We start from the raw sequence: 56,739 nt of genomic DNA, 5'->3' as shown, positions 1-56,739 counted from the left end.
GGGGTCCTGTCCGTCGACGGACAGGACCCCGGCCGCGCGGCGGCTCCGGTGAAACCCGGCTACTCGGCCAGGAACGAAGCCACCCTTTCAGCGATCATGACGACGCTGAGCAGCGTGTTGGCGCAGACCATGGCGGGCATGACCGAGGCGTCCGCGACATGGAGGCCGTCGACCCCGTGCACGGCGCAACGCTGGTCCACCACCGCTGTCTCGTCGTCCGCCTTTCCCATCCGCGCGGTACCGACCGGGTTGTACGCGGAATCCACTGCAGCGTCGATGTAGTGGCGCATCGACTCCTCCGACTCGAGAGTCTGCTGGTCGATGAGAACCACATCCTGGCCCTGGCCGACGATCTTCGGGGACTGCGTCAGCTGCCAGCAGCGCCGCACCGCCTCGGCCAGCAGGAGGTAGTCGCGTTCGTCGCTCAGATAACCCAGATCGACGTGCGGCGGCGCTGCAGGATCGGCGGACGCCAGGACAACGCTTCCCCGCGAGTGGGTGCGCCGGGGTACCGCCATCACACCGAAAACGCTCCGGGCCCCGGCGACCTCCCGTAGCTTGGGAAAGTGGTGCGTGAGGTCGAACCGGTTGACCATCGCGTAGTACATATCGTTGAAACGTGGTGCGACGCTCGAGGACGACGTGGTGCGCAGCACGATCTGACCGGTGGCCTTCCCCTCGTCCTCCGTACCGGCCATGGGAGTCATGAACACCCCGATGCGCGGCTGATCGGTCAGTCCCGCGCCGACACCGGGAAGATCGGCCTGAACCGGGATGCCCAGGTGGCGCAGCCGGTCGCCGGGACCGATGCCGGAGCGCCAGAGCACAGCCGGGGAGCCGATTGCGCCGGCAGCGAGAATCACGCGCCGCGCGGAGATCTCCTCACCGTCGACCACGACACCACAGGCCCGCCCGCCACGCACGACGACCCGGTCGACGAGACCCCCCGGCATGATCTCGAGATTGGGCCGATCCCGGACGGGCCACAGGTACCCCATCGCCGTGGACACGCGCACCGAGGCGTCGCGCCGGGTCGACGGGATCGGGCCGACTCCGCTGGACTCGGGGTGGTTGTGGTCCTCGGCATAAGCATGGCCGGCCGCCAGGCAGCCCTCGAGGAAGGCATGCTGGGCCGGTGTCAGTTCATCCGGGCGCCAGCGCCGGATCGGGACCGGACCGCCGCTCGCATGAAACTCCCTGGTTCCGAAGTCCAGGTCGTCTTCGAGCGCGGTGAGCACCGGCAGGGCCTGGTCCCAGGACCACAGCGGATTGCCGAGCGCGGCCCACTCGTCGTAGTCGGCGGGTGTGCCGCGAATCGCGACGGTGTTCCCGACCGCCGAGGAACCGCCGGTCACCTTGCCCTGGGGAAAGGGAATCCGCCGGTCGGCAGTGATACGCGCCGTCAGGCCCCACGAGTGCTCGCGAAGCGACATCGTGTTGCCGTCCAGCAGATCGGCGGGTGTGGTCACGGTGTCCTGGTAGTGCGGGCCGGCCTCGATCAGGCCGACACGACGCCCGCGGTCCTCGCTCAGCCGCACCGCCAGCACAGCCCCCGCCCCGCCTGCGCCCACCACAATGTCGTCGAATCGCCGCATGCGATCCACTCCTTCCTCCACACCGGTCAGCTTGCTGTCATCGGGGCCGCTCCTGCTTCTCCGGCCTTGCGCAGCGTGGAAGTAGTGGCCGGACCAGGTCGCGAAATAGCGTCCCGGCATGGCAGGACGCCGATCGGGAACGGAGAGCACAGTGGTGGGTGGAGCAACGGCCAGGCCTGGACTGGCCATGCAGTCGGGGTCCGTGGCACTCGCGGTTCAAGTCGCTGCGGAGGCAGAACGACGGGGGCTGCCGTCGTTCTGGTCCAGCGAGTTCTACGATCGCTCGGCGGTCGTGACCCTGGCGGCGGTGGCGGCCGCCACCTCGAGGATTCGGCTCGGTTCGGCCGTCGCCTGGGCCCTGGGCAGGACCCCGGTCACGCTTGCGACCGAGTTCCGGTCCCTGGCCGAGCTCGCTTTGGGCCGGGTCGCGCTGGGCCTGGGGACCGGCAATCCGCAGGTGATCGCGGACTGGCACGGCATGGACGAGGCACGCCCGGCGGCCCGGCTCTCCGAACTGGTCCCGCTGATCCGGAGCATCTGGGAGGTGGGTACGACCGCGGTCGAGCACGACGGGGAGTTCTATCGCTGCCGGATGGCAGCGGATCCGCTGCTCCCCGCCTGGCCGGCGTCGGCTGCCGACGGACCCGTCGGCCTCGACGGCGACCGGCCCGAGATCCTTGTGGCGGGTGGCCGGCAGCCGATGCTCCGTGCCGCCGGCGCCGTCGCCGACGGACTCCTCGGACTCCCTTTGTGCAGCCGCGCGTATGCCGAGGAGGTCGTCCGTCCCACGCTGGCCGATGCTGCGAGACGGGCGGGCCGCGCGCGACCCGTTCCCGTCACCGGCATGATCATCTGTGCGGTCGGCGAGCACTCCGCGCAGGCGCGGACCTCCGCCGCCTTTCAGGTTGCCGTGTTCGCCGCCCGGCAGTCCGCAGCCCCGCTGATGGCCTTCCACGGGTTCGAGCGGGAAGCCGTCGCCATCCGCGATGCCATGGCTCGCGGCGACGTGCCGACGGCCGCGGCAGCGGTCACGGACCGCATGCTCGACGAGCTGACCGTCTACGGCACACCGGAGGAGGCCATCGAGCGCTTCGAGAAGATGTTCGGTGGTGTCTACGAGGAGCCGCTGCTGTTCAGTGCGGGGAAGGGCATGCCGGCCGGTGGCTTCCACGACAGCCTGATGGCCGTGTGCGAAGCCTTCGCCTCCTGACGACACGCGACGCGCTGCGCGATCGGGGCGATCGCGCAGCGCGTCGCACTGCCGGAGGCTGATCAGCGGCGCATGACCAGCCGCGCGTTCATGAGGTAGTCGCCGACCGTCTCGAAGTGGGTGTAGGACAGCGCGATGTGCTTCGTCACGGCGTTCACGTCGCGCAAGCAGCGCTCCAACCGGTTCGTCTCATACAGGGAGGCCGTCCCGGCCAGGGTGTACGCCGTTTCCACGGCCACCGTCGTGCTCTCGCCGAGGGTCGCCGACGCCAGTCGGATCAACGAACTCAGCTCGTCGCCGCCGCAACCTGCCGCCGCGACCACGCGGCGTGCCGCGTCGTACAGCAGCAGCCGTGCCGCGTACACGCTGATCTCGGCACGTGCGAAACGCTCTTGTACCACGTGGTTCGCGGCCAGCGTCCGGGTTCCGCTGGCCGGCGTCTTCGCGTGCGCCGTGTCCCAGAACGTATCCAGTGCGTCGCGTGCGACTCCCAGTGCCACCGGAGCGGTGGAGAACGGTCCGAAATCGAAGTAGCCGATCGGATACCCCCGCGCGGGCCGCGCGGGGGGCGCCTCGGCCATCCGTGCCTTGCGCACCGCGAGGTCGGCGGGCACGAATCGCTCGTCGACATGAAAGTGGTCGCTCCCGGTGCCCCGCAGGCCCACGGTGTACCAGGTGTCGCGGAAACGGACCTCCGAGGCCGGGACGAAAAGCATGACGATGTCGGGGCCCGCCGAGGTCATGACCGGCTTCCAGCCCTCACTCACCACCGCCGTGCACACCAGCCAGTCCGCGTGGGCCGAGCCGCTGGCCATCGCCCACTCACCGCGCAGCAGGTAACCGCCGTCGACCGGCTCGGCCAGGCCGGAGGGCTTGACGCCGCCGACGACGAAGCCGTCCCCCTCCAGGAAGAGCCGACGCGAGCTCTCCTCCGGCAGGTAGTCGGACAGCCTGCCGATGGCACCCTGGACACCGATCTGCCAGGACACCGATGCGTCCAGGCGGGCCAGCGCCTCCAGCACTGCCATTCCGGTGTCCAGTGCGACTTGTTCTCCACCGAATGCGCGAGAGACCCACATCCGGGTGAAGCCGGCCGCACGCAGCGCCTCGAACACCGGGCGCGGCATCCGGCGATTGTCCTCGGCCGCGGTGCGATGGGCCTCGATCAGAGGCGCCAGCTTCTCGACCCGCCCCAGCCACTCGGCCTGCTCGCCTGTGGGTGCGGACTCCGGCAGCCGTGGCCTTGGCCGAACGTCGCTCACGTCAGTCGTTCCCTTCGTGTCCACGTCGGTCAGGAACCGGTCAGCGCTTGCGCGCGACGCCGACCCACATCGGCAGGGGGGCGGGCCACGAGGTGTCGGTCGGGCGCCAGTTCTGGGTTTCCACAATGCCGGGCTCGGCCACCTCCAAGCCGTCGAAGAACTTCTCCACCTCGGTTCGGGTGCGGCGGACCACGGCCTCTCCCAGCTGCGCGTCGAGCGCATCCAGCGTGGCGTTCATGGCCGTGTCCTCGTCGTCCCTGGCGAAGTGCGACACCGCGACGCAGCTGCCGGGCGGCAGGGCGCCGAGGTAGCCGGCCAGGAGCCGCGCCCCTTCGTCGAAGTCCTCCACGAAATGCAGCATGCCGAACAGGACCAGCCCGACCGGGCGTGTGAAGTCGAGGGTCTCCGCCGCCCGCGCCAGCACCTTCCCGGGTTCGTGGAAGTCGCCCTGCAGGAAGACCACCTCTGCCCCGGACTCCTCGGCAAGCAGGTGCTGGGCGTGCGCGACGACCTGGGGGTCGTTGTCGACGTAGACGACTTTCGCCTCCGGTGCGAGCTCACGAGCCGCCAGGTGCACGTTCCCCATCGTCGGCAACCCGCTCGCGATGTCGAGGAACTGCGTGATGCCGCGATCCGCCACCAGATGGCGCACGACACGGCCCAGCGCCGCACGGGCGTGGCCGATGTCCACCCTCACGCCGGCCACGCCGCCGGTCTCCCCCGGCCAGTTCTGGAAGGCGAGGGCGGCGGCCTGCCGGTCGATCTCGAAATTGGCCGTGCCGCCGAGCAGGTAGTCCATCACCCGTGGCACATGCGGGGCCTGCGGATCCACACCGGCGGGGGCGGCGGCAGCGATTGCCGCGTCGTCACGAACGGGAGCACTCTCTGACACGGTGCGGCCTTCCTTCCATGATCCGGCCGCCGTGACCGGACATGTCCAGAGTGGCCACCCTCGCAACGCCCGGCTTCTCCGTGCGTGCCCTCGCCTCCGGGAGCGCCACCAGGCAATGCGCGAGTAGCCGGGGCCGTCAGGGCGGTGCGAGCCTCGCTGGGAAGTCGGCAGTAAAAGCGCCCGAACTCCCCGAGGACGGTTCATGACAGCTCAGTATGACGACATCATCGTCGGTGCCGGATCGGCCGGCGCGGTACTGGCGGCCCGGCTGACCGAGGATCCCGCCCGCCGCGTGCTGCTTCTCGAAGCGGGGCCGGACTACGCGGAGCCCCAGGACATGCCGGAAGACATCTTCTACGGCCGGAGCATGTCGTTCGTGGACCACGACTGGCAGATCCGCGCGGACATCCGAGACGGCCGGAAGATCCGCTACCCCCGTGGCAGGACCACCGGCGGATCCTCCGCGGTCGGGGCGACGGTCGCCCTGCGCGGGGTACCCGCCGACTACGACGCCTGGGCGCAGGCCGGGAATCCTGCCTGGTCCTGGCAGCAGGTGCTTCCCTACTTCCGGGAACTCGAGGACGACCTCGACTTCGGGGAGGGAGAGTTCCACGGCCGCGGCGGCGCGATGCCGATCCGTCGGTGGCGGCCGGAGGAACTGGCACCGGGGCAGTCGGCCTTCGTCGAGGCGTGCGTGCAGGCCGGATTCCCCGAAGTCAAAGATCACAACCACCCGGAGGCCACCGGCATCGGACCCATTCCGTCCAGCCGTCCCGACCCCGAGAAACGCGCCACGACCGCGACGACGTACCTCTCACGGGTCCGGCACCGTGAAAACCTTGAGATCAGGGCACACACCACGGTCGACCGGGTCGTGTTCCGCGGCTCCCGGGCGGTGGGCGTGATGGCCGCGGCAGCCGGGTCCTCCTACGAGCTCATCGAGGCGGACCGGATCGTCCTGGCCGCCGGCGCGGTCGCATCCCCCACGATCCTGCTGCGTTCGGGCATCGGCCCCGCGGAAGACCTGCGCCGGCACGGCATCGACACCCGCGCGGATGCCGCCGGGGTGGGAGCCAACCTCATCGACCACCAGCGCACCGGAGCGTTCCTGGTGCCGCAGCCGGGAGCCACCGATCCCACCCAGCCGTTCCTGCAGGAGATTCTGCGCACCACCTCTCCGGTCTCCGGCGACTTCAATGATCTGCAGTACTACATGGTCAACCACTTCGGGCTGGCCCATTTCCCGGAGCTGCAGATGCTCGCCGGCGCCGACGAGATCCTCGGTGTGATGGTGGTGTCCCAGCGCCCCCGCTCCCGCGGCAGGATCACCCTGTCCTGCGCCGACCCCGCGGCGCAGCCGACGATCGAGCTGAACTTCCTCGACGACGAACGGGAGATCGACGTCCTCGTCGACGGGGTACGCACCGCCTGGCACCTGGCGCACCACTCCGGCATCCTCGCCTTGGGACAGGAATTCGTGGTGCTGCGCGAGGCGATGATCAACAATGACGACATGGTGCGGCAGTACGTGAAGACCAGCCTGGACAGCGCCTACCATCCCGTCGGCACGGTCCGGATGGGGCCGGCCTCCGACCCGGCCGCGGTCGTCGATGAGCGCGGTGCCGTACACGGGATGGAGGCCCTCTACGTGTGCGATGCGTCGATCATGCCGGCCACGGTGCGTGCGAACACCAATCTCACCTCGATCATGATCGGAGAACGGACCGCGGACTGGCTTCGCGGCGAGTGATCGTCCCCACGCGAAAGCGGCTTCGGACGCGCCACAGTCCGAAGCCGCTTTCGCAGTGTGCCGGAGGTCAGGGGGTGGGGAAGAACCGGGTGACGAAAACCTCCCATGCGCGGTCCCCGAAGATCGCCCGCTGGGGTCCCAACAGCCTTACGGGGATGCCGATCCGGTAGCGGATACGCGGACGGGGTGCGGTGACGGCCTTCTCCACGACGCGGGCGACCTTGTCCGCCCGCACCGATGTCCGGCCCCGGCCCTTGGGATGCTCGACCTCGCGGTACGCCTTGTGCCAGTCGACGAAGCGCTCCCAGAAGTCGGCGTAGTGATCGCTGTCCGTGGCCAGGCCGAGATCTCCGACCGTGGTCGGCACGAAGGAGCCGAGGATCGGTGAGGGCTCGATCACCACCACCTTGACCCCGGCGGGAGCCACCTCCAGACGCAACGAGTCACTGATCGCCTCCAGGGCATGTTTGGTCGCCTGGTAGTAGCCGCGGCCAGCGGTGGCGAACAACCCGAAGATCGACGACATCATGACGATGCGGCCCGAGCCCTGTTCCCGCATGCCGGGCAGCACCAGCTGTGTCATGCGGGACAGACCGAAGAGGTTGGTCTCGAACTGCGCCCGCACTGCGTCGATCGGCGTTTCGGCGATCGTGCCGTTGAGGCTGTAGGCGGCGTTGTTGATGAGCACGCCCACGGCACCGTGCTCCTCGGTGATCCTGTTCACCGCGGCTGCCATCGACTCCTCGTCGGTGACGTCCACGCGCAGCGTCGTGATGCCCTCCGCGGCCAGGTCCTTCATGCCGTCGAGATTCCTGCCGGTGGCGTATACGGGCAGGCCGGCACGGTGCAGACGCAGGGCGGTGGCGCGGCCGCTGCCGGAGGACAGCCCGCCCTGGGAGCTGACGCCGGTGATCAGAACCGCCCGGGACGTACTCACGTGTCACCGCTGGTGGGGACTTCCTGCTGGGAGGTCCGGCTGGCCGTCACGGCAGCGCCCAGCCCGAGGCCGTCCACCATGCGGGTGATGAAGTTGAACAGCGCGGTGGCGAAGAAGGCCTCCAGCAATTCGTCGGTGCTCCAGCCGGCGTCCGCCGCCCGCTGCCAGTCCTCATCGGTGATCTTGTACGGTTCGCGGCTCAGGCGGGTCAGCAGGTGCAGCAGGACCTTGGTGCGGTCGTCAACGGGAAGCTCGTCCGGGGATCCGGCGCCGGCGATGGCTTCGGCGAGCTCTTCGGACCCTCCGTACACCTGGAGGAAGAAGCTGTGCGTGCCGACGCAGTACGGGCATTGATTCACCTTCGAGGTCCAGGCGCATATCAACTCCCGTGTCCGTCTCGGCAGAACGCCGTCGAGGAAGATCCCCTTGTAACCGGACAGGATCACCTCGAGGAGGTCCGGTCGCGTCGAGGTCAGGCGGAACATGTCGGGGACGAACGGGAGATCGGTCACCCGCTTCACTTCTTCGTACAGCTCGGCGAGGCGGCCCTCGGCCTGCTTCTCCGCGATCAGCGGGACCCGCACGCGTGGAGTTGTATCGTCCATGCTTGGTTCACCCTTCAAGGTCGGAGGCGACGACGCGAGGCATGTTGCGGCGGCGTAGTACGGGCACCGCCTCGGCCTGGAAGTCGACGTGGGCGTCAAAGTCCTTGATCATCCCTTCGATGACCAGGAGCGACAGCAGCGGGAAGGCGAATTCGGGCGCCGGATACAGCCCGAATCGGCGCTGCAGGTCGAACAGACGGGCAGCGAAGCGTGCCAGGTCGAAGTCGCCGGACATCGCGCCCGCCGACTCTTCGACCAGCGCGCGCAGTTCGGTCGTGAAACCCTCCGGATCGCAGTGCTCCTCGACCTGAGCGGCGCCGTCGATGACGATCTGGGCGCACATCCTGCCGTCGCCCATCGCCATGTTGATGAAGAAGTCGGCAAACGAACGCCGTACCGGCTCGGGCAGGCGGATGACGAATCCGGCATCCAGGATCACAAGACCGGCATCGCGGTCGAAGTACAGGTTCCCCGGATGCATGTCACAGTGCACGATGCCGTCCACGAACAGCATCTCGTACACCGTGGCCAGCACGGCACGCACGACGGCGCGACGTGTGGCGGCGTCGAGATCGCGGGGCTCGAAGCGACGCAGGCCGCCGATGTACTCCATGACCACGATCTCGGGTGTGCACAACTCAGGCAGGGGGGCGGGGACGCGTACGCCGGGGAAGGCGGCCAGGTTGTCGCGAAGCACCACCAGTGAGGCGGCTTCGGCCTCGAAGTCGAGCTGCTTGAGGACCGCGCCACCCACCTGATCGTGCATCAGCTTGAGCGGCATGCGCCGCAGACGGGGCAGCGCACCCATCACGCCCATGAGGGACGCGGTCAGGGCGAAGTCCTGCCGCATGATGCGGTCAATGCCGGGGCGGCGGACCTTGACGGCTACTCGGCGTCCGTCGAGCGTCACCGCCTCATGGACGGTAGCGATGCTGCCGCAGGCCACGGGCCGCCAGTCGAATGTGCGGAACGGCCACGCGCGGCCGCCGTAACTCCGGCGCACCGCCCGCTCGATCCTGCGCCGGGCGGGTGGGTGAGCGGTGTCGGTGAGACGGTTCAGGGGACGGGTGATCGCGTCCGGCAGCAGGTCCCGCCGCGTACTCAGCAGTTGCCCGATCTTCATATAGGAGGGACCTAGCCGCGTCAGCATCCTGACCAGGCGATCACCGTCGCGCAGTCCTGATGCGCGGGTGGATCCCCGCAGGCGCGCCATGGCGGCCGAGCCGGCGAATCGCAGGCCGTAGTAGAGCACGACCGCGCCCACCCGGGCGCATCGAAGCACCAGGCCGGACGTGCCGAGAAGCCGGGACGGGATCGCTCGCAACGTCGCCCCCTGGTCATATCACGTCATGGAGAGGACGACACCGCGCCGCCCGCCCCGATCGTCGCGGCCGGGGCTGCGGGGCAACTACTTCCAAGGTGCCCTCGGACGTGTCCGTGGGTGAACTCAGCCGCGCATCATGACTCGATCTTCGCGGCCAGGCCGAAGTTCGCGAACACCTCAGGGTCCTGGAACACGGAGTTCCGGCTGATGCCGGAGGCGGTGACGGTGAAAACCTGCAGCGTATGCAGTTCGAACGCGCCGCTGTCGCCGCGGAGATAGGCGGCGAAGCCCGGCTGTCCGTTGGCCTCGATCGGAAGGAGGCGCCAGCCACTGCCCGACCTGCCGAAGAGCCAGCCCATGAACTGCCCGTAGTTGTCCCGGCCGACGAACCAATTGAGGACGGGAGGCATCTCCATCAGCACGTCGTCGGTGAGGAGCTTCTTGAGCCCGTCGACGTCGGCCTTCTCGAATGCCCGCATGTAGCGCTCCACCCAGGCGCGCTGGTCCGCGTGGGAGGGCTCTGCCACCTCGTCCTCCAGGACACCCGCCTGCCTCAGCCGCGCCCGCGCCCGCTGCAGCGAGCTGTTGACCGAGGCGGTCGTTGTTCTGAGCATGTCCGCGGACTCGGCGGCGGAGAAGGCGAGCACCTCACGCAGAATCAGCACCGCGCGCTGCCGCGCCGACAGGTGCTGCAGGGCGGCGACGAACGCCAGCCGCAGGCTGCCACGGTCGATGGCTGCGCCGGCCGGGTCCCCCAGGTGGATCATGGCATCGGGCATCGGCTGCAGCCAGGGCGCCTCGCCCCCGTGGACGAACGGCTCCAGGGGCTGGCTCTCGGCGACCACTCCCGACGGGAGAGGCCTGCGCTTGCGACTCTCCAGGGCATTGAGGCAGGCGTTGGTGGCGATCCGGTACAACCACGTGCGCAGCGAGCCGCGGTCCTGGTCGTATCGTTCTCTCGCCCGCCACGCCCGCAGGTAGGTCTCCTGCACGAGGTCTTCGGCGTCATGAACCGAACCGAGCATCCTGTAGCAATGGGCCAGGAGTTCGTTCCGATACGGCTCGACCCGACGATCGAAGTCCTCCACTGCGGTCGCCACACACGTCCCCTCACCTGTTGCCGTCCCCGGGGACCCTAGCGCACGGCCCGCTCTCCCCGCCGGGTCGGGCAAGACGCGAGTAGACCGGTTCCACGACCTGCCGCCAGCATGGGTCGCCCAGCCAGGAAACCTGGCACCTGAGGGAAAGGGGAGGCCATTGTCCCGCCCGTGGGCTGCGCTGAGGCGCCGTGTCCTGACACCGAGTGCTTCCGAGACGAAGCTGTCCCGGCGTGGCTTCTTCGAGAAGAGCCCCGAGGCCAAGGATCTGCTGGAGGGGGCCGGTGCCTCGTTCCTGGCCGGCTTCGCCCACGCCGCCGAGGCACGGGAGCCGCGGGAGGCCGAGCGCGGTCTCGAGGAACTGCCGGACCACTTCCGCGGCTTCGCCTACGAAGGCGCGGGCATGGCATTCGCGCTCCGTGACGCGACCGCCCCGATGCGCAGCCGCCATAACCTCCGGTTCCTGCAAGGCCGCGGCAACGAGCACATCTACATGGTGTACATCGGTGCGGGCTGGGCGCTGGGCCGCGTACCTGCGCCGCTGTGGCAGCGTGCCACCCGGGGGCTGGCCGATCCGGTACTGCGCTGGCTCATCCTGGACGGGTACGGATTTCACCAGGCGTACTTCCACACCGAGAAGTACGTGCACCGGCAATTCGTCCGGAGTGGCTTCCCGTGGCCGTCATCGGCCCAGTCGCCGTACGCGAACCGCGTCATCGACCAGGGCATCGGGCGGGCCATGTGGTTCGTGCACGGTGCGGATCCGAAGCGGGCGTCTCAAGGCATCGACGCCTTTCCGAAAGCGCGTCAGGGCGATCTCTACGCCGGAGCGAGCTTGGCCGCGACCTACGCCGGCGGCCTGGCGGAGTCGGAACTGCTGGAGTTCAAGCAGCGCGGTCACCGCTTCCTCCCGGAGATAGCCCAGGCCAGCGCGTTCGCCGCGACGGCGCGTGTGCGGAGCGGACTGGTCACAGCGCATACGGAGCTCGCCACCAGAACCCTTGCCGGAACCACCCCCGAGCACGCGGCCAAGGTGTGCACGGCCGCGTTCCCGGACGCCTCGGAGAACACTCCGTCCGGCGAGCCCGCTTTCGAAGTGTGGCGACGCCGGACAGCCGCCGCCCTGCTCGGCGAGCAGGACGAGCCCGTCGCCAGTGATCACCGATGACCGCCATGTCCTCCGGTGAGCCGTCGGCGATCGGCACCCCACCGGGTCCCCGGCGCAGCGCGGCCTTCGGCCTGCTGCCCCGCATGGTCCGCAACCGGTTGGAGGTCATGGAGAGGATGGCCGCCGACTACGGCGACGCGGCACGCATTCCACTGGGTCACAAGACCCTGTTCCTGTTCAACCACCCCGACCATGCGCGACACGTCCTGGCCGACAACGCGGCCAACTACCACAAGGGCATCGGCCTCGTCCAAGCAAAGCGGGTGATGGGCGACGGGCTGCTGACCAGCGAGGGCGAGCTGTGGCGCAAGCAGCGCAAGGTGATCCAACCAGTCTTTCAGCCCAAGCGGATCGCCCGGCAGACGCAGGCGGTCGCCCACGAGGCCGAAGCCTTGATCGGGCGGCTCCAGCAGCGGATCGGAACCGGCCCGGTCGATGTGCGTGACGAGATGACCGCGCTGACCCTGGGTGTGCTGGGCCGCGCGCTGCTGGAGACGGATCTGGGAGCCTATGAGGGGATCGGCGATACCTTCGAGTCGGTTCAGAACCAGGCGATGTTCGAGATGATGTCGCTGGGGACGATTCCGATGTGGCTGCCCCTGCCACGGACCCTGCGCTTCCGCAGGGCACGGCGTGACCTCCAGCGCATCACCGAGGACTTGGCCGCCCAGCGCCGACGACAAGGCGGGGACGACGTCATCAGCCGCCTGACCGACTCGGTGCGTGAGGAACCCGATCCCCGCTTCGGGCGGCGACGGATGCGCGACGAACTGGTCACGCTGCTGCTGGCCGGACACGAGACCACAGCCTCCACCTTGAGCTGGGCCTTCTATCTCCTCGACCGTCATCCCGAGGCCTGGGAGCGCGTGCACGCGGAGGCCGTCGACGTCTTCAGCGGCGGCCCGGTAACCGCCGAATCACTGCATGGCCTGCGGTACACGACGATGGTCCTGGAAGAAGTCATGCGGTTGTATCCGCCGGTATGGATCCTGCCGCGCGTCGCGCAGACGCCCGACGAGATCGGCGGCTACCGGATCCCTGCACGCGCCGACGTCCTCATCTCTCCCTTCCTCCTGCACCGCCACCCCGCTTTTTGGCGGAACCCGCAGCGATTCGATCCCGAACGCTTCACCGCGACAGGCCGAGCCGGCCGCGACCGCTACGCATACCTCCCCTTCGGGGCGGGACCGCGGTTCTGCGTGGGCAACAGCCTGGGCATGCTGGAGGCGACGATCGTGCTGGCCATGGTGGCGCGGGACCTGCGGCTGCGGGTACCGCCCGGCCATGACGTGGCCGGAGAACCGATGCTGACGCTCCGGGTGCGCGGCGGCCTGCCGATGACGGTTGAGTCCGTGAACTGAGACGTCGCGGCACCGACGCCGACGTGGCACCGGGCATGGCGCTCGCTCCCGGGCATCCCGAGGCCACCACGGGCCCGGCGACGGATCAGCCGGGGTCAACGGTCGTGACGGTGCCGGCTGTCACCCGACTGCCTCCTTACTTCTTCGGCGCCGGCACCGGCTCGGTGGCACAGGACGCTCCAGGGTGCGCACCGGCCTCGCGGCGGACACGCCGGGCCGGATGGACCACGCGCAGCAGAGCACCGGTCATCGTCGTGGTCACGAGCGCCATGACGACCATGAGCGCGTAGAGGTCCGGATCGAGCAGCCCGAGCTGCAGCCCGACCGTGAGGACGATCAGTTCTGTCAGGCCGCGCGTATTGATCAGAAGGGCGAGAACTGCCGCGTACCGCGGCCGTACTCCGCAGCTGCGTGCACCGACGAAGGCGCCGATCCCTTTGCCGCACACCGCCACAGTGATGATGAGCACGAGCTCGAGCAGGCGCCCGGCATCGAACCCTGACAGGTCCACCTTGAGGCCCGCGGTCAGAAAGAACACGGGCAGCAGCACGACGCGAGAGGCCCCCTCGATTGCCGGCTGGACCCGTGCGCGCAACCCGGAGGTTCCTCTACGCGGCGTGATGACGCCGAACAGGAACGCACCGAAGATGGCGTGCAGGCCCATCCAGTCGGTCGCGGCGGCGCAGGCGGTCAGGCCGGCTGCCCCTATGAGAAGGGCCGCGGCACTGGCGGCCGGGCCCGTTCCGCACCGATCGGCGAGCCACGAGAGCGACGGACGCAGGACCGTCAGCAGTGCCGCGCCGAACGGGATCACGAGCAACACCCGCCACTGCTGCGCGGGTGATTCGACGAGCGTGACCACTGTGGCCAGCAGGGTCCACGCAAGCACGTCGTCCAGGGCCGCACAGGCAAGCGCCAGGGCGCCGACAGGTGTCTTGTCCAGGCCCCTGTCGGCCAGGATGCGCGCCAGCACCGGGAACGCGGTGACGGACATGGCTGTGCCCATGAACAACGCGAAGGCCGACCGGTTGTGGATGGGGTGGAGGCTCGCGAGACGGAGCGCCAGCAGCATGCCCAGACAGAAGGGCAGTGCGATGGAGCTGACGGAGACGGTGGCCACGAGCCGGGCCCGGCCGTTCAGCAGGGTGCGGTCGAGGTGCAGACCGACGAAGAACATGAAGAGGCAGATGCCGGTGGTGGCCATCGCCGCCAGGGACGGCTGTATCCGGGGCGGGAACACGGTGGAGGGAAGGGCACCACCCGCGAGGCTCGGTCCGAGCAGGATGCCCGCGGCGATTTCACCGACCACGGAGGGCTGGCCGAGCCGGCGGGCGATCAGGCCGAGCAGGTGCGCCGCGACCAGGATCACGGCGAGGGCGACGAGGAGACGCGGCAAGTCCTGCATTCCCACCCGAATCTTCTACGGGGCACTCCTGGACCGGCGCCCGCGGAGTTACGGCTTGATGACTGGTCGGCTCACCGGGGCCCGGACTCTCGGCGCGGGCCCCGGCGAACGAGTGGGCCGGAACGTCAAGCGGCCGCGGGCAGCGACGGTGCCGGGGTTGCCTCTTCTGCGTGCGCGGTGAGCCGGACCGCCTTGCGCTTCTGGTAGAAGTGCGTGGCCCACCATCCGAGTCCCCGCGCACCGCACACGATCGCGGTGGCGAAGAAGAGCGTGTACACGACGTTGGCGACCATCAGGGCGCCGTAGACCATGGCGACCGAGCCGCCGAACATGAACTGGGCCCGCCCCTTGGACGGCGTGGTGCCCGGGTCGGAGATCATGTAATTGCTGAACAGGATGAAGGGGACTCCGGTCATCGCTCCGAGAGCGGAGAACAGCGAGACGTCCCAGATCCAGTGCCGAAGGAAGGCCTGGATGGCGAAGCCTCCGAGCCAGCCGACGATCAGCGCGGTCCGCTTGGTCAGCGCGGTGTTGAGGATCGTTCCCGCAGTAGCGATGATGATCGCGATCATGATGCGGAAGAACGAGTTCGCGTCCTCGGTGAACTCGTACGGCTGAGCGACGGCGACCCATGAACTGAATGCCAGCAAGGTCACCACGATGCCCAGGTTCGACGGGTTCATGTAGTGCCGCATACGGCCGGCGATGGGAGCTTGCAGGACGTACTTTCCGCTGACGCCCACGATCACCCCGAAGACGACCGGGCCGATGTGCTGGTTGGTGTAGATCAACATGTTCACGGCCAGGCTGGTGATGTGCGCGGGGAGCAGGAACTCATACGGTCCCCGCAGGCCTCGGCCCCGGTAGCGGGGCGGCCTTTTCTGGGCCCACGCCGAGATGGTCTCCAGGATCAGTTCGGTGGTGTAGCCGACAGCCACGGCGATGATGGGGAAGATCCAGGCCTGCTCGAAGCCGAGAAGGGTGTAGCCGAAGATATTGAACGCGCTGATCGACATCGCGAAGTTTCGCAGCGCGAGGTAGTGGGGGTCCTTCGGTCTGGGCCCGGGAGCCGTCACCTGCTCCGGTTTCGCTTCCGACAGGCTGGCCGGCCGAGAGTTGGGGACGGTCGTAGTCATGACTTCGAGACCTCCTGCACGGAGTCGGTGAGCATCAGGCTGTGGGTGCCCGCGGTGAGCTTGGTGTCCTGCTGGTGGACCTGGCCGTGGATGTCCTTCCACTGGAGGGTGGCGGTGACCGGGCCTTCGTAGTCGCCCAGCCCGAACCGCACCTGGAAGCTGCGGTATCCGTCGTGGCCGCTGCCGCCGTCGAGTTGGGAGACCTGCGTGCGGCCGGGGGAGCGCAGGATGACCGTAGTGCCGTATGCGGGGGCACCGGCGCCCTGCAGGCCCGTCCCCTTGTGCTCGCCGGCCGAGGGGCGGTAGAGGTTCAAGGTGATCGATGAGCCCACCGACGCCGTATTCGCGTAAAAGGCGGGCGGTCCCCACTGCCGGGCGACAGCAAAGTCCAGGTGACCGGTTCCGGTGGTGTCTGCCAGAGCGATGCCGCGCGAGGGTATGTCGTTCTTGAAACCCAGCTCCTTGCTGATGTTGACGTACTTGCCGGCGGAGTTCTTCGCGAAGAAGGCGAACACCTGGTGTCCGGATACGTCGTCGCCGGGCTGGAAGTTCGGCCACATCGCAGGATTGCTCAGCAACTGGTCGTTCATCGTCGCCATCTCCTGCATCCACGGCCAGCGATCGGTCGTGCCGCGAATGAATCCAAGGGCTTGCACGACCTCCTCGTCCCCGCTGTTGAGGAAGTCGCCCAGCTTGACGTCCCAAGCCCAGCCGCTCCACGCCAGGCCGTGCTCGGAGGCTTCCTGCTCGAAGGGGGCGGAACCCCCGGAAAGCTCCTTGGCCATCTCCCTGTTCGAGGACGTCTTGTTGACGAAGACGAAGTTGCTCTCCTCCAGGCCCCAGGGCTGGGTGATGTTGCTGACCATGAAGTCGAAGTGGCCCTTGTTGTGCATGTCCGCGAAGTCCACGCCCATGCCCTTGAACGAGCCCTCGCCCAATACGAACGACTTCGGCGTCGTGGGTGTGCGCTTGCCGACGGCCTCGCTGAAGTCGAGCCTGCCGGCGGTCGAGCGGTTGTACAGGAGATGGCCGTGGCCGAAATCGTTGCCGACGTAGACCTCCGGTCTGCCGTCGCCGGTCAGGTCGGCACTGGCGAGGGCGAGCGTCCAGCCGGCGGTGGCCTTGAAGGGGATCGCGCCACGGTCCTCGACGTACCTGACGGACGGTTCGTCTCCGGAGGTGGCACCGTTCCACCGCAGCATGTGCAGGCCGCCGCCGTTTCTGGCATTCGACAGGGAGTCGGGCATCTGCATGTTGTTCTGGCCGTGCGTGTCGAGGATTCCGCCGTCGGGGAAGTAGTTGCCGACGATGACCGAGGGATGTCCGGTACCGTCCAGGTCGGCGATCGCGACGGCGTCCGTGTTCCACTGCGGACCGACGTACCGCCCGTTGTCATTGACCCCGGCCATGAGTTCCTGCGGTACGTAGGAGTCGCGGGACACCGTCTCCGCGTGTGCCTTGGGAAGGAACAGGATCGGGGTGCGACCCCAGTAGAAGACGAGCAGCCCCATGCGGCCGTCACCGGTGAAGTCGCCGGCCAGACAACCGGTCGGGGCCATCGTGTTGTCCACCGGCAACGGGGCGGGGTCGAGCACGAACGGGACGAACCGGTCGCTCGCCGGGGCGGTCGGCGTGTGCGTCACGATGACGTCGTCGGTGCGGGGGTCGACCAGGCACATGCCGTCGGCGCGGCCGTGGCCGGCCAGGTCGTTGATCGCCACGCTCGCGCCGACGGCTGATAGCCACGAGCGGATCTTCTGGTAGGCCGGGTTGACCTGCCGGACGGACTTCATCTTCTGCTGTTCGTAGCCCGGCGGCATCGCGACAGACATTTCCTTGAAGGCGTACTTCGCAGCCGTCTGCGATGCCTCGCCGGCCTGTGCAGGGTTCCCGGCCAGGACATATGTGGCAACAATCGCAAGGATCGCGGTCAGCCCCGGGACCAACGTTCGTAGTCTTCCGCGAAGCACGGGAGCACCTTCCTGCTCGGTCAGCGGTGTCCGACCACCATCCCGGGAGCCGTGAAGGAGGACTTCTCCGGCGTTGCCGCGTCTGCGGGAACCGACCGCTCGGAGGACTGTTTCGCCGAACACCGGTACCGCGCGGGGCAGGTCCGGCTGTCGGTACCGGCACGGGGGAGGCGGCTGTCAGCGGCCTGCCCCGGCCGCTTCACATCACCAGGACGCGGTCACCAGCCACGAGGCGTGCGCCCACCACGGACCGGCGGCGGGCAGGCCGACGAGGGCCGCCGGTCCCCCTTCGAAGTCACGGGTGTCCAGGACGACGATCTCGTCATGGCCGCCGCCGGGGTCGCGGGTGGCGGCCAGCACCCAGCCGTCACCCTCCGCTGCGGTCGGCGAACGCGGCACGAAGACAGGAGGACCGACGGTGCGGTCCGCGCCGGGGACATGGATCTGGCTGTCACCCGAGGCGAAGTCGTGCCGGACCAGGGAATTCCCTCGGCGGGAAGCGCTGTCGATTCCGGTGGCAAAGCCATAGCGGTGCTCCGAGCCCGTGCAGCGCGGATCGACGGCGAGGAACGCCTGCGCCCGAGGGTCTAGGAGCTCGCCGGAAGCGGTGCCGGAGACGGGGTCGAGCGTCCAGCGCCACAGCACCGGACCGAGGGGGGCGCGCCGCACCACATCGAGCACCAGTCGTCGGTCGGGCAGATCGTAAGCGTTCACCACCTGCAGAACATGGACGGGTTCGACGGGGATCCAGGACAACTGTTGCGCCGTGCCCGTGCACGGCATGATTCCGATGCGCGTCGGTTCATGGAAAACGGCATGGCGATGTGTCACGGAGAACGCCGGTGAACCGGGGCCGGGCGATGACGTGATCGGCTCACACCTGCGCACCCGGCCATGGACGTCAACGACCACATACCACAGGTGTGGTGTCACCGGGCTGGAGACCGCCGCGAACATCTCACCGGTCAGCGGATCGTGCACCGGGTGCGCCGTGAACCCGAAAGGAAGCGTGCCGTCGAAGTCATGGCGCGCTTTCGTCGCCAAGTCCGCGGAGAGCTCGTACGGCAGCGCGCCGTCCGCCAGCGCCAGGATGCGGCCGGCGTGCTGGACGACTGCGGCGTGGGTGTTGTCGGACGGACAGCGGCGCGGGCCGGGGGAGGGGAGCTCCCCCGTGATCTCGCAGACCCGATCGGTACGGATCCTGCGGGTCCGGAACCACTCGGCGTGACCCTGCTGGACTCGCAGCGCCGCCAGGAGAGGCTGGCCGTCCTTGTCGTCGGGCCCGATCCGCAGCAGCATCCCGTCCAGGCCGGGAGGGAGATCACCCTTGACGGGGAGTTCACGAACGTCGGTCTCGGCCGGCCGCGCATCGCGGAGAAGCGGTGTCTCAGCAGCGAACTGGGGCATGGAGACCATCCGGACTCACCACCAAGGCATATCGCTGTTATGTAACAGTGCTCTGTCAATGTCGTCGGGGATGCTGCACCATGTCAAGCGTGAGTCCGCGCCCAGCGCAGCCGGATCTGCGCAACGCCCTGCTCGAAGCCGCCGCAACCGTCCTGGCCGAGGAAGGCCCCACCGGCCTGAGTACCCGTCGGCTGGCCAGGGAGGTCGGCACGTCCGCCATGGCCGTGTACACCTACTTCGGCAGCATGGAAGACCTGGTCCGTGCCGTCGTGCACGAGGGGTTCGCCCGGCTGAACGTCAGCATGAGGGCGATCGGGGACTCCGACGACCCGATCGCCGATGTGGTCGCGCACGGCCGCGTCTATCGCTGGAATGCCTTCAAGCACCCGCACCTGTACCGGGTGATGCTCGGCCTGCTGAACGTCGCCGGCTTCTCGCTCACCAACGAGGACCGCCGCCACGGTCGCTACGTTCTGGACATCCTCGTCGCGTCGGTGCAGCGGTGCATGGCAACCGGACGCCTCCGGCACGCGGACGCCGAGCTCGTAGCGCACCAGTTCTGGACCGCCCTGCACGGCATCGTCACGCTGGAGCTCGGCGGTTACCTCTTCGAGCCCTACGACGCCGAGGCCTGCTTCAACGCTCAGGTGCACAGCCTGCTCGTCGGCAACGGAGACCAGCCGGTGGCCGCCCGGACCTCCATGCACCGGTCCATTGCCATCGCCGGCAGTGCCCTCCGCACCGCAGGGGAGTGGGAGCCGGCGTCCGGCGTCGAGTCACTCACCGGCCCCAAGGGTCCACGCCCGCTGACGCCCCATTCGTGACGAGCGGCCGGCGGGCCGACGGCGGCGCCTGCGGAAGAAGCGGCGGTCTCGGCGGCGAGTTCGGCCTGGTTCCGGGCTCGGCGCCCTCGCCCCGGCCCGCCTCGGCCTTGCGGTACCAGCCGCGCAGGGACTCGGAGCCGATGCCGAGTCCCCGGGCGACCGCCGTACCGTCCTGCCCGAGGAATCGACGAGCGCGCTCGCGCCTAAGGGCTGTCCCGCAATTCCTGGCGGGCGCACGACGACAGCTACGGCACCTCGCCGCGTTGTCGAAACGCCCGAATACATCCAGTACGCGGACGCCTCTCCGCCTTGCGATGCACCGCATCTGACGCCGCGCGCTGATCCACCAGGAATTGTGGGACAGCCCTTAGCGTGAACTCCTCGGTGCCCCCTTCGTGTACGTGCTTCCCGCCCGGCGCTACTTCCTCTGGAACCTCAAGATCCCAGCCCCCAGGGGCCCACGATCAAGGGGGAGATTCAACGGGCCCCGTCGCGTGTACCCGACGGAGTCGCTCCTCAGAGGCGCCCCACAGGTTCGAGTACGTGCGAGGAACCGGCCGGGGCGGCCGCGCCCTCCTCGTGCTCCATGAGACCGAAGCTTTCCCTGACCGCCCGCTTCTCCTTCCAGAGGTGGTACACGGCGATCCCGAGGATGAGCGTCCCCACCAAGTTGGCCACGAAGTGCCACCACACCCGGTACGTCACCAGCGCCGGGCCTGGATCGATGGCGCCGAACCAGGTGGACAGACCGATGGCCCGGCTCGCGCCCATCGCCACGGAAGCGGTCAGAACGATGTGCTCGATGCCGTGGACACCCTGCATCCAGACGCCCATCCTGGCCCACTTGCGTGCTTTCAACTGTCCGGCGACCCGGTGCGTGATCTGCGCGATGCCGACCAGTCCGGCAAGGAAGATGAAGTTCCCGGTCAGGTGCAGGATCTCCATTCCGAGGGCGGGCTTGCTGGCGTCGACCTGACCCATTCCCCGGGCAAAGCTGTCAGCCCATGGAGTCATCCACGCGGGAGCATACGGGTGGGCGACCCAGTAGCCGGCCTGCGTGACATGCTCCTGAAAATGTCCGACCTGACCCACCACGCCAATGCCTATGAGCCCCATGGCGAGCTTGTACATCCACGGCTTGACCGACTTCCGGTTTCCGACCGCGAGCACGGCGACAGCGATCCACATCGCGACGGCCCAGCCGATGAAGAGAACAGCGCCCATGGTGTCCACCGTCGAAACGGTGGACACCATCCCGGGCATACCGGAGTGATCCATATGAAGTTCCTTCCTGGTTGTCTCTCAACTGCGGAAACTGCAAAGGCTGCAGAGGCACGAGGTGTTTCCTGAACTGAACTCCGTCCCGTGGCGAGCGGCGAGCCGGCCCGCACTTCCAGCACAGACTGCTCCAGGACTCCCCCCGCTCGCCTCCTCCGGATTGCTCACATACCGATGAGCGGGAGTGGTCGAACCGCCCTGGGTTCGGTGGGACTCGATTGTTCGAGGGGGGACCGAGTCGTGGCATGTCCTGCCGGTACCCGCTTGAGCTGCGCTGTCGTGCGGTGCGGGTGGTTACCGAGGTGCGGTCCGATGACGGCCCCGAGTGGGTCGCGAGGAAAGCGGTCGCGTCCAAGCTCCGGATCGGCACGACCGAGACACCGCGCGAATGGGTCCGGGGAGGACCGGCGCCGTCATCAGGCCGGGCACCACGACCGAGGAGCCAGCCGGGCTGAAGCCCCTGATCCAGAGACATACGCCACCGACTACCGCGTCTACGGCGCGAGGAAGTCCGGCGGGGCCGAACCGGCAGGGCCGCACGGAGCTCCGTTGCACCGTCGAACGCCTGATGCGCGAGCTCGGCATCATCGGCGCAGTCCGCGGACGGCGTGTGATCACCGCCCCTGCCCGGCGGCCGGACCGACCGGCCTTCGGACCTCGTCGACCGTGGGGAGACATCTGTGCGAGTTGCCCGACACCTCGCTAAATGCCCTCTGAACAGGCCTTTTGCTCGGGTGGAAGGTCACCCCCACGTGTACGCGTGACCCGGCGTGTCGGCGCTCCGCAGGGCCTAGGGTGGGGCCCTTCCATACCCACCTCCGGAGGTGCCTGCCCGGTGACGGACAGCTTTGTTCACTTGCACAACCACACCGAATACTCGATGCTCGACGGCGCGCAGCGGCTCAAGCCGATGTTCGCGGAGGTGGCGCGGCAGGGGATGCCGGCCATCGCGATGAGCGACCACGGCAATATGTTCGGTGCCTACGAGTTCCAGCAGGTGGCCAAGGGATTCGACGGCGTCAGGCCGATCATCGGGATCGAGGCGTACGTCGCACCGTCGTCCCGCCGCAACCGCAAGCAGGAGTTCTGGGGGCCGGGCGGTGTCCGTGCCATGGCGGATGACGGCGAGGGCTCCAAGGACGTCTCCGGTGGCGGACGCTTCACCCACATGACGATGTGGGCCCGCAACGTGCAAGGGCTGCAGAACCTCTTCTACCTGTCGACCGAGGCCAGCTACTCCGGGCAGTTCCCGGCGGGCAAGCCGCGCATGGACATGGAACTGATCTCGGAGCATGCGGACGGGATCATCGCGACCACGGGCTGTCCCTCCGGGGCGATCCAGACCCGCCTGCGCCTCGGCCAGTACGCCGAGGCCCGGGAGGTCGCTGCCGCCTACCAGGACATTTTCGGGAAGGAGAACTACTTCCTGGAGCTCATGGACCACGGCCTGGACCTTGAACGCAACGTCCGGGCCGACCTACTGCGCCTGGCCAAGGATCTGGATATCCCGCTGCTGGCCACGAACGACGCGCACTACGTCCACGAGAGCGACGCGGACGCGCACGACAACCTGCTGTGCATCGGCGTCGGGAAGAACAAGGACGACCCGAAGCGGTTCCGCTTCAACGGCAGCGGCTACTACCTCAAGACCGCCGCCGAGATGCGCGAACTGTTCTCCGAGCTTCCCGAGGCCTGCGACAACACGCTTCTGATCGCGGAGCGCGTCGAGTCCTACGAGGAGGTCTTCGCCCACGAGGACGAGATGCCGCAGTTCCCCGACGTCCCCGAGGGGGAGGCGCAGGAGTCGTGGCTGCGCAAGGACGTCCTCAAGGGCCTGGAGATGCGTTACGGCAGTCCCGTCCCCGATGAGGTGCTGGAGCGCTTCGAGACCGAGATGACGGTCATCGGCCCCATGGGCTTCTCCTCCTACTTCCTCGTGGTCGCCGACATCTGCCGCTACGCCCGCGACAACAAGATCCCGGTCGGGCCGGGCCGCGGTTCGGCCACCGGTTCGATCGTCGCGTACGCGACCCGTATCACCGAGCTGTGCCCTCTGGAGCACGGTCTGCTCTTCGAACGGTTCCTGAACCCGGAGCGCATCAACCCGCCGGACGTCGACCTCGACTTCGACGACCGCAAGCGCGACCAGATGGTCCGCTACGTCGTCGAGAAGTACGGCACCGAGTACACGGCGATGGTGAACACGTTCGGAAAGCTGAAGGCCAAGAACGCGATCAAGGACTCCTCGCGTCTGCTGGGCTACCCCTTCGCGCACGGTGAGCGGATCACGAAGGCGCTGCCGCCCGACGTGATGGGCAAGGGCATCAGCATCGACGGCATCTTCGACTCCTCCCACCCCCGCCACAGCGAGGCGGGCGAGGTCCGGACGATGTACGAGAACGAGCCGGACGTCAGGAAGGTCATCGACTCCGCCAAGGGGGTCGAGGGCCTGATCCGCGGGACCGGCGTGCACGCCGCCGCGGTCATCCTGTCCAAGACGAAGCTCACCAACCGTATCCCGCTCCACATGCGTGCCAAGGACGGGGTGAAGATCACCGGCTTCGACTACCCCTCGTGCGAGGACATGGGGTTGGTCAAGATGGACTTCCTCGGGCTTCGCAACCTCGGCGTGATCGACCAGGCGATCCAGAACGTCCGCACCAACCGCGGTGTCGACCTGTCCACCGAGACGATCCCCCTCGACGACAAGAAGACCTACGAGCTCCTGGCGACCGGCAACACCTTCGGCATCTTCCAGCTCGACGGCGCCGGCATGCAGACCCTGCTGAAGCTGATGGAGCCCACCCGCTTCGAGGACATCGCAGCCGCCCTCGCCCTCTACCGGCCCGGCCCCATGGCCGCCAACGCCCACACCAACTACGCCCACCGCAAGACCGGCCGCCAGAGCATCGAACCGATCCACCCCGAACTCCGCGACGCCCTGGAGCCCATCCTCGGGAACACCTTTCACCTGCTCATCTACCAAGAGCAGATCATGGCGATCGCCCGCCAGCTCGCCGGATACACCCTGGGCGGCGCCGACCTCCTGCGTCGCGCGATGGGCAAGAAGAAGCCGGAGGTCCTGGCCGCGGAGTGGGAGAAGTTCCACGGCGGCATGCGGAGCAATTCGTACTCCGAGGAAGCCATCAAGGCCCTGTGGGACGTCATGCTTCCCTTCTCCGGCTACGCCTTCAACAAGTCCCATACGGCCGGGTACGGGCTCGTCTCGCTGTGGACCGCTTATCTCAAGGCGAACTACCCCGCCGAGTACATGGCGGCGCTGCTGACGTCGGTCGGTGACGACAAGGACAAGGCCGGCATCTACCTCGCCGATGCCCGCAAGGCCGGGGTCACCGTGCTGCAGCCGGACGTCAACGAGTCGTTCGCGGAGTTCACCGCCATCGGCGACGACGTGCGCTTCGGATTGCAGTCCGTACGGAACGTCGGGGAGAACGTCATCGCGTCCATCGTCGACGGGCGCCAGGCCAGGGGAAAGTTCGCCGACTTCCCCGACTTCCTGGACAAGGTGGACCTGCCGGCCCTGAACAAGCGGGCCGTCGAATCACTGATCAAAGCCGGCGCCTTCGACTCCCTCGGGCACACCCGCAAGGGTCTTTCCGCCGTCCACGAGAGCGCGATCGACTCCGTGATCCCCGTCAAGAAGGCCGCGGCCATCGGCCAGGACGACCTCTTCGGAGATCTCGGCGGCACCGGCGACACGAACACCGTCTTCGGCCTGCCCTTCGCCATCCCCGAAGACGAGTGGCCCCGAAAGGCACTCCTGGCCACCGAACGCGAAATGCTCGGCCTCTACGTCTCCGCCCACCCGCTCGACGGCACCGAACACGTACTGGCCCAGCACCGCGACACCACCATCCCCGACCTCATCGCCTCGGGCCGTACCGAAGGCGTCGTACGCCTGTCCGGACTCATCACCGGCGTCCAGAACAAGATCACCAAGCAGGGCAACACCTGGGCACTGATCAACCTCGCAGACCGCGACGGCACCATCGAAGTCCTCTTCTTCCCCGCCGCCTACCAACTCGTAGCCGCCGCTCTCCTCGAGGACAGCGTCGTCAGCGTCCAGGGCAGGCTCAACGACCGCGACGGCACGCTCAGCATCTTCGGCCAGGAGATCCAAGTACTCGACATCTCGTCCGCCGAGCGCTCCGGAGCAGCACCCGTACACCTCCGGCTGCCCTACCACCGCATCAACGAGCAACTGATCCGAGAACTGAAGAGGATCATGCAGGCACACCCCGGCGACAATCCCGTACGCCTCAGCGTCAGAGGCCCGAACAAGACCACCGTCTACCAGCTCGCAACCCACGTCAACACGCACACCATCGCATCCGACATCAAGGGCACATTCGGCATGGACACCTGGCAGGGGATGTCGTAAAGAGGGGTGCCTCAGCGAACGGCAGCGGTGGGGTCGGGGTCGTGTCCGTATGGGGCGCGGGTGGCCTGAGATGGAGGCCCTGGTGGTGCGGGCGGCGGAGATGCGGGCGGCGATTTCCAGGGCTCGTTCCTCGGATTCGACGTTGAGGACGTTGAAGTCGGCCAGGACCTCTTTGGATTCGGCGAACGGTCCGTCGGTCACGACCGCCGGGCCGATCCCGTCGGCGCGGACCGTACGGGCCAGCCGCGGATCGGCCAGTGCCATGAACTGAACCCTCTCGCCGCTCTCGGTCAGCTCCTTGGTCAGTAGGGCGTGTAGTCGAAGTGGGCTGCGATGTCACCCGGTTCCCAGGTGTCCATCGGCTTCTCGAAGACCCCCGTCGTGGTTGACCAGCAGTATGAACTTCGGCATGGTGCTCTCCCCTTGCCAGTTGTAGCGGACCTTGCGGCCCCGCCCGGCGTCGCTATCTTGGGCATCTTCCCCACTGTCGTCCCAGGGACCGGGTTCTTTCCATTGCCCGGGGGCGTTCTACCGCTCCGCACTGCTGCCCCTCCTGCGGCGTATCAGCGCCTGGGTATCGGGCATGGCCGGAAGGGGCCGCAGGCTCAGCACTCCGTCCGTGGTCGACCAGCCGGAGCGATGACCGCAGAGGCGGCTGCCGGGCCGGACAGGGGAGAGGACGGTGTCGGAGTGAACGGGGTCCTGCCGAACAGCTGATCCGGACCAGCTGTTGGTGGGCGGTGCGGCCCGGAACAGGGCCAAGGCTCCGTGCATGGCTGCCCGGTGCGCACGGTGTGCCTGGCCTACGCTCCGGACCACCGGATCGCGCACGATATCTGGGGCGGCATGACCGGGCGGGAACGCCGGGGGCTGCTGTGACACCGTCCACTGGTCACGTCCTGGCGTCGCTGCTCGACGCCGCATGGTCGGAACACGACCTGTGCGCGGCCGGCGAGCACGCGATCCATACCGCCGAAGCCCTTGTCGTAGCGGCAGGAACCGTGTGAGCGGCGGGGCGCAGGAGGGCTTGGGTCACGCGTGTCCACTTTCGGTGGAAGCCGCCCCTGAGCGGTGAGTGATGTTCGTGCCGGGTGCCGGCCTGGTGTCGGCGAGCCGAGGTTCGCATGGTGTGGCGTACATGGTCAGGCCCTTGGGCGTCGGTGTGAGTTCCAGGCTCACGCCGATCTTGCGGCCCGGCCGTGCGGGGCGCAGCGTGCGCGAGCTGGCCAGGGTCGCCAGGACAACGGGCAGCATGGCATCGGCCGCGGCCGCCCCGGGGCAGTATCGGGGACCCAGGCCGTAGGCCAGGAGCGCGGCGGGGGCCGGGGGTGGCCCGGTGTGGGGGAGCCAGCGCTGTGGGTCGAACACGTCCGGGTCGGGATAGCGGTTCCTGTCGCGGCGCATGGCCCCCAGAGGCAGGGTGACCACGGCTCCGGCCGGGATCCGTACGCCGCCCAGGCAGGTCTGGTGACGGGTGCGGCGGACCAGGAACGGGATGCCGTGGAGGCGGGTGACTTCTTGAACGAAGGCGGCCGCGAGCGGGAGCTGGTGTGCTTGGAGGCGGCTTGCATCGGGTGCGGCGTCGGCTTCGTCCTGGAGCGCTTGCTGGTAGTGCGGGTGGCGGCCCAGTTCGTAGCAGGCCCAGGCCAGGGTGGAAGCGCTGGTCTCCATGCCGGCGATGAGCAGAGCGCGAATGTCGCGCTGCACCACGTGGGGGTTACCGGGAGCGGCGGCTTCGAGCAAGGACACCAGGTCCTGGCCGTCCGGGTCGGGCCGGTGGCGGGCTTGCACCTGGCGGACGGCCTCGTCCAGTTCGGCGAGCGCGCGGCGGCAGGCGCGGCGCCGGGGCGCGGGCACCCAGGGCCAGGGCGAGAGCGCGTAGCGCCAGAAGGTGCCGTTGGACAGGGTGGAGCGGGCGGCCGCGATCCTCGACAGGGTGTCGGGAGTGAGCTCGCTGTTGAGGACACAGCTGACGAGAAGGCCGCAGGCGAGCCGGCTCATCTCCACCCGGATGTCGAGCGGTCGGTCCGGGGGCAGGTCAGCGAGAAGTTGCCGGGTACGGGCCTGGACGCTGGGCCCGAGAGCGGTGAGCCGGGACGCGGCGAACGCGGGTCTCATCACGGCGCGCCGCTCCTGGTGGGAGACTCCCTCGAGGCCGACCACCCCGCTCTCGTTGAAGTCGCGCAGGCTCGGGTCCGGGCCCCAGAACCGGAAGGTTTCTTCATCACTGCCTACCTTGCGCAGCAGGGCCCGGTCGTTGATCTGGAAGGCGGTCGCCGGGCCGGTCCTGGTCCGGACGACCGGGCCCGCCCGGTCGAGGTGGGCCGCGAGGTTGGCCGGATTCAGCCAGAACCGTAGGGCCCGGGAGGGGGCGAGTACGCCCGCGCCGGGCGGCGCGGGCGGTTGTCCGGGGCAGGCTGTCCTGTCCACATCCATCAGCTTCGCTGTCCTGTCCACATTCGTCGGTCTTTGCGGCTCCGGCCGCCTGTACGGATGGGCAACGATCAATTGCGTGGGCGGTCACGGGTGGGGCGGCCCTGTCCGTCGCGGAGTTCTCGCGGTGACGACGTCTGCTCTGCCAAGAGCTCCTGACCTCGATCTTTAGTGACGGTCCACCGACGGAGTCGGTGGACCGTTTTCGTGCTCAGGGCTGAGAGGAGGAAGACCGGGGGCCCGAGTGTTGCGCCCCGAGGTCCTGAGGCAGCCGGCCACAAGGGGAACGGGGCGCACGGTGTTGGTGCGCGGGATCTGCCTGCCAGGGGTGAGGTGTGGTGGGCAGGGCCGCGGGGGTCTACCCCGGACAGTTCCCCGCCGACGAGCATGAGGGCCCGGCAGCAGGGCCCTCACCCTCGTCGGAGTCATGGCGTCGTTCCGCCGGGGCGCCCCCGGTCGCCCGGCGGCGTCACGCGAGGCCGGGCACCAGCTCCGGCGGGACGAAACCCGCCTGACCCAGCCGACGCCACAACGTGTCCGGCACGGAAAACCGCGACGCCGCCGCGTTCGCGGTGACCTCGCCGGCCGACCGGCAGCCGACGACGACCGACGCGACGGCCGGATGCAGGAAGGGGAACTGGATCGCGGCCGCGGCGAGCGGCACTCCGTACTCCGCGCACAGGTCGCGGCACCGTCGCGCGCGGGCCAGGTCCCGCTCCGGAACGGGACGGTAGTTGAACATCGCGCCGGGGGAGGGGTCGGCGAGGAGACCGGTGTTGAAGACCCCGCCGACCACGACCGAGGTGCCGGTCCTCAGACACAGCGGCAACAGCGTCCCCAGCGCGTCGTGGTCCAGGAGCGAGAACCGGCCCGCGACGAGGACGACGTCCACGTCGAACTCCGCCACGTACGCGGCGAGCGGCGCAGTGTTGTTCATGCCGAACCCGATCGCCCGTACCAGACCCTCGTCCCGCAGCCGGCGCAGCGCCGGGTATGCAGATCGCCGGACCTCGTCCGGAAAGGCGTCGGGGTCGTGCAGATAGAGCACGTCGACCGACGACCGGCCCAGGCGGTCCAGGCTCGACTCCAGGGACGCGCGGATACCGGCCTCCGTCCAGTCCGTGACGACTTCGCCCGGCGAACCGTCGGGCTTCGGCCGCAGCAGCCAGCCCGTCTTCGTGGAGATCACAGGCGCCGTGACGCCCGCCGGAGCCAGCAGGCGGCCGAGCCGGTCCTCCGCCTGGCCGTGCCCGTAGCGCGGTGCCGTGTCGAAGTACGTGATCCCCTCGCGGGCCGCGGCCTCCAGCGTGGCCGCCGCGTCAGCCTCGGACACCTCCTCGAACAGGCCACCCAGCGGGGCGGTTCCGATGCCCAGGCGGGGCAGGTCGAAGGGCAGCCGGCCGGTCACCGCGCCTCCTCCCGGAACGGGGTGCCGCAGGTCGGCCGGGTGCCACGCAGGGTCATCGTCAGGGTCAGCCTCGCCTGGGTGCCACCGGGCAGCTCCACGCGGCAGTGGGGGCCGCCCACCTCCTCGACGGGACCGTCGTCGACCTGCGCGGTGTGCACGGTGTGTTCGGCGAACGAGCCCGCCTGTACCACCAGCGAGCACGCGGTGCCGCCGAGGTTGACCAGGTCCACGACCGTGCGCTCGGGGCGGATGTCGGAGACGAGCGCCGCGACGTCCGCGGGAAGCCCCGGCCGCTGCCCGGCCGCGTCCCAGTACCGCAGATGCATGTGGGTGAGCCCCCCGTTGTAGAGCACCTGGGGGGAGCCGGTGGTCAGCTGCAGCAGCGCCTCCGTGACCACGGGGTTGAGGTTCTGCCAGTGGTGGATGTCAAGGACGCCGGGGCCCACCGCCGGGTCCACCGGGTCGTTCTCGATCGCCTCGACGCGTGCGGCGCAGGAATCGAGGGCGCTGCGCAGCATGCGCTCGGGGAAGCCCGGGTTCCGGCCCTGCAGGAACTCGTACCACGGCTCCTCGTGGCCGGCCTCGTCCTTGATGCGCTGGGTGTGCACCGTGGTCCAGTCCCAGTTGGCGCCCGCACGCAGCCGCTCGATGCGTTCCTGATCCGCGTCCTCCCGGCTGAAGTGCCACAGCGAGAGAGGGAGTTGGCCGGGCATCACGGTGAAGTCGAACCAGCCGGAGTCGTTGTGCCGCTGCGGGACCATCAGCGTCCGGTCGGCGTCCATCGCGTCCAGATGCGGATCCCAGCGTTCGCCCAGGGTGCCCCGGCCGTCGGCGCCGCGCTGCTCGCTCTGCCGCAGCACGGCGTCCAGCGGGTTGCGGGCCAGGTCGAGGTAGCCCTGGTCGCCGGTCAGCAGGGACGCGTTCGAGGCTCCGACGAGGGTGGCGCTGCCCACGGGGGAGAGGCCGTGCGGCCAGGACCAGCCGTAGTGCGCGCCGTACCACCGGCCGCCCAGGTACTCGCCCACCTTGCCGCTGAGTCCCACGTTGTCGGGCACGACGTCGTGTCCGTCGAGCCGCTCCCGCCAGGCGCCGACGTACTCGGACACCCAGTCCGCGTAGCGCTGCTCGCCGCTGAGGAGGAAGGCGTTCGTGGCCAGCCCTGTCGCGGCCAGATTCACGATCGTGTCACCGCGGCCCATCCGGTCCCACATCGCGCGGCCGTAGGCGCGGGCGCGCTCGGGGTCGGCCGCGAGCTGGTCGAAGGACGTGACGTCGTCCATCGCGTCGAGCGGCAGCCCGTACGGGCGCAGGGCGAGGCTCCACGGGAAGTAAGGCTCCCCGTCGCCGAACCCCTCGCGCGGACCCGCCGATCCGTTGTGCGGCGCGCGTACGACCCTGTGCTCCGGGTCGTAGTTCGGTCCGCCGGGCAGATAGAAGTCGGCGAAAACATGCGCCAGTTGCCGCAGCCGGCGGTCGTCCGGGTCGGCCAGGCAGAGACCGTAGAAGAGCAGCAGCCCTTCGCCCTGGTGGAACCAGTCGTAGCCGCGCTCCAGCCCGTCCCGGAGCATGCCCATCTCCGTGAGCTGCGCGGACACGCCGCTCCAGTGCCGCCGTGCCGCCGTCAGGAGATCCGCGCTGCCGCCGAGTACGTACAGCGTCGGCCAGTTGAAGAACGGCTCGTAGAAGTCGTCCACGCCGTCGCGGCCGTCCGGGCCCACGCCGAGCGTGTCCCGGAAGACGAGGCGGCCGTCGCCCTCGGTGTAGCGGTCGGAGAAGAGTCGCCACGCCTTGTCCTGACGGGCGAACAACTCCCTTTGGAGCGAGGCCCAGAGGGGCACTCGGGTAAGGGTGCGGGTCGCCCGGAGACGGGGGCCGGGCACGGTGACGGCTGTCATCGCCCCACCCCATCAAGCGAGTTCGAGGCACTGGTCCGTCGGTCCCTGGACATCAAGAACATCCGCCCTTCATAATCGACCATCGATAGCCGATGGTTAGACTCACCGGAGCGAGTCGGCCTGTCAATACTCGGGAACGGCACCTCAGGAGGACCCCGGCCGTGATCGACTGCCATGTGCACCTGTGGGACCCGGCGCTGGGCTTCCCGTGGATCCGCCCGGGAGGCCCCCATCACCGCGTGTTCCGCATCGAGGACCTGGAGGCGTCGACGCACGACACCGCGGTGTCCGGCGCGATCCTGGTCGAGGGGTCCCGCGGCGACGCCGGCGAGACCCTCGACCTGCGCGCATGGCGGACCAGCCGCCCCGACCTCGTCGCCGGGTACGTCGGAAATCTGCACGTCCACGGCGAGGGCGGCCCCCGACGCTTCCGGGAGCTGCTGGCCGACCTGGGCGACACCCGGCCGAACGGCATGCGCATGGGCGGGGCGGGCTGGGCGGACTGTCCGGAGTCCGCCCGCGCGCTGGTACCGGAACTCGCCTCCGCCGGGCTGGTGCTGGAGCTCAATCTGGGCGCCGGGGCGCTCCGGGCCGCGGCCGAGGTGGCCGCCCGGCACCCGGAACTCACCGTGGTCGTCGACCATCTCGGCAACCCGCCGAACCTCCGCCTGGACCCCGAGGACTGGTTCCGGGACCTGGACCGGGCCGCCGCCGCGCCGAACGTGGTCGTCAAGATCTCCGGCCTGCTCACCCAGCAGCACGGCGTACCACCCGAACGGATCGCGGAGCTGGTCGGACGCGTGGTGGACGTGGTCGGGTCCGACCGGTGCCTCATCGGCTCCGACTGGCCGATCTGCCTGCCGCGCGGCAGCCGCACCGACTCCCTGGAACTCTCCTGCCTCGGGCTCGGCCGCCTCCCCGACGACGAGCGCCGGAGGATCCTGCACACCAACGCCGTCCGGGTGTACGGCCTCGACCGTGCCCGACTCCCGTCGGCCCCCCTTGACCCGATTCCTTCGACGACCGACAGACGATGAAAATCCCACGGGCCCCCCGGCCCCGACCTCAGCGGAGATGTGACGTGGCCTTGTTCGACATGCCCCTCGACGAACTGGAGCGGTACCGCCCGGCTCTTGACGAGCCCGAGGACTTCGACGCGTTCTGGCACGAAACCCTGGACGCACAGCGGGACTTCGCTCCCACCGTGACGTTCGACCCGGTCCACAACGGGCTCGCCACCATCGAGACGTACGACGTGACGTTCGCCGGATACGCCGGGCACCCCGTACGCGGCTGGCTGCACCTGCCCGCGACCCGCTCCGGACCGCTGCCCGCCGTCGTGGAGTACCTCGGATACGGCACCGGACGCGGGGCCCCGCACGAGAACCGGCTGTGGGCCTGTGCGGGCTACGCGCACTTCGTGATGGACACCCGGGGGCAGGGTGCCGAGACACCCGACCCCGATCCGGCCTCCGGCGACATCGCCGCCCCCGGCTTCCTGACCCGCGGGGTGCTCGACCCGCGGCGCTACTTCTACCGGCGCGTGTACACCGACGCCGTGCGCGCGGTGGCCGCCGTACGCACCCATCCCTCGGTCGACCCCACGCGCGTCGTGGTCACCGGAACCAGCCAGGGCGGCGGCATCGCACTGGCCGCGGCGGGCCTGGTCCCGGACCTCGTGGCCGTCATGCCGGACGTGCCGTTCCTCTGCCACTTCCCGCGCGCCACCACGATCACCGACAAGCCGCCGTTCGCCGAGGTCACCCAGTTCGTGAAGCGGCACAGAGAGCACGCGGGCACGGTCGCCCACACGCTGGCGTACTTCGACGGCGTCAGCCTGGCCCGCCGGGCGAACGCGCCGACCCTGTTCTCGGTCGGGCTCATGGACCACATCTGCCCGCCCTCGACAGGGTACGCGGCGTTCAACCACTACGGCGCCATGGCCGGGGTCGACCAGGCGGACAAGCACATACGCGCCTATCCGTTCAACGACCACGAGGGCGGAGGCCCCACGCACGAGGTCGTGAAACTCGACTGGCTGGCCAAGCGGCTGGACGGCGCGGCGTGATGTCCGGGGCCTCTTCGTGCATCCTCCACCTGGATTCCATCGATAGACGATGAGCGCGTACCATGTCACAACTGGTCACCCGTCGCAGGATTGGGAATACATGGCATCGACCGCGTCGGCCGGATTCGTCTCCACGCTGGCCACGAACAAGGACCGGTTCCGCAAGACCCTGATCTCGGATCAGGTCTACGAGCTGCTCCGCCAGGCCGTCGTCGACGGCGACCTCGGACCGAACGACCGCGTGGTCGAGTCGGAGATCGCCCGCCGCCTGGGGGTGAGCCAGGCTCCGGTGCGGGACGCGGTCAAGCGCCTGGCCCGTGAGGGCCTCCTCATGCACGTCCCGCGCCGCGGCCACTTCGTCGTCGAGATCTCCGCGCAGGACGCCGAGTACGCCCGGCAGGTGCGCGAACCGCTGGAGCGGCTCGCCGCCCGGCTCGCCACCGAACACCTCACCGACGACCACCTCCGCGAACTCGACGCGCTGGTCGACCGGATGCGGGACGCCGTCGCCGCGAATGACGTGAGCCTGTTCCGAGACGCCGACATCGAGTTCCACACGCTGGTCAGCCGGATCGCGGGCAACCCGTTCCTGGCCCGGATGTGGGAGGTCGTCGAACCGAGCCTGCGCACGCTGCGTGCCATCTCCGACCCCCTCTTCGAGGGGGACTGGAGCGCGATGGCGGAGGAGCACGGCCGGCTCGTCGGACTGCTGCGGTCCCGCGACGCCGAGTCGGCGGCCGAGGCGTTCGCCGACCACGCGGCCGGCCGCGGACCGGTCCCGGACGCGCGTGGGCCGAAGGGGAAGCCCCGCGGGGCCGCGGCCGACAACTGAGCCCCCCGCGCGTCGAGGGCCCGAGCCGAACATCCGGCTCGGGCCTTCTCACGTCGGGGGTGCGGCCTTACGCGATCGCGCTCAACGGGTTGCCCCCGCCACCCATTTCGGCGCCCCGTACTGGTAGGCGCCGAGGCTCGGCACCGCATCCGTCGAGCCGTCGTTGATGCCCGGCAGCGCGATCGCCTGCCCTCGCGCGGGCGAGTCGGCGGTCAGCCGGAAGTCGTGCCCGGCCGCGTCGACGAAGAGTGGATCGGACTCCGCCGGGAGGTTGTTCGAGAGCACCAGACCGCCGTCGGTGGCACCGGTCAGTCCGCGTATGGCGCCGACGTTGTTGTAGATCTTCGTTCCGGTCGACTGCCCCGGCTCCTTGACGTAGAACAGGGTCATCCCACCGGTGTTGTTGTACACCCCGTTGTCGTGCGAGCCGGTGCCCAGACCGTTCAGCATCACCGTGCCCTCCCGGTTGCCCCAGCCCACGTTGTTCGCGATCACCAGGTCGCTCTGCCCGTTGTCGGCGTAGACGCCCGAGATCCCGAAGGTGGTGAGCGTCGTGGCCGGCTCCGGATCGTGCAGTACGTTGTGGTCGATGGAGGTCCCCATCATGTAGGCGCTGCAGCACGTGTAGATCGCGGCGACGTCCAGGCTGAGGCGGGCGTACCCCGAGATGTCGTTGTACGCGATCAGATCCTTGCCCGGGGTGAGGCCCTCCACGGTGTTCCACTGGAGGTTGATGCCGCTGCGGCCGACCCGGCTGATCGTGTTGTGGGTGACCGTCTGGCTGTTGCCCTGCACGGCGATGCCCGCCGCGTACGTCCCCATGTAGTCGACGTCGTGGATCACGTTGTTCGTGGCGGTGTTGTTCTGGCCGCGCAGGGCGATGCCGTTGCCCGCGCTCAGCGACAGATCACTGTTCATGATCGTGTTGTACGTCCCGTCGAGGACGATGCCGGTGTCGCCGACGCCGCGCGTCACCGTGCTGCCGCAGTCCGTCGCGCCGCGCGTGATGTCGGTGTAGTGCGACAGGTACGTGCCGTCGATCGCGTCCAGCGTCACACCCGTGCTGGTCGGTCCCGTCCTGATGGTGGAGGCGAACAGCCCGATGCCCGTCACCGTCGTGTGACTCGTGGCCGTCAGGTCGAAGGCCAGGGTGCGGGTCTTCGCCTCGATGGTGTGGGCGCCCGGGCCGTCCTCGCTGTAGAGGTACAGACGCCTGGCGGCGGGGTCGTAGAACCACTCGCCCGGGCGGGAGAGTTCACCGATCTTTCCGGCGAGGGCGTACCGTGTCTCCTTCGGCACGATCTTGTGCACGCACGGGGGTGCCGCGTCGAGCGTCACCGAGCCGACGGCGGAGCTCTTCACCGTGCCGGTCGCAGAGATGTACCAGTAGCCGGTCAGGGCCCGCGCGCCGTCCCAGTACCCTGCGGGCCGGGTCAGGGCCGCGTCCGCGATCGTCGCGTCCGCGCTCCCCGCGTCCGCGTACTGGAGCTCGGGGTCGAGCAGGTCGAGCCCGGGGTAGGGCCACTGCGCCTCGACGCCCGCCTTCCCGTCCGTGAAGACCTGCACGGTCGTCACGTCGGAGCCCAGGTCGACGGCTGTGCTGTAGACGTGTCCGGCCGCCACCGCGGCGCTGAACGCCGAGTCCTGGGCGTACGGATCGGTCTCGGCGATCCGGGCGACGTCCGCGCCGGTGACGGGCGTGAAACCCCGCACCGGAGCGGTTCCGCTCAGCGTCACCTCCGCCCCCGGCGCCGCCCGGTAGGCGATCGGCAGCGCGGCGGTGCCCGACCGGGCCGGCACGACCGTCTCGGCGTACGTACCGGACTGGATCAGACAGGTGTCGCCGGGCCCCATGACGTCGGCACACCGCTGGATGTGCTGGAACGCCTGACCCGCGCTGGTGCCCGTGCGGGAGTCCTGGCCCGACGGGCTGACGTAGTAGACCGCGCCCGCCAGGGACTTGTGCGGATGGGGGTGCGCGGCGGCCGGAACGGCGGCCGTCACGACGGCCAGCGAAGCGAGCAGGGCGGCTGCGGACCACGAGCCCGTACCGGGGCGTGGCCACCATCTCCTCGACACTGAATGGTCCTTCTTTCTCCGGAGGGAAACGATGTGCCCGCTCATCCCTTCACCGCGCCCACCGTCAGACCGCTGATGATGTGGCGCTGCATGTAGACGAAGAAGATGATCACGGGTGCGACGGCGAGCAGAAGGTTGGGGAACACCTTCGTCAGATCGGTGGAGTACTGGCTGATGCCCGCGTAGATCGCCGTCGTCACCGTGTAGTGACCGGACGACGGGCTGAGCAGGATCTGCGGGGAGATGAAGTCGTTCCAGATCCCGATGGAGTTGAGGATCAGGACGGTGACGACCGCCGGACGCATCAGCGGGAAGATGATGGTCCAGAAGGTCCGGTAGCGGCCCGCCCCGTCGATCGTCGCGGCATGGTCGATGTCCACCGGGATCGCGCGGATGAAGCCGACGAAGAGGAAGATGCTGACCGGCAGCGTCGAGGCCACGTCGTGCGCGACCAGGCCGGTCACGGTGTTGGCGAGCCCGACCTCGCGCAGTACGTAGATCACCGGGATGATCACGGCCGCGCCGGGGATGAACGTGCCGGCCAGGAAGTACAGCAGTACCAGCTGCGTCCGCTTCTTGAGGCTGCGCGCGATCGCGTACGCGGCCGGTCCCGCCAGTGCGATGCAGAGGACGTCCACGGTGACGACGAGGAAGAGCGTGAAGCCGTAGCCGCCGATGACGTTGTACTGGGGGTTGCTGAGGGCGGCGGACATGTGTTCGAAGGTCAGACCGCTCAGCGGGATCGAGAAGGGGCTGTCGAGGATGTCCTGTTGCGACTTGAAGGCGTTCACGACGAGCAGGTACACCGGCACGATCATGACGAAGAACAGCAGGCCGAGGAGGACCCGGCGCAGCGGCGAGCGGGACTCCCGCCGTTCCGCCGAAGAGACCTCGCGGGCGGGGACCGGTGCGGTCCGCGGCCTGTCGTGGGCCCTTGGTTCGGTGACGACCACCATCGGCTCCTAACCGGTCGCAGCTTGGTCTTGGCGGTTGCGCAGCGCGGTCACGACGAGGGCGAGCGCAGCGGAGACGACCATCAGGAAGACCGCCTGGGCCGTCGCGTAGCCGACCTTGGTGCCCTCGAAGGACCGGGCGAGAATGAGGTAGGTGAAGGTCTGGGTCGAACCCGCCGGACCCCCGCCGGTGAGGCTGACCACGATGTCGTACGCCCTGAGCAGGCCGACCAGGTTCAGCACGGTCGCCACGGTGACCACGGGTGCGATCATCGGGATCACGATGCGCAGATTGGTCTGCCGCCTGGTGGCGCCGTCGATCGCGGCAGCCTCCAGAAGCTCGGCCGGGACGGTCTGCAGGGCGGCCACGAACAGGACGACGTTGAAGCCGAATCCGGCCCACACGATGACGCCGATCAGCGTGTACAGCGCGAACCGCTCGTCGAAGAGGAAGCCGATGGGCTCCATGCCGAACTTGGCGAGCGTGTTGTTGACCGCCCCGTTCGTCCCGAGGATCGCCGCCCACAGATAGCCGAGGATCAACGCGCTGATCACGTGCGGGAAGTAGGCCACCGCGCGGAAGAACGAGTTCGTACGGGACCGTCCCTTGAGGAGCAGCGCGTACACCAGGCCCGCCCCCACCATCAGGGCGGTGCCGATCACGGTGATCAGCGCGGTGACGTACCAGGCTTCCGTCGAACTCGGGTCGTCGAAGAGGTGCTGGTAGTTCTCCCACCCGATGAGCCTGGCGGGGGAGAATCCGTCCCAGTCCGTGAAGCTGAGGTAGACCGCCACGCCCACGGGCACGATCGTCAGTACCGTGTACAGGAGCACGGCCGGGCCGATCATGCCGAACGTGACGGCGGCCTCGCGGAAACGGGCCCGTCCGCGGCCGGCGTCCGCACGCGGGGAGGCGGCGACGGAGCGCCGCGTCCGCGGCGTCAGTTCTGCGAGTTCCACCACTTGTCCAATCCGCGAGCGGCATCCTTCGCGGAGGTGCCCGTGTACAGGGACTGGATCTGCGTGTTGAGCTCGTCACTGAACCCGGCGACCGGCTGGTTCTCGCCGGACTTCACCAGCACCGACGGCGTCGCGTCGAGGATCTTCTGCACCGCGGTGCCGAGGCTGGACATCGGATAGCTGAAGCCCGGGCGCAGATTGCCGTCCGCGGCGAGCTGGCTGCGGATCGCCTCCTTGTCGGTGACCAGCCACTTCACGAACTTGATCGCCTCGGCCTTGTGGTGCGACTGGTTGACCACCGTGTAGGAGTTCGCCACGTTGCCGAACTGGCCGGACGGGTAGGCGCCGTCGGTCGGCATCGTGAAGACACCGATCTCGTCGCTCTTCTTCGCCGCGTCCGCCGCGGGCACGAAGAAGGACCCCATCATGTACATCGCCGACTTGCCGTTGAGGAAGGACGTCTGCCCGTCGGCGTACGTCAGCCCCAGCGCGCTCTTCTTCAGGTACCCCTTGTCGATCCACTCCTCGTAGCGCTTCAGGTACGGCACATAGCCGCTGTCGGCGAAGGAGACCTCGCCGTCGTTGCGCTGCTTGATCCACTGCGGGTTCGCGGTGAGCACACCGGCATCAGCCATCATCGAGAACTGACCGCCCGTCACCCACTGGCCGGCGGTCTGCAGGGGCTCGTAGCCCGCCGACTTCAGACGGCCCATGGCTGCGGTGAACTGGTCCAGCGTCCGGACCTTCGTCGCGTCCACGCCGGCCTTCGCGAAGGCCGCCTTGTTGTAGAAGACCAGCGACTGGATCTGCTCGCCCACGCCGACCATGTACGTCCTGCCGCCGACGGCGTACTGATCGACCAGCGGTGTCTCCTTCGCCCACGGCTGGTCGGACAGGTCGGCGAAGAGCTTGGCCGTGTCGGGGGTCGGGACGATCTGCTGGGCGACGTCGGGCGGGTCGCCGGCCGCGAGGTCCTGGGTGAGCTTGGCGTTGGCCGAGACGGTGCCCGTCAGCTCCAGCTTCACGTGGACGCCGGGATGGCTCTTCTCGTACGTGGCGAAGAGGCCCTTCCAGTACTGCTCCGTCAGGTTCGGCGAGATGTTGACGATGATGCGGAGAGTGGTGCCCCCCGCGGCCTCGTCGGACCCGCTTCCTCCGCAGGCGACGGCGGTTGCCATCACCAGCGGAGCCAAGGCGAGTGCGGAGGCTCGGTGCCACATGGTTCTCATTGGACACGCTCCATTGCGTAGTCATGAATAATCGATAGCCGATGTGCGGCGCAGGTGTTCGTTCGGGTTCGGCGCGAAGGGGAGGGGTGCCGCGTCCGAGCGGTGCGGGCGGCTTCCGGTAGGCGCGGTGATAATCGCCTATCGATTGCTGATGCTAGGGGTGGCATCCCGCATGTTCAAGGGTGCTGCCGCAACCGCTTTCTCCCCGTCGTCCCGCTGCCCGGTCGCCCATCCCGGACCCCGTCAGGAATCCAACTCCTCTTCCTCCAGAAAGAGTTCGACGACCGGCAGCAGCACGTCGGGCCGGGCGGTGGGCAGGGTCAGGGTCAGGGTGCCCGGCGGCTGGCTCGGCGGAGCCAGGTTGTTGTGCTCGTGGCGGGTTCCGTCGACCTCGTGGAAGGCGATCTCCGAGCCGTCGTGCAGCAGTTGGGCGTAGCGAACACGTCCGGCCAGGCCGGGAAGATGGAGGTGCCTGAGCGGCCAGGCGAGCAGGTGCAGGTAGAGGCGGCGGCCTCTCTGCGTGTAGAGGGCGTTCGCCGGAGCCCGGAAGGGGGACGGTCCCGCGCCGTGCACGGCGCGGGAGTGCGTGGTGCTCCACTCCCCGATGGCCCGCAGGGTCTCCCGCGCCCGCCGGTCGAGTGAACCCCGCCCGTCGGGGCCGACGTTGAGAATCAGATTGCCGCCGCAGGAGACGGACTGGACCAGCATGCGGACCAACTGGGACGGGTCCTTGTAGTCGTGATTGTCGCGGTCGTAGCCCCAGGAGCCGTTGAGCGTGTGGCACGCCTCCCACCGCACCGGCACTCCGTCGCGCTCCAGCGGCCGGTCGGGCTGGTACTGCTCGGGTGTCACATAGTCGCCGGGTATGCCCAGCCGGTCGTTCACCAGGATTCCGGGCCGCAGCTCGCGGACCGTTTCCATGAGCTCCTCCGCCCCCCACTGCTCCGGCCCCATGCCCGGATACGTGAAGTCGAAGAAGAGCAGGTCGATCTCTCCGTAGGAGGTGAGCAACTCGCGCACCTGGCCCCGCATGTACGTCCGGTAGCCCGCCAGGTCCGCGGTCTCCCGCGCGCCCGCCGAGCCACGCAGCGGATGGTGCTCGTCGACCGGGAACCCGGGGTGGTGCCAGTCGAGGAGCGAGTAGTAGAGGCCGACGCGCAGGCCCTCGGCGCGCATCGCCTCCGCGAACTCCGCCACCAGGTCCCGGCCGGCCGCACGCACCGAGGTGTAGTCGGTCAGCGACGAGTCGAAGAGGCAGAAACCGTCGTGGTGCTTGGCGGTGAGGACGGCGTAACGCATCCCCGCTTCCCTTGCGGCGCGCGCGAGTTGTCGCGCGTCGAAGAGGTCCGGGTCGAACCGCTCCAGATAACGGTCGTACTCCGCCTGGGACATGGCCTCCCTGCTGCGTACCCACTCGTGCCGCGCGGCGAGGCTGTACAGGCCGAAGTGGACGAACAGTCCGAAGCGGGCGGTCTCGAACCAGCCGCCGGATGCAGTGGGCACGGAGGACTCCTGACGGTTTGACAGCACTAATCGATAGGAGGTTATCTACCATCGATAGACGATGGTGTCACTGGTGTTGCGTGCGGAGAGCGCGCGGAGAGGCACGGACATGAACCCGAGCAACCAAGAAGCGCCCGCGGCGGGGGAGACCCCGGTCTACGAGTCGATGCGGTCCCCGGTACACACCGCGTCCTACCGGAGGCCGACCCGGCGGATGGTGGACGCGCTCGCGGACGTGAGTGCGGCGACCGCCTGCGCGAAGCTCCACCAGATGGGCATCACCCGCACCTTCATCGACGGGCCCGTGCCGCTGCACCGGGAGCCCGATGTCAAGGTCACCGGGGGCGCGGTGACCCTGCAGTTCCTTCCGCAGCGCGAGGACGTCTTCAACGGTGCCGAACAGGAGGACATCGAGCGCAAGACCCCTCTGTGGGGGGTGCTGGAGTCGATCCGCCCCGGCGACGTGCTGGTGATCGCCGCGCAGGGGAGCCACTTCACCGGCTGTCTCGGCGACATGCTGGTGCGTTACTTCAAGCTGCGTGGCGGCGCCGGAATCGTCGTGGACGGGCGGGTGCGGGACGCGGCCCGGATCCGGGCCCTCGGCGTGCCGGTCTGGTGCACCGGCGTCACCCCGCACTACGCCTCGCAGACGGAGCTCTTCCCTTCCGCGTTCAATGTGCCGGTCGGTGTGGGCGGCACTCTGGTCACGCCGGGGGACCTGATCGTGGCCGACGAGGACGGCGCCGTGGTCGTCCCGCAGGAGCGGGCGGTCCCGCTGGCCGAGGACTCGCTCCTGCACCAGGACCGCGAGGCGTTCGCCCGCCGCCGCCTCGACGAGGGCGGTCTGCTCTCCGACTACTACCCCCTCACCGGTGCGGGGCTGGACGAGTACCTGGCGAGCAGGGCGGCGACCTGAGCGCCCGCGCCGTGCGCACCGTCCGTGGGGACGGCGCGCACGGCGCGCTCCCAGGGCGCGTTCCGAAAGTCCCGCCTGCCGGGCGACGCCCCGCACGCGCGCTCGCCGCGTTGCCCGGACAGCCCTCAGGTCAACGGATTCCGTAGTAGAGGGAGTTGTGCGCGGTGTCCGGAAGATAGAGAACGTCGTGACCGTCCGAGTCCTGCTGCACCGCGAGCCGGTCCGCGCTCACACCGGGAGCGGCGGACCGCGCGGTCCAGGCCCCGTCCGCCGACTGCGTAGCGGAGTAGACCCGGTCGGTGCCCGAGGCGGTCACGTAGTAGATCCGCTTGAGGTCCGTCGCGTTCCAGGTGATGCCGAGAGCGGCCGCGGTCTGACCGCCGGCGTACACCAGCTTCTCCACCCAGTCGCCGCCGCTCGGATAGGCGTAGTACACGCGGAAGTCGCCGCCGCTGTCGGCCGAGCGGTAGCGGTAGGCGACCTTCGGGGTGGTGCCGTCGAGGGTGAGCTTGGCGCTCTGCACCGCTGGACCGGTGTAGGCGTTGTCGTTGCTCCACTCCTCGCCCGAGGTGAGGTTCTGGATCACGTCGGAGGTCGCGGGCGTGACCGGGGTGGTGACGGTCGCGCCGGTGCTGTCCGCGAAGGAGCCGGTCGACGGGTCGTAGGTCAGGTACGAGAGCTGGTGGCGGAACGCGGTCGCCGGCGCCTTCGCCCACTCGTAGAGGAGGTGGACGCGGCCGGAGACGTCCACCGTGATGTCGTCGGGGTACACGGAGCGGTTCAGCGCGCCGGCGAACGTCGCGACCGTGCTCCAGCTGGAGTGGGCGTTGTCCCAGCGGTACAGCTTGCCGGGCCGCTGGTCGGAGCCCGCACCCACCCGGGCGGCCAGGTACAGGTCGCCGTTGGGTGCGGTGGTGACGACCGGGTAGGTGATGCCCACGCCCTGGTCGGGCAGTTCGGACGCGTGGTCGGTGACGTCGCCGCCGGGGGCCTCGGTGCGGAAGTAGCGCCAGGCGTTGGCGTGCATGGAGGTGAAGACGTGCAGCCGGCCGCTGCCGTCGCGGGCGACCGACGGCTGGTTGTGTCCGTTGTCGTCGGCGAACTCGGCCTGCTGCCCGTCGCTGTTCAGCAGCGGCAGGCGGCTCCAGACCCCGTCCGGATCGCGCCGGGCGATGGCGGGCCGGTGCGTCGCCGCCGTCGATCCCGGCTCGTTGAAGGCGAAGTAGGTGTACTGGCCCCGGCCCTTGTACGTGGCCACCGGCGTCCACCAGGCGGCCTGGTTCGACGAGTCCATGGCGTACGGGACTTTCTCGATCGCCGTCGCCGCGGCTGCCGTGCCCTGCGGGGCGCCGTCCGCCCCGGCGGCCGGCACGGCCAGGAGGAGGGCGGCCAGGGCCGTGGCGGAGGCGGTGTACGTGCGTACCGTGGGGCGTCGCATGATGAGCTCCTTTGCTCTTCGCGGGTGCGGGCGTGGAGAGTGCGCGGACGGCGGGGGCCCGGGGGCCGGCGCGGTCGTCGTACGGGATGGAGCACGGGGAGGGGCCCGGCGAGGGCCGTGCCGCGTTCGCCGGGCCCGGAGGGCGGTACCGGAGGCCGTGTCTTCCCGGGTGTCAGCGCTTGATGAGTTCGGCGGCCTCCTCGCCGGCCCGCTTCATCGCGTCCTTCGGCTTCGACGTGCCGACGAGGACAGCCTGCACCTGCTTGGCGACGGCCTCCTCGATCTGGGCGTTCTGCGCGAACTGCCAGAACGGGCTGCCGGTCGCCGTCTTGGTGATCTTGTTCGTCCACTCCGTGGAGAAGGTGTCCTTCGCGACCTCGGGAGCGGCCAGACCCGCGGTCGTCGACGGCGGCAGGGCACGCTCGGCGAAGTACTGGGAGGTGGTGGCCAGGTCGGTGGTGGTGTGCAGCGCGAACTCGGTCGCCGCGTCCTGCCCCTTGCCCTTGACGATCGCGATCACACCGCCCCACAGCAGCGCCTGCGGCGTGTCCCCGGCCTTGAGCACCGGTCGTTCCACCGGCTGCATGGCGTCGGCCAGCGTCTTGTCCTTCGACTGGGCGGAGGTCACGCCCTTGCCTATGATCGCGTCGTCGTAGAAGGCGGCCTTGCCCTGCCCGAACAGGGCACGCGCGTCGAAGCGGTCCACGTCGGCGGCGATCAGCTTCTCGTCGTGCAGCTTCTTGTACCAGGTGACCGCGTCGATCGAGGCGTCGTCGCCGATGGTGACCTTCCCTCCGTCGAGCAGCGTGCAGCCGAAGGTCTGCATCCACGGGAAGATGTCCTTGAGCTGCGCGACCTTGGTGGCGGCGGCATACGGCACCACACCGCCGCCGAGCCCCTTCAGCTCCCGCAGCGCGGCCTCGAACTCCTCGACGGTGGTGGGGTGCTTTTTGATGCCGGCCTTCTCCAGGAGCTTGGAGTTGGCGATCAGACCGATCGATCCGGTGTTCCACGGCAGCCCGTACTGCTTCCCGTCGTACGTGCCGCTGCTCAGCGCCACGTCCGTGTAGCCGCCCTTGCCGGCCACCGTACCGAGGTCCGCCAGCTTGCCCATCTGCGCCATCGCGGCGAGCCAGGCGATGTCGAGGTGCACGGCGCCCGTCGTCTGGCCGCCGCCGAGCTTGAGGGTGAGCTGGCTCAGGTACTCGTTGTACGGGTAGGAGACCGCGCGGATCTTGGAGTCGTGGGCCTTCTCCCAGGCCGCGATGATCTTCTCGATGGAGGGCTTGGCGGCCTCCTCGTTGAGCGACCAAGAGGTGAAGTCGAAGTCCTTGGACTTGGTGTCGCCGCTGGTCGCGGAGCCGGCGCCGGAGGGGGCGCAGGCTCCGAGCACACCGGCGCCCGCCACACCGAGCGCGCCGATGCCGAACATGCGCAGCGCGCCGCGCCGGCTGATGCCAGAGGTGGTCATGATCTCTCCATGGGGGAGTGAGCGGGAGGGACGGTACGTGACGAGGCGGGCGGGGCCCGCGGTTCAGCTCTTCACCGAACCGGCGGTCATGCCGCCGACGAGGTAGCGCTGCAGGAACATGAAGGCGACGACCACCGGGACGGACACCACGAGGGAGGCCGCCATCAGCTGTGGCCAGGCGGTCTGGAACTCGCCGATGTAGGTGGAGACGAGGCCGGGAGGCAGGGTCTGCTTCTCCTTGTCGGCCAGGGTCAACGCGAAGATGAAGTCGTTCCAGCCGCGGACGAAGGCGAAGAGTCCGGCGGCGATCATCCCGGGTGCGGCCAGCGGCGCCACGATCGAGTGCAGCGTCCGCCACCGGGACGCGCCGTCGATGGACGCGGCTTCCAGCAGGGCGTCCGGAATGGTGTCGAAAATGCCCTTCAGCATCCAGACGCACAGCGGCATGGTGAACGTGGTGAAGGAGAGCACCAGGGCGGTGTACGTGTTGAGCATGCCGAAGCTGGAGAACACCGTGTACAGGGTGACCAGCAGAAGCGCCTGGGGGAACATCTGGGAGGCCAGCACCAGGTGCATCAGCGACCGCCGGCCCGTGTAGCGGAACTTGGAGAACGAGTAGCCCATGTACGTGGCGACCACCACGCTCAGCACGGCGGTGATCGAGGCCACGATGAGCGAGTTGACCATGTACTTGATCAACTGGTCGTTCTCGGCCAGGGCCGTGAAGTTGTCGAGCGTGAGGTCGGTGGGTATCAGCTTCGGCGGGAACTGGAAGGTCGACTCGGGGGTGCTCAGCGCGGTGGCGAGCAGCCAGTAGACCGGCAGCAGACCGAAGGCGCCGATGACGACGACCGCACTCCAGGCGGCGATCCGCGAGCGCAGCAGGTCCTTGCGCATGCGGCGCCGGGTGCTGCCCCCGGCCCGGGTGGCCGATGATCGGGACCGGTCCACGGCGGACAGCGGGGTGGAGGTGGTGGAGGTCATCAGACGTCGCCCTTCCGCTCGGTGATCCTGAGGTAGACGACGACGAGGAGCAGCAGGAGCAGCATCCACAGTCCGCCCAGCGCGGTGGCCCGGCCGATGTCGAAGCCCTTGAACGCGGTCTGGTAGACGGCGGTCGCGAAGGTCTCGGTGGTGCCGGCCGGACCGCCGCCGGTGAGGACGTAGATGGTGTCGAAGTGCTGGAAGTTCCAGATGAACTCCAGCAGGAGCACGATCGAGGCGACACCGCGGACCTGCGGCCACGTGACGTCGAAGAAGCGCCGGATCGAGCCCGCCCCGTCCATCGACGCCGCCTCGTGCAGCTCCCTGGGCACGGTCTGCAGACCGGCCAGGAGCATCACCATCATCCAGGGGAAGCTGGCCCAGGTCTTGGTGACGATGACGGCGAGCATCGCGGTGCCGGGCTGCCCGAGCCACGCCACGGACTCCTCGATGATCCCGGCCTTCATGAGGACGCCGTTGAGCACCCCGTAGTTGGCGTTGAAGATCCACATCCAGAGGAAGGAGACCACCACGCCCGGGATCACCCAGGGGAAGAGGAACAGACCGCGCAGGAAGCCGCTGCCCCGGATCCCGGTGTTCAGCGCGAGTGCCAGCGCGAAGCCGACTACGAAGGGGACGAGCGTCGCGCCGACGGTGAAGACCAGCGTCTGCTTGAGGATGGTGAGGAAGTCGCCGTCCAGCCAGTAGGTGAAGTTGTCCAGGCCCACGAACTCACGGCCCGGCAGCCGCAGGTCCTGCTTGAAGAAGCCCGTGAACAGCGCCGACAGCAGCGGGTAGAAGATGATCGCCGCGAAGAGGGCGAGTCCTGGTGCGGTCAGCAGCAGGGCGAACGCACCGTTGGAGAGCCGCCCGCCCGTCCGCCGGCGGGGCGGGGGCGCCTTCTGGGGAGGTGCGGCCGTACTCATGGGTCAGTCCTCTCGAACGGTGCGGGAGCGCCGGGGCCCGTGTGAACGCCAACCCTGCTCCAGTGAATGCAAGTTGCAGCATGCGGGATCGTTCTCCATATCGCGCGATGGAGTCAACCCTTTTGGTCGGTGAATCGCCGGTTCTGTGCAGAACCCGCGAACTCACGCCACCCGCTGCGAACACGCGCTTCAGCGCGTGGTGATCGAACCGGCGACCGCAACGGAACTTACAACGAATCCCGCTGACTGAACAGTGGTTGCACAATATGGATGTGATGTACGTTCAAGGCCGTTCCGCTCTGGCGGAAAGTGTCCGAGCACCACATCGAGGAGGCCGCACGTGCGGGAAGAAGAGGTCCATTACGACATCGCCGTGATCGGCGGCGGACTGGCGGGGACCTGCGCGGCCATCGCCGCGGCCCGGCTCGGCCGGCGCGTCGCCCTGGTCAACAACCGGCCCGTCCTGGGCGGCAACGCCAGCAGCGAGATCCGCGTCTGGGTCTGCGGCGCCTCCGCACACGGCGTGCACCGCTGGGCCCGTGAGACCGGAATCATGGGCGAGCTGTACACCGAGAACCAGTACCGCAACCCCGAGGGCAACCCGTACTACTGGGACCAGGTCGTCCTCGACGCCGTCCGCGCGGAACCGAACATCGACCTCTACCTCAACACCGACGTGCGCGAGGTCGACGCGAGCGGCCCCGACGACAGCCGCGAGGTGCACTCCTGCACCGGCTGGATGATGGGCTCGGAGCGCCGCATCACCTTCCACGCGCGCCAGTTCCTCGACTGCACCGGAGACGGCCTGCTCGGCCACCTCGCCGGCGCCCACTACCGCATAGGCCGCGAGGCGCAGGCCGAGTTCGACGAACCCTGGGCACCGGCGGAGGCCGACCGGCAGCTGCTCGGTTCGACGATCCTCTTCCACAGCAGGGACACGGGAGCACCGGCGAAGTTCGTACCGCCCGCCTACGCCAAGGACCTGTCGACCACACCCATCCTGCGCAACCGCATCCTGCGCACCGGGGACAACGGCTGCGACTACTGGTGGGTCGAGTGGGGCGGCGAACTCGACACCGTCCACGACAACGAGCGCATCCGCGACGAGCTCCAGGCCGTCATCATGGGCATCTGGGACCACATCAAGAACTCCGGCGAGTTCCCGGACGCGGCGAACCTCACCCTGGAATGGGTCGGCAGCCTCCCCGGCAAGCGCGAGTACCGCCGCTTCCTCGGCGACCACGTCCTCACCCAGCAGGACATTCTCCAGCAGCGCCAGTTCACCGACCGCGTCGCCTTCGGCGGCTGGTCCGTGGACCTCCACCCCGTCCAGGGCATGTACGCCGACGAGCCCGGGGCGCGCCAGAGGTACGCCGACGGTATCTTCCACATCCCGCTGCGCTCCCTCTACTCGGCGAACGTCACGAACCTGCACTTCGCCGGGCGCAACATCTCCGCCACCCACATCGCCTTCGGGGCCACCCGCGTCATGGCCACCTGCGCCACACTCGGCGAGGCCGCGGGCACCGCCGCCGCCCTGTGCGTCGCCGAGGGCCTCACACCGCGCCAACTCGCCACGGAGCGACCGCGACTGGTGCGCCGGACCCTGCTGCGCCAGGACGCCTCCGTGATCGGCGTCGCCGACGACGACCCCGGCAACCTGGCGCGCACGGCCCGCGTCAGCGCCTCCTCCCACCTGGCCCGGCTGGCCGCCGAGCCCGCCGAGGGCGAGCCCGGCACCCCGTACCCGCTCACCCGCGACCTCGCCCTCCTGCTGCCGGTCGACCCCGCCCTCGACACGGTCGACCTCCTCGTCCACGGCGCCCCGGACGGCACCGACCGCGAACTCACCGTGGAGCTGTGGGGCACGGGCACCCCCGAGAACGCGGTCCCCGCCGACCACCTCCTCACGACCACCGTCACGGTCCCGTCCGGCGGCCCCCACTGGGTCACGGCGCGCCTCGGCCACCGTCCCGACACCCCCCGGAACGTGGTCCTCATCGTCCGGGCCTGCGCGGACACGGCCCTGGTCCTGCTCCCCGAGCGCACCGACGGCGTCCTCGCCCTGCGCAGGAAGGCCGAGGGGGATGCGGCCGTCGACCACGACATCCCGGAGGAGGACGGCCAGCTGGTCCTGGAATGGCAGGCGCGCGGCCTGCGCCGCCAGACCTTCGCCTTCAGGGCGGCCCCCGCCACCGCGGCGTTCCACCCCGAACGGGCCGTGGGCGGATACCAGCGGCCCTACGGCGGCCCCAACATGTGGTCCTCCGCACCGGAGGGCACCGAGGAGTGGCTCCGTCTCGACTGGCACGACGAGCAGGAACTCACCGAGACACGCCTGGTGTTCGACGACGACGTCGACGAGTACCTGAACAACCTGCACCGCCACCGCACCCCGTACGACGTCATGCCGGAACTGGTGCGCGACTACCGCGTCCAGAGCCGGGACGCGGCCGGTACGTGGCACACCCTCCTGACGGTGAGGGACAACCGGCGCCGCCACCGTGTGCACGCGCTGAGGGCCGCGGACGGCGGCCCCGTACGCACCCGGGCACTGCGGCTCGTGGTCGACGCGACGCACGGGGCACCGCACGCCCACGTGATCGCCTTCAAGGCGTACGGGGCGTAACCGCACGGCCGAAGGGGGCCGGTGGGAGCCGATCGGCCCCCACCGGCCCCCTTCGACCGTGCGCGTCAGAGCGCGCCGAGCGCCTGACTGATGGCGTCGGCGGCCTCGATGACCTCGCGGACGAGGGCGAGACGCTGCCCCTCGGTGTCGGAGCGCTCCCCGAGCAGTGAGGCAGGACCCCACAGGGAGATGGCGGCGACCACGTCCCCCGAAGCGTCACGGACGGGCGCGGCCAGGGACGCGCGGCCCAGGGCGCGCTCTTCGGCCTCGATGGCGTACCCGGTGCGCCGGACGGTCTCGATCTCCGTGTCGAGGAGGTCGTGACTGGTGGTCGTGTACTCGGTGTGCGCGTCGAGGGGATCTCCCAGCAGCTTGCGACGCTCCCTGGGAGAGAGACCGGTGAGCAGGCACTTGCCGATGCTCGTGGCGTGCAGCGGGGCGGTGTGTCCTGCCTGCGTATAGGACTTGGGGGCGCGGGGGCCCTCGAAATTGCACAGGAACATCAGCTCGCCACCCCGGCGTACCGCCACGTTGGCACCGAGTCCGGTGCGGGTGGCAAGGCCCTGGAGCACCATGCGGGCCGCCCGGTGCACGGGGTGGCGGTTGGTGGCGGTGGCGGCGAGGGGGAGCAGGCCGAGGCTGAGCCGGTAGAGGTTGCTGACCGGATCGCGTTCGACCATGTCGAGGCGTTCCAGGGTGGACAGCAGGCGAGAGGTGGTCGACGAGCCCAGCCCGGTCAGCTCGGCGACGTCGGAGACCCGGAGCTCGGGTCGGCCGGAGTCGAGTGCGCGCAGCACCGAGACCGCTCGTTCGACGCTCTGGTTCGTCCCGGCGTCAGTCCCCCGCGTAGCCATGACCCTCCTTGTTTTGCAAACGGCTTGCACAATCTGCATCAGCATATCGCGCATGATCGACGCCCGTACGTGGAATCGGCGACCGCGGCGGTTCCGCGACGGCATGCGGGGAGGCGCGCGCCGGCGTCGCGGAACCGCCAGGTCGCGGGGTGAAGACGTACGGGCGACCGGACCCGGTGCGGGCCCGGCCGCGTTACGTCCTGTCAGGTGGTGGGGCTGTCAGGCGGTGGAGTGCGACGCTTCCGTCCGGCCCGCCGCCGACAGGAAGTGTCGCTGAGCCTCTTCCAGCGCCGCGGTCTCGGCCGGCTCGCCGGGGTGGTCGAAGTGGCCCGCCCGCAGAACGAGGAGCTCGCGCGGCCCGGCCAGCGCGTTGTGAATCGCGAACTGCCCCGGCGGAGGTACCGACGGATCGAAGAGGGCGGCGCCCACATGGACGGGAATGCGCAGGTGGCGGGCGGCGGTCGCGGCGTCGAAGTACGCCAGGACGTCCAGTACCGAGGGGTCCTCGGCGAATCGCGCACGCACCGACTCCCCGCTGCCCGTGCACGGCAGTGTCACCCGCAGCGGATGGTTCCCGAAGGTCGGCACCGTCAGGCCGGCGGCCTGGAAACGGTCGTCCCAGGGAAGCGCCAGCGCCCCGATGCCGCCGCCGAAACTCGTCCCCAGGTACGTCAGCCGCCCGGCGGTCTCCGGCACCAGCCGCCGCAGTGCGGTGGCCGCACACCAGACGTCCGCCACGCACTCGCCGATGAGGTACGACTCCCGGGCGCCGATGCCCTGCAGCACGTGGCCGGCCGATGCCGAGGGCACGCCGGGCAGCAGACTCCGCGTTCCGAGCCCACGCAGACAGGGCCAGATGGTCGTGGTCTCCGGCGGCGCCTGCCGCAGGTCCGGGGCCGCCCGGCCTCCGTATCCGTGCGTCGACACACAGCCCTGAGTGATCCGGCCGTCGGCGGGGACGGTCAACCAGCCCCCGATGCGGACGCCGTCCGTCGACATGTACGAGACGTCGGCGACCCGCACGCCGCCCACTGCGGTCCAGGGTCCCTCGATCCGGGGCTCCGGATCGACGCTCATCGCACGTGCGTGGCGCTCCCGCCAGAAGTCGGCGAAGTCGTCCGGCCCTTGCGGAGCCTCCACCGCGAGCAGGCGCGGCAGGTCGTGTCCATGGGTGGGGTCGAAGGGGAAACCATGGTGGAGCGGGCTGAGTTCACTGTCGTGCGACGTGAGCGGATGGGTGGGCACGATCTCTCCTTGTTCGGTGTGCGCGGTGGCCGGCACGTTGTCGGAACGGCTCTCGACACGGCGTGCCGTGCCGTGTCCGGCGGGCGCGGATCCGTCCTGCCGGGCCACGTCCGCCGGGTGGTGTGGGCACCGCAGTCGGTCCCACGAGGACGACGGCCGGCAGGCCCGGGAGTGGCGGTGCGGAGGAGGCCCGGGACGACCTCGTTCTCTCACCCGGTCTCCGGTTCCAGGCACCCGACGACCGAGGCCGCCGGGCAGCCGCGCAGGCCACGGATCACCAACGGGACGCCGTCCGGGAGAGGACCGCGGACGGGAGGGGACTTGATCCACAGGGTCTCGGCCCCGCTCCGTCGTCGGCCATCGGCCCGGTTGCCTCGCGACGCCCCGTCGACGAAGTCCCCGCGGCGATCATCATCGCCCGCGCGACCCTACGGCCATGTGCCTGCGCGTCGCAACAGGTCCGGGCCCGTCGCGCGGAGTGAAACGGTCAGATCTTCCGCGATCCCACGTTCGGCATGCGTCTCCCGCCAGCCCCGGCATCGGCTGGACCTCAGCAGTCAGGACACTGCCAGTTACGGGGACAGCCCTTGCCGTTTCTTCTGGATCACTCCCGCACGTGCTGGAGCGAGTACGAATCCACCGCCGGGGCACGGACGGCGGGGCTGGAAGCAGGCCGCCAGAGCGATGGCCGGACCAGCGAGGAGTGTTCGCCGGGCCGGCAGTGCCCGCTCATGCCGCACGCTCTGCTGGCGGCTGGCGCGAGACCGCCTTCGTCGTGCAAGGAGCCCTGGACACCTCACCGTCTCCTTTCGCAAGCGAACACACCGCCACCCTGCATGACGTGCTGACCGTACGAGCAAGGGCCGGCGCGGAGACATTGCATGGCGCAGGAGCGAGGGCGGGCCGGACCGAGGCGACAAGGGTCTGCAACTGGACGGCACTACTGGCTCCGCTGCGGTCGCGAGCCAGGGAGACGACGGCCTGGGACACCAGCGCACGGGCCATGATCTGCCGGTGCGGCCGGCTTCCGGTGGTCTCGTCGGCCAACGCATCGAAGAGCGCGGGGTCGGGTACCTGCGCGACAACGGGGCCGCCCGAGGTCAGCGTGGACAGCATCTTCTCGACCTCCCTCGGCATCGTCTGTGCGTCGAAGGTGACATCGATCAGTTCGAGACGCTGTCCCGGCGCGGGGGCCACGGCGTGGAGGGGGCTGGGGGAGATCACCAGGACATCACCCCGGGTCAGAGGCAGGGTCCGCCCGTCGACGTGATGGATACCGCTGCCCGCGGTGACGAGGGCCATCTCGTGGAAGTCGTGCCAGTGGGGCCGGTGGGGACGGACCAGTTCCTGTCGGAGGGCGACGACCTCCCCAGGCCGGCGGAATCCGTGTCCGGACAGGCGTGTGAGGATCGTGGAGGTCATGCGCCGGCTCCTGACGGGCGTACGAGACGGTTTGTTCGGCCGGTGCGGGGCGGGCCCGTCGCAGGGCCCGCCCCGCACCGCATCAGGTGCTACTTCGCAGCGGCTCCGAGCGGCAGCATCTCGTAGGCTTCCCGGTCGAAGCCGCCTCCGAGCGGCCGGGGGAGCCCTCGGATGTCGCGCGGGACGGCGTCGGAGGTCACCCCCCGTGTCGATGGCGGGGGAGCCGGCATGGGGCCGGAAGTCCGCGATCCCCGGGTCGACGGTGGCCTTACGGAACTGTGGAGCGGCGATCACGTCGGGCGGCCCCATGACCGCGGGGGTCGCGCCGTTGAAGTCACAGGACAGCCGCTGAGGACGTCAGCGTGAAATGTTGCTTCCTCAACAGAGCGCATGTACGCGATTCGTACGCCTAAAGTACGGCATTCGTGCGCTTCGTGCGGTAGATTCGAGGAATTGGAGGTGCTTCCATGTCCGAGTTGTTCGACGCGGTCGACGCCCTGCTCGCGTCCCGCGCCGCCCTGCCACCACCGGCGGAGCGCAAGCGGCTGCGTGCCGCGCACGGCCTGACGATCGATGAGGTGGCCACCGCGCTGAAGGTGCGCCGGGCCACGGTGTCCGGCTGGGAGTCCGGCAAGACCGAGCCCCGCCCGCCGGAGCGCGACGCCTACGCCCGGCTGCTGGACAAGCTCGCGGAGCTCTACCCCCCCGCCCCCGTCGCTGCGGCCGCGCCCGCCCCCGACGCTGCGGTGCCGGCCACGTTCACAGTCGTACCGGATCCGTCAGAAGCCCGGACCCTGTCCACCGGGGAGGCGTCTCGGGCTTCGGCCATGACTGCAACCGAGAACACCCCGGCCCCTGCTCCCGTCGCTGCTCCGGCGGTCGTGTCGCGTCCGGCGCGCACCACCAGGCCGACGTCGTCGACGTCGCGCCGTCCCGGCGCGCGGAGGGCGGCCCTGGCCGCACCCCCGGCGGGCGGCGCCGATCCGCGGTTCGAGAACGGTCCGCTGGCGGTTGTCGACGTAGAGGACGGGAAGGTGCTGGCGTACTGCACCGGTGGCCTGGTCCTGGACGTGCCCGCCAAGAGCCTCCCGTCCCTGGTCGACTGGACACTGCGCGAGGCGAAGCTCGGGGCTCCGAAGCTTGCCGGTCCGGGCAAGGACGCCGACCCGGTGCTCGTGCTCACCGAGGCCGCGCTGGAGCGCTACGGCCTGCCCACAACACTCACGGAGGAGGAAAAGCACGCCGGGCGGATCCCGGAGGGCCACAAGGTCATCAAGCAGTTGGTCCGCGCGGAGTGGAAGCTGACCAAGCGCGGCTTCGGCCCGTGGGCGCGGATCTACCGCCCCGCCACCGGTTCGGAGCGGGCCTGCGTCCAGCTGTGCATCCCGTCCTGGAACGCGCTCGACACGCGTCACTGGGGCGAGGCCGGACAGCTCCCGCCGGCGGAACTCGCCCGCGTCCTGGGCGTGTACGCGTCCCGGGTGATGACGCCGCGCGGCTCGACCGCCGTGACCGGCCTGGAGCTGATGACCGCCCTGCACCCGCCGACGCGGGCCTCCGAGCCGGGCGCCGACGGCAAGCGGCACTCCGAGCACAACCCCGGCTCGCTGGGCAAGGACCCGATCGACCCGATGAACTGGCCGCCGTGCGAGGTCCCCGACGGCCACCCCGTCCTCAAGGACCTGCCCCGGTTCCACGTGCGCGGCCCGGCGGAGAAGCTGTTCGAGGAGGCGTACGACTGGGCCCGGCCGATGACCGACGCGGAGTGCACGCTGCGGCACCTGGTCGGCATCGACGTCAACATGGCCTTCGCCGCCGGAGCCAACGGATTGAACGTCGGCCTCGGCGAGGCGACGCACGTCAAGGCCCCCGTGTTCGACCCGAAGCTGCCCGGCTCGTGGCTGGTCGACCTGTCCCACGTCGACCTGTCGAAGGTGAAGGTCGGCAAGGAGTGGGTGGAGCTGGACGGCAGCCTGCTGCCCTCACCGTTCACGCCGAAGGGCGAGCGCCCGACCGGCCCGGCCTGGTACGCGACGCCCACGGTGGCGTACGCGCAGGAGCTCGGCTACGACGTGGCGCCGGCCGAGGCGTGGGTCCGGTACGACAACGGCCGCTACCTGGACAGCTGGTACAACCGGCTGCGCGACGCCTACCTCGCCACGATGGCCGACCTCGGCGTCGACGCCGACCTCGCCCCGGCCGACTTCCTTGCCGCGATGGACGGCTACAAGGACCGCGACCCGGAGCTGGCGATCGTCGTCTCGGCGGTCAAGGCGACGGTCAAGGGCGGCCTGGGCAAGCTCCGCGAGCGGCCCCGCGGCGAGGGCTGGAGGCCGGGCGAGCCGTGGCGCGCCCTGTCCCGCCCGACGTGGCGTCCGGACATCCGGGCGGCGGTCATCTCCCGCACCCGGATCAACCTGCACCGCAAGATCGTCAAGCACGCGGCGTTCACCGGGCAGTACCCGATCGCGATCCTGTCCGACTGCGTCGTCTATGCCGCCGCCGGACCCTCGCCGCTCGACTTCCTGCCCTACCGGGAAGGCAAGCCGCTGCCCGGCGGGTTCAAGCTCGGCATCAACCCCGGCCTGGTCAAGCACGAGGGCACGCAGGACGTCCTGTGGGGCGAGGAGGTCCGGGAGCGGTTCAACGCCCCGGAGCTCAACTTGGCCCGGTACATCAAGGACGGCACTGTCACCGACGTCGACAGCGGAGAGTAGGAGTAGGCCACGATGAGCCTGTTCGGGGACGGCCTGGAGGCCGCGGTGCAGAAGGCGTTCACCCGCCCGGCACCCAAGGGCGCGGGTGCGCAGATGCGGTACCTGGTCAAGCAGCTCAAGGGCACGAAGGCGGTTGCCCAGATGCTGCGGATCTCCCAGCGCACCGTCGAGCGGTACGTGAAGGACCAGATCAAGAAGCCCCGTGCCGATCTCGCCGCGCGCCTGGAGCGCGAGGTGAAGAAGCGGTGGCAGCCGCAGATCCGGGCCAAGGCCAGGGCGAAGGCGGCGAGCACGGGCGGCATCGTCATCGACACCCGCGCTCGCATGGGCTACACCGCGCCGATCGGGTCGACGGACCAGGACCGCATCCGGCACCTGACCGTTGCACTGCCCCCGCAGTACGCTGCCCGGCTCTTCGACGCCCAGGACGCCTGCGCCAGCGACGACGAGCTCCAGCAGATCGCCGCCGAAGCACTCAAGGACGTGTACTTCCAGGACAACGGCCGCCGCGCCGGCTCCCTGGAGGAAGTCCGCTTCACCGACATCGAGCACCTCGAGTTCGACCTGTAGCAGCCGCACCCCGAACAGCCCGCGAGCCCCCTTGTGACTGACCGCTTCAGTTGGCGGGTGAGCACTCGATCTGGCGAATTGAGCAGAACGGCCCCCACCAGCTGGTGGAGGCCGTTCTGTACCGCGGATATTGATAACCCTTCGCGCGGCGTCGGGGTGGCACGGACAACGATCCCGGGAGGGCTGTCTCGGCTCCTGCACTGCACCGTACCGGCACCTCGGCCCACTCGGTGACCCGTCACTCGCCACGGGTGCCAAGCACTCTCTCAACGCGCCAGACGAAGCGCTAAGGCCGACCGGCAGTAGGTGGCGGAGCACGGTTGCGATGAGGGGTGGCAGCAGAACGGGCACAGGCCCGCGTGATCATGGCGTTCTCTACGGTCTGTGACCGCGAAGGACGACTGTGCCCGTGCTGCCATCATGCCTGCTTGAACCCGCCTGGGACCAGTTCAGGGCCCTGCTGCCCGATCGGGCCGAGTTTGACCCCGACCATCCGCTCGGCTGCCATCGACGGCGTATACCGGACCGCGTCGTCTTCGACCACGTCGTCCAAGCGCTGATCCACGGCTCCGGATACGAGCGCA

Annotated in this window: 40 protein-coding genes and 3 pseudogenes; 15 read left to right on the top strand and 28 right to left on the bottom strand. The window is 69.2% G+C overall.

The features are described from left to right. Positions 1–59: 59 nt before the first annotated feature. Positions 60–1,595, bottom strand: a complete 1,536-nt coding sequence (locus ABZ564_RS26850) for a GMC oxidoreductase (RefSeq protein ID WP_360861323.1) — start codon at positions 1,593–1,595, stop codon at positions 60–62. Between the two features lie 118 nt (positions 1,596–1,713). Between ABZ564_RS26850 and ABZ564_RS26845 the strand changes: the two genes are divergently transcribed. Continuing rightward, the gene (locus tag ABZ564_RS26845; protein ID WP_360861321.1) at positions 1,714–2,805 is read left to right on the top strand and encodes an LLM class flavin-dependent oxidoreductase; all 1,092 of its coding nucleotides are present in this window, start codon (positions 1,714–1,716) and stop codon (positions 2,803–2,805) included. A 62-nt stretch (positions 2,806–2,867) separates the two neighbouring features. Here the strand turns inward: ABZ564_RS26845 and ABZ564_RS26840 are convergent, their stop codons facing one another. Both ABZ564_RS26840 and ABZ564_RS26835 read right to left on the bottom strand, forming a co-directional pair. Continuing rightward, on the bottom strand, positions 2,868–4,067 hold the full coding sequence (locus ABZ564_RS26840; protein WP_360861319.1) for an acyl-CoA dehydrogenase family protein: 1,200 nt from the start codon (positions 4,065–4,067) through the stop codon (positions 2,868–2,870). Between the two features lie 40 nt (positions 4,068–4,107). Continuing rightward, positions 4,108–5,163 (bottom strand): SAM-dependent methyltransferase, encoded by a 1,056-nt coding sequence (locus ABZ564_RS26835; protein ID WP_360861317.1) that lies wholly within the window; start codon positions 5,161–5,163, stop codon positions 4,108–4,110. On the opposite strand from ABZ564_RS26835, the gene ABZ564_RS26830 reads away from it, so the two are divergent. Next, positions 5,162–6,709, top strand: coding sequence for a GMC family oxidoreductase N-terminal domain-containing protein (locus ABZ564_RS26830; protein ID WP_360861315.1), 1,548 nt, complete (start codon positions 5,162–5,164; stop codon positions 6,707–6,709). The genes ABZ564_RS26835 and ABZ564_RS26830 overlap by 2 nt on opposite strands. Before the next feature lie 67 nt (positions 6,710–6,776). Here ABZ564_RS26830 and ABZ564_RS26825 read toward each other — a convergent pair whose 3' ends face one another. The 4 genes from ABZ564_RS26825 to ABZ564_RS26810 form a co-directional block, all read right to left on the bottom strand. Next, positions 6,777–7,646: an SDR family NAD(P)-dependent oxidoreductase gene (locus ABZ564_RS26825; RefSeq protein ID WP_360861313.1), complete on the bottom strand. Its 870-nt coding sequence runs from the start codon at positions 7,644–7,646 to the stop codon at positions 6,777–6,779. Next, the gene (locus tag ABZ564_RS26820; RefSeq protein WP_360861311.1) at positions 7,643–8,251 is read right to left on the bottom strand and encodes a carboxymuconolactone decarboxylase family protein; all 609 of its coding nucleotides are present in this window, start codon (positions 8,249–8,251) and stop codon (positions 7,643–7,645) included. The genes ABZ564_RS26825 and ABZ564_RS26820 overlap by 4 nt, the downstream gene beginning before the upstream one ends. Before the next feature lie 7 nt (positions 8,252–8,258). Next, positions 8,259–9,515 carry an AarF/UbiB family protein gene (locus tag ABZ564_RS26815; protein ID WP_360861309.1) on the bottom strand — a complete coding sequence of 419 codons (1,257 nt, stop codon included), beginning with the start codon at positions 9,513–9,515 and terminating at the stop codon, positions 8,259–8,261. A gap of 194 nt (positions 9,516–9,709) precedes the next feature. Next, positions 9,710–10,675, bottom strand: coding sequence for a sigma-70 family RNA polymerase sigma factor (locus ABZ564_RS26810; protein WP_360861307.1), 966 nt, complete (start codon positions 10,673–10,675; stop codon positions 9,710–9,712). A gap of 157 nt (positions 10,676–10,832) precedes the next feature. Between ABZ564_RS26810 and ABZ564_RS26805 the strand changes: the two genes are divergently transcribed. Both ABZ564_RS26805 and ABZ564_RS26800 read left to right on the top strand, forming a co-directional pair. Then, complete coding sequence (locus tag ABZ564_RS26805) at positions 10,833–11,840, top strand: DUF1702 family protein (protein ID WP_360861305.1); 1,008 nt, start codon at positions 10,833–10,835, stop codon at positions 11,838–11,840. After that, positions 11,837–13,201 (top strand): cytochrome P450, encoded by a 1,365-nt coding sequence (locus tag ABZ564_RS26800; protein ID WP_360861303.1) that lies wholly within the window; start codon positions 11,837–11,839, stop codon positions 13,199–13,201. Before ABZ564_RS26805 ends, ABZ564_RS26800 begins: the two co-directional genes overlap by 4 nt. Positions 13,202–13,337: 136 nt before the next feature. Here ABZ564_RS26800 and ABZ564_RS26795 read toward each other — a convergent pair whose 3' ends face one another. From ABZ564_RS26795 to ABZ564_RS26780, 4 genes are all read right to left on the bottom strand, one after another. After that, positions 13,338–14,606, bottom strand: coding sequence for a cation:proton antiporter (locus ABZ564_RS26795; RefSeq protein ID WP_360861327.1), 1,269 nt, complete (start codon positions 14,604–14,606; stop codon positions 13,338–13,340). 125 nt (positions 14,607–14,731) lie between these two features. Further along, entirely contained in the window at positions 14,732–15,742 is a 1,011-nt protein-coding gene (locus ABZ564_RS26790; protein ID WP_360861301.1) for an enediyne biosynthesis protein, read from the bottom strand. Further along, positions 15,739–17,574 carry an ASPIC/UnbV domain-containing protein gene (locus ABZ564_RS26785; protein WP_360861299.1) on the bottom strand — a complete coding sequence of 612 codons (1,836 nt, stop codon included), beginning with the start codon at positions 17,572–17,574 and terminating at the stop codon, positions 15,739–15,741. The genes ABZ564_RS26790 and ABZ564_RS26785 overlap by 4 nt, the downstream gene beginning before the upstream one ends. Positions 17,575–17,916: 342 nt before the next feature. Further along, positions 17,917–19,119 carry a carotenoid oxygenase family protein gene (locus ABZ564_RS26780; protein WP_360861298.1) on the bottom strand — a complete coding sequence of 401 codons (1,203 nt, stop codon included), beginning with the start codon at positions 19,117–19,119 and terminating at the stop codon, positions 17,917–17,919. An 89-nt stretch (positions 19,120–19,208) separates the two neighbouring features. Between ABZ564_RS26780 and ABZ564_RS26775 the strand changes: the two genes are divergently transcribed. Continuing rightward, positions 19,209–19,943 (top strand): TetR/AcrR family transcriptional regulator, encoded by a 735-nt coding sequence (locus ABZ564_RS26775; RefSeq protein ID WP_360861296.1) that lies wholly within the window; start codon positions 19,209–19,211, stop codon positions 19,941–19,943. A gap of 516 nt (positions 19,944–20,459) precedes the next feature. Here ABZ564_RS26775 and ABZ564_RS26770 read toward each other — a convergent pair. Further along, positions 20,460–21,221 carry a DUF6008 family protein gene (locus ABZ564_RS26770; RefSeq protein ID WP_360861294.1) on the bottom strand — a complete coding sequence of 254 codons (762 nt, stop codon included), beginning with the start codon at positions 21,219–21,221 and terminating at the stop codon, positions 20,460–20,462. Positions 21,222–22,056: 835 nt separating this feature from the next. Here ABZ564_RS26770 and dnaE point away from each other — a divergent pair. Next, positions 22,057–25,623, top strand: coding sequence for a DNA polymerase III subunit alpha (dnaE, locus tag ABZ564_RS26765; protein WP_360861292.1), 3,567 nt, complete (start codon positions 22,057–22,059; stop codon positions 25,621–25,623). Positions 25,624–25,722: 99 nt separating this feature from the next. Here the strand turns inward: dnaE and ABZ564_RS26760 are convergent. Next, positions 25,723–25,887, bottom strand: a pseudogene (locus tag ABZ564_RS26760) (YciI family protein); the annotation flags it as partial. 463 nt (positions 25,888–26,350) lie between these two features. Between ABZ564_RS26760 and ABZ564_RS26755 the strand changes: the two are divergent. Further along, positions 26,351–26,630, top strand: a pseudogene (locus ABZ564_RS26755) (WhiB family transcriptional regulator). Between the two features lie 25 nt (positions 26,631–26,655). Here the strand turns inward: ABZ564_RS26755 and ABZ564_RS26750 are convergent. The 3 genes from ABZ564_RS26750 to ABZ564_RS26740 all read right to left on the bottom strand — a co-directional run bounded on the left by ABZ564_RS26750 (position 26,656) and on the right by ABZ564_RS26740 (position 31,302). Then, the gene (locus ABZ564_RS26750; protein ID WP_360861325.1) at positions 26,656–28,059 is read right to left on the bottom strand and encodes a cytochrome P450; all 1,404 of its coding nucleotides are present in this window, start codon (positions 28,057–28,059) and stop codon (positions 26,656–26,658) included. Positions 28,060–28,525: 466 nt separating this feature from the next. Next, positions 28,526–29,464, bottom strand: a complete 939-nt coding sequence (locus tag ABZ564_RS26745; protein WP_360861290.1) for an aldo/keto reductase — start codon at positions 29,462–29,464, stop codon at positions 28,526–28,528. After that, positions 29,461–31,302: a hypothetical protein gene (locus ABZ564_RS26740; protein WP_360861288.1), complete on the bottom strand. Its 1,842-nt coding sequence runs from the start codon at positions 31,300–31,302 to the stop codon at positions 29,461–29,463. Before ABZ564_RS26740 ends, ABZ564_RS26745 begins: the two co-directional genes overlap by 4 nt. A gap of 218 nt (positions 31,303–31,520) precedes the next feature. On the opposite strand from ABZ564_RS26740, the gene ABZ564_RS26735 reads away from it, so the two are divergent. The 3 genes from ABZ564_RS26735 (at position 31,521) to ABZ564_RS26725 (ending at position 34,259) form a co-directional block, all read left to right on the top strand. Next, positions 31,521–32,396 (top strand): amidohydrolase family protein, encoded by an 876-nt coding sequence (locus ABZ564_RS26735; protein ID WP_360861286.1) that lies wholly within the window; start codon positions 31,521–31,523, stop codon positions 32,394–32,396. Between the two features lie 44 nt (positions 32,397–32,440). After that, positions 32,441–33,427, top strand: a complete 987-nt coding sequence (locus tag ABZ564_RS26730; RefSeq protein WP_360861284.1) for an acetylxylan esterase — start codon at positions 32,441–32,443, stop codon at positions 33,425–33,427. Between the two features lie 100 nt (positions 33,428–33,527). After that, on the top strand, positions 33,528–34,259 hold the full coding sequence (locus ABZ564_RS26725) for a GntR family transcriptional regulator (protein ID WP_360861282.1): 732 nt from the start codon (positions 33,528–33,530) through the stop codon (positions 34,257–34,259). Between the two features lie 81 nt (positions 34,260–34,340). On the opposite strand, the gene ABZ564_RS26720 is transcribed toward ABZ564_RS26725, so the two are convergent. The 5 genes from ABZ564_RS26720 to ABZ564_RS26700 form a co-directional block, all read right to left on the bottom strand. After that, positions 34,341–36,338, bottom strand: a complete 1,998-nt coding sequence (locus ABZ564_RS26720; RefSeq protein ID WP_360861280.1) for a right-handed parallel beta-helix repeat-containing protein — start codon at positions 36,336–36,338, stop codon at positions 34,341–34,343. A 41-nt stretch (positions 36,339–36,379) separates the two neighbouring features. Beyond that, entirely contained in the window at positions 36,380–37,294 is a 915-nt protein-coding gene (locus ABZ564_RS26715; protein ID WP_360861278.1) for a carbohydrate ABC transporter permease, read from the bottom strand. Between the two features lie 6 nt (positions 37,295–37,300). Next, positions 37,301–38,254 carry a sugar ABC transporter permease gene (locus tag ABZ564_RS26710; protein ID WP_360861276.1) on the bottom strand — a complete coding sequence of 318 codons (954 nt, stop codon included), beginning with the start codon at positions 38,252–38,254 and terminating at the stop codon, positions 37,301–37,303. Beyond that, positions 38,233–39,471 (bottom strand): extracellular solute-binding protein, encoded by a 1,239-nt coding sequence (locus ABZ564_RS26705; protein ID WP_360861274.1) that lies wholly within the window; start codon positions 39,469–39,471, stop codon positions 38,233–38,235. Before ABZ564_RS26705 ends, ABZ564_RS26710 begins: the two co-directional genes overlap by 22 nt. 252 nt (positions 39,472–39,723) lie before the next feature. Next, positions 39,724–40,983 carry an alpha-L-fucosidase gene (locus ABZ564_RS26700; RefSeq protein WP_360861273.1) on the bottom strand — a complete coding sequence of 420 codons (1,260 nt, stop codon included), beginning with the start codon at positions 40,981–40,983 and terminating at the stop codon, positions 39,724–39,726. A gap of 109 nt (positions 40,984–41,092) precedes the next feature. Here ABZ564_RS26700 and ABZ564_RS26695 point away from each other — a divergent pair, with 109 nt between their 5' ends. Further along, positions 41,093–41,899 carry a ribonuclease activity regulator RraA gene (locus ABZ564_RS26695; RefSeq protein ID WP_360861271.1) on the top strand — a complete coding sequence of 269 codons (807 nt, stop codon included), beginning with the start codon at positions 41,093–41,095 and terminating at the stop codon, positions 41,897–41,899. 130 nt (positions 41,900–42,029) lie between these two features. On the opposite strand, the gene ABZ564_RS26690 is transcribed toward ABZ564_RS26695, so the two are convergent. From ABZ564_RS26690 to ABZ564_RS26675, 4 genes are all read right to left on the bottom strand, one after another. After that, a complete protein-coding gene (locus ABZ564_RS26690; RefSeq protein WP_360861269.1) occupies positions 42,030–43,337 on the bottom strand; it encodes a BNR-4 repeat-containing protein in 1,308 nt (435 codons plus the stop codon). 172 nt (positions 43,338–43,509) lie between these two features. Beyond that, positions 43,510–44,808, bottom strand: a complete 1,299-nt coding sequence (locus ABZ564_RS26685) for an extracellular solute-binding protein (protein WP_360861267.1) — start codon at positions 44,806–44,808, stop codon at positions 43,510–43,512. A gap of 63 nt (positions 44,809–44,871) precedes the next feature. After that, positions 44,872–45,792: a carbohydrate ABC transporter permease gene (locus ABZ564_RS26680; RefSeq protein ID WP_360861265.1), complete on the bottom strand. Its 921-nt coding sequence runs from the start codon at positions 45,790–45,792 to the stop codon at positions 44,872–44,874. Then, positions 45,792–46,718: a sugar ABC transporter permease gene (locus ABZ564_RS26675; protein WP_360861263.1), complete on the bottom strand. Its 927-nt coding sequence runs from the start codon at positions 46,716–46,718 to the stop codon at positions 45,792–45,794. Before ABZ564_RS26675 ends, ABZ564_RS26680 begins: the two co-directional genes overlap by 1 nt. 340 nt (positions 46,719–47,058) lie before the next feature. Between ABZ564_RS26675 and ABZ564_RS26670 the strand changes: the two genes are divergently transcribed. Then, positions 47,059–49,347, top strand: coding sequence for an FAD-dependent oxidoreductase (locus ABZ564_RS26670; protein ID WP_360861261.1), 2,289 nt, complete (start codon positions 47,059–47,061; stop codon positions 49,345–49,347). Between the two features lie 65 nt (positions 49,348–49,412). On the opposite strand, the gene ABZ564_RS26665 is transcribed toward ABZ564_RS26670, so the two are convergent. The 3 genes from ABZ564_RS26665 to ABZ564_RS26655 form a co-directional block, all read right to left on the bottom strand. Next, a complete protein-coding gene (locus ABZ564_RS26665) occupies positions 49,413–50,201 on the bottom strand; it encodes an IclR family transcriptional regulator (RefSeq protein WP_360861259.1) in 789 nt (262 codons plus the stop codon). 219 nt (positions 50,202–50,420) lie between these two features. After that, complete coding sequence (locus tag ABZ564_RS26660; protein WP_360861257.1) at positions 50,421–51,446, bottom strand: acetylxylan esterase; 1,026 nt, start codon at positions 51,444–51,446, stop codon at positions 50,421–50,423. A gap of 729 nt (positions 51,447–52,175) precedes the next feature. Next, the gene (locus tag ABZ564_RS26655) at positions 52,176–52,868 is read right to left on the bottom strand and encodes an AraC family ligand binding domain-containing protein (protein WP_360861255.1); all 693 of its coding nucleotides are present in this window, start codon (positions 52,866–52,868) and stop codon (positions 52,176–52,178) included. Between the two features lie 467 nt (positions 52,869–53,335). Between ABZ564_RS26655 and ABZ564_RS26650 the strand changes: the two genes are divergently transcribed. The 3 genes and pseudogenes from ABZ564_RS26650 to ABZ564_RS26640 all read left to right on the top strand — a co-directional run. Beyond that, positions 53,336–55,585: a helix-turn-helix transcriptional regulator gene (locus tag ABZ564_RS26650; RefSeq protein WP_360861253.1), complete on the top strand. Its 2,250-nt coding sequence runs from the start codon at positions 53,336–53,338 to the stop codon at positions 55,583–55,585. Between the two features lie 12 nt (positions 55,586–55,597). Further along, the gene (locus tag ABZ564_RS26645) at positions 55,598–56,155 is read left to right on the top strand and encodes an XRE family transcriptional regulator (RefSeq protein WP_360861252.1); all 558 of its coding nucleotides are present in this window, start codon (positions 55,598–55,600) and stop codon (positions 56,153–56,155) included. Positions 56,156–56,558: 403 nt separating this feature from the next. After that, positions 56,559–56,739 (top strand): annotated as a pseudogene (locus tag ABZ564_RS26640) (IS5/IS1182 family transposase); the annotation flags it as partial.

Source organism: Streptomyces sp. NPDC019224, from assembly GCF_040632605.1.
Taxonomy (GTDB): domain Bacteria; phylum Actinomycetota; class Actinomycetes; order Streptomycetales; family Streptomycetaceae; genus Streptomyces.
Note: the sequence above shows the minus strand (reverse complement) of the source record. Positions and strands in the feature narration are given on the sequence as shown.

Excerpts from the sequence above, each read along its gene's own strand:
- ABZ564_RS26850 (WP_360861323.1), bottom strand. The coding sequence starts at position 1,595 with ATGCGGCGATTCGACGACATTGTGGTGGGCGCAGGCGGGGCGGGGGCT.
- ABZ564_RS26845 (WP_360861321.1), top strand. The coding sequence starts at position 1,714 with ATGGCAGGACGCCGATCGGGAACGGAGAGCACAGTGGTGGGTGGAGCA.
- ABZ564_RS26830 (WP_360861315.1), top strand. The coding sequence starts at position 5,162 with ATGACAGCTCAGTATGACGACATCATCGTCGGTGCCGGATCGGCCGGC.
- ABZ564_RS26835 (WP_360861317.1), bottom strand. The coding sequence starts at position 5,163 with ATGAACCGTCCTCGGGGAGTTCGGGCGCTTTTACTGCCGACTTCCCAG.
- ABZ564_RS26820 (WP_360861311.1), bottom strand. The coding sequence starts at position 8,251 with ATGGACGATACAACTCCACGCGTGCGGGTCCCGCTGATCGCGGAGAAG.
- ABZ564_RS26800 (WP_360861303.1), top strand. The coding sequence starts at position 11,837 with ATGACCGCCATGTCCTCCGGTGAGCCGTCGGCGATCGGCACCCCACCG.
- ABZ564_RS26795 (WP_360861327.1), bottom strand. The coding sequence starts at position 14,606 with ATGCAGGACTTGCCGCGTCTCCTCGTCGCCCTCGCCGTGATCCTGGTC.
- ABZ564_RS26790 (WP_360861301.1), bottom strand. The coding sequence starts at position 15,742 with ATGACTACGACCGTCCCCAACTCTCGGCCGGCCAGCCTGTCGGAAGCG.
- ABZ564_RS26785 (WP_360861299.1), bottom strand. The coding sequence starts at position 17,574 with ATGTCTGTCGCGATGCCGCCGGGCTACGAACAGCAGAAGATGAAGTCC.
- ABZ564_RS26780 (WP_360861298.1), bottom strand. The coding sequence starts at position 19,119 with ATGCCCCAGTTCGCTGCTGAGACACCGCTTCTCCGCGATGCGCGGCCG.
- ABZ564_RS26770 (WP_360861294.1), bottom strand. The coding sequence starts at position 21,221 with ATGGATCACTCCGGTATGCCCGGGATGGTGTCCACCGTTTCGACGGTG.
- ABZ564_RS26750 (WP_360861325.1), bottom strand. The coding sequence starts at position 28,059 with ATGGATGTGGACAGGACAGCCTGCCCCGGACAACCGCCCGCGCCGCCC.
- ABZ564_RS26725 (WP_360861282.1), top strand. The coding sequence starts at position 33,528 with ATGGCATCGACCGCGTCGGCCGGATTCGTCTCCACGCTGGCCACGAAC.
- ABZ564_RS26715 (WP_360861278.1), bottom strand. The coding sequence starts at position 37,294 with ATGGTGGTCGTCACCGAACCAAGGGCCCACGACAGGCCGCGGACCGCA.
- ABZ564_RS26705 (WP_360861274.1), bottom strand. The coding sequence starts at position 39,471 with ATGTGGCACCGAGCCTCCGCACTCGCCTTGGCTCCGCTGGTGATGGCA.
- ABZ564_RS26695 (WP_360861271.1), top strand. The coding sequence starts at position 41,093 with ATGAACCCGAGCAACCAAGAAGCGCCCGCGGCGGGGGAGACCCCGGTC.
- ABZ564_RS26690 (WP_360861269.1), bottom strand. The coding sequence starts at position 43,337 with ATGCGACGCCCCACGGTACGCACGTACACCGCCTCCGCCACGGCCCTG.
- ABZ564_RS26685 (WP_360861267.1), bottom strand. The coding sequence starts at position 44,808 with ATGACCACCTCTGGCATCAGCCGGCGCGGCGCGCTGCGCATGTTCGGC.
- ABZ564_RS26680 (WP_360861265.1), bottom strand. The coding sequence starts at position 45,792 with ATGACCTCCACCACCTCCACCCCGCTGTCCGCCGTGGACCGGTCCCGA.
- ABZ564_RS26675 (WP_360861263.1), bottom strand. The coding sequence starts at position 46,718 with ATGAGTACGGCCGCACCTCCCCAGAAGGCGCCCCCGCCCCGCCGGCGG.
- ABZ564_RS26665 (WP_360861259.1), bottom strand. The coding sequence starts at position 50,201 with ATGGCTACGCGGGGGACTGACGCCGGGACGAACCAGAGCGTCGAACGA.
- ABZ564_RS26655 (WP_360861255.1), bottom strand. The coding sequence starts at position 52,868 with ATGACCTCCACGATCCTCACACGCCTGTCCGGACACGGATTCCGCCGG.
- ABZ564_RS26650 (WP_360861253.1), top strand. The coding sequence starts at position 53,336 with ATGTCCGAGTTGTTCGACGCGGTCGACGCCCTGCTCGCGTCCCGCGCC.
- ABZ564_RS26645 (WP_360861252.1), top strand. The coding sequence starts at position 55,598 with ATGAGCCTGTTCGGGGACGGCCTGGAGGCCGCGGTGCAGAAGGCGTTC.